Origin of the sequence: Thermasporomyces composti, assembly GCF_003386795.1 — a bacterium.
In the GTDB taxonomy this organism is placed as follows: Bacteria; Actinomycetota; Actinomycetes; order Propionibacteriales; family Actinopolymorphaceae; genus Thermasporomyces; species Thermasporomyces composti.
Map to the genome: position 1 here is coordinate 1,205,608 of NZ_QTUC01000001.1, position 57,671 is coordinate 1,263,278.

Here is a 57,671-nt window from a genome sequence, read left to right on the forward strand (position 1 = left end):
CGACCAGGTACGGCGTGGGCAGGCCGAGCGCGCCGAGCGAGGCGGTGGCACCGGTGAACGACAGCCGAGCCTCCTCGTCACCGCTGATCACCTCGGGCTCGACGCCGAGCAGCTCCCGGACCCCCGCCACGAACTCGTTCGCATTGATGGCATCCCGCGTCGCCGAGGTCGCGACGAAGCGGACCCGCTCCGCACCCAGCTCGGCGATCCGGTCGGCGTAGCGCCGACAGGCGTCGAAGGTGCGTGCCAACGCCTCCGGCGCCAACCGTCGCGTGCGGTCGACGTCCTGCCCCAACCGGACAATCTCCAGCCGGCGGTCGAGATCCCGCACCACCGGCACCGGCCCGGGCTCCACGTCGGCGACGAGGAGACGGATCGAGTTGGTGCCGCAGTCGATCGCCGCAACCCTCACGTCGCTGTCCCTCCCAGGGGGCATGGAGCTCGGGCGATCCCTCGACCGCCCACCGACCGCCAGGCACCCCTGGCGCGACGGGAGCACGCTGTGGGCGCGCAGGGCGTCACCTCCGCCGCTCCCTCGGGTGCGCCACCCATCGTACGGACCTCGGTCGACCACGAACGTCGCGCGCCCACTCCCGACGCGTGGACCGACGGTCTGGACCGACGGTCTGGGCCGACGGTCTGGACCGACGGTGTGGAACTGCGCAGAACCTGCACACTTTGCCCCGAGTGGCCTGCACACCCCGCCCCTAGGCTTGCTGCCATGCCACAGCCCCAACGCCGGCGCGTCCTCGTCGTCGAGGACGACACGACGATCGCTTCGGCTATCGCCCACCGCCTGACTGCCGAGGGCTTCGAGGTCCACGTGGCCGGGGACGGCGAGTCGGCCCTGGCCGCGTACGAGCGCACCGAGCCGGACCTGGTGGTGCTCGACCGGCTCCTCCCCGGGATCGACGGGCTGGAAGTCTGCCGCCGGATCCAGGCCAGCCGACCCGTGCCGGTCCTCATGGTGACCGCGCTCGGGGAGGAGACCGACCTCCTGGTGGGCCTCGGTGTCGGCGCGGACGACTACGTGACCAAGCCGTTCAGCATGCGGGAGCTGGTGGCGCGCGCGAACGCGTTGCTTCGGCGCGTGGAACGCGCTGCCCAGCTCGCGGCCGAGAACCAGACCCTCCGGGTCGGCGACCTCGTCATCGACACGGCCGAGCGGCGCGTGTTCGTGGGCACTGAGGAGGTGCGGCTCACCAAGACCGAGTTCGAGCTGCTCCGACGCCTCGCCGAGCGCCCTGGACAGGTCTTCGAACGAGAGCGCCTGCTCAGCGATATCTGGGGCTACTCGCACGCCGCCGCGACCCGGACGGTCGACAGCCACATCCGCGCGCTGCGCCGCAAGCTGGGGTCCGACCTGATCCGGACCGTGTTCGGTGTCGGCTACGCGCTGGTGCGCCCATGAGCATCCGCAGCCCGCTGGCCAACCTGGGCCGGATCAAGGTCAAGCTCGGACTGGTCATCGTGCTGGCGGTGGCGACCGCCTTCCTCGTCAACGAGGTCGGCATCGCCCTGGGCGCGCCGACGGTGCTCCGCCTGGCCGTGGCCGCGGCGCTCGCGCTGCTCATGGTCCAGGTGCTGGCCCATGGGATGACCAAGCCGTTGCGGCAGATGGCGGCCGGCGCCCAGACCATCGCTCGAGGCCGCTACGACCTGCGCGTCGACGCCACGTCCGCGGACGAGGTGGGTGAACTGGCCCGGGCGTTCAACGCGATGGCCGCGGACCTGGCGGAGGTCGACCGACAGCGGCGCGAGCTGGTGGCCAACGTCAGCCACGAGCTCCGCACCCCGATCACCGCGCTGCGCGCCCTGCTCGAGAACCTCGTCGACGGGGTGTCGGCACCCGACCATGAGACCTTGAGCACCGCCCTCGCCCAAGCCGAACGCCTGGGCCGGCTGGTCTCCCAACTGCTCGACCTCTCGCGGTTGGAATCCGGCGCCCGGCTGCTCGACGTCACCGACGTCGACCTGACCGACCTGTGCGACCAGGCCGCGAAGGAGGCCGTGCTGGGCGGCAAGTCCGTCGAGATCCGCCGTGAGGTGACACCCGGGCTGGCCGTCCGAGCCGACCCCGACCTCCTCGCACAGGTGCTCGCGAACCTCCTCGACAACGCCGTCCGACACAGCCCACCCGGTGGCGTCATCACGATCGGGGCCCAGCCGTCCGGGGAGGGCGTTCGCCTGACGGTGAGCGACGAGGGCCCCGGTATCCCAGCCTCGGAGCGGACTCGGGTGTTCGAGCGCTTCTCCAGGCTCGACGCCGGCCGCGCCGCCGACGAGGGCGGCACAGGGCTCGGCCTCGCGATCACCAAGGAGATCGTCGAGCTGCACAACGGCACGATCGAGGTCGAGCCGGGCCCTGGCTGCACGATGCGAATCGACCTGCCCGGAAGGATCACGATGACCGAGAGCTCGCACGCCCAGGACAGCCCGAACGATGTCGCGTCCGACTCCGCACCGCGACAGACCGCGACGGTGGCGACGACAGAGGCGGGCGGTGAGACGAGGGCGGCGCCTGGTACGAACGAGCCGGCCCCAGGTGCGGGCTCCGACCGCCAGGCGAAACAGGCCAGCTCGGCGAGCGCTCGTCCGACACCCTCGCCAGCGACCTCCGCCGCCTCGACACCGTGGGCGCCACCGCTCCCGCCCCCGCCGTACGTGCCGCCGCCGCTGTTCCCCCGCCCGGAGGTGCCGGACGCGCCGTCGTGGCTCGTGCCCGCCGCGGCCGTGGTCGGCCTCCTGGCCGCCTTCGCGCTGCCGTTCAGTGAGCCCGGCCTCGGCTTCGTCCTCGTGACCGTCGCCATCGGAGCGGCGGTCCTCCCCGCCCTGCGGGCGCGGATGACACCGTGGACCGCTGTGTTCCTCGTCCTGGCCTACGGGCTCGCCGGCATGGCGGTGCTGCGAGACGCCGGGTGGCTGGTCGTCCTCGCCATCCTCGGCTCGTTCCCGCTGGCGACACTGGCCGTCTCCGGGGCCGGTCGACACTGGCTCGGGCTGGTCCGAGGCGCGCTCTCCGTGCCGCTGGCGTACCTGCCGCTGCCGTGGTTCCTGGCCTCAGCGCTGCGGCGGTTCGGCATGCGGAAGCGAGCCGGATCCCTCCTCGTCGGGCTCGGGCTCGCCGCGATCCTGGTGGCGATCTTCGGCGCGCTGCTCGCCTCCGCCGACGCGGTGTTCTCCACCTACGTCGAACGGATCCTCCAGGTGTCGGCCTGGGTGGACACGGTGCCGGCGCGGGTCGTCGTCTTCGGCATGGTGGCGACGTTCGTCGCCGCCGCTGTCCTCGTCGCGCTGCGGCCGGTGCGGGATCCCGCGACACCTCGGGTCGCGGCGAACGTGAGCCGTGCCACGTGGCTCCTTCCCCTGACCGCGCTCAACCTGCTGTTCGCGACGTTCATCATGGTGCAGCTCTCCGTGCTGTTCGGAGGGCAGCGCCAGGTGCTCCAGACCGCCGGCCTCACGTACGCCGAGTACGCCCGCTCCGGGTTCTTCCAGCTCGCCTGGACCAGCCTGTTCGTCCTCGGCGTCATCGCCCTGGCCACCGGCGTGGTCACCGTTCACGGCCGTGACCGGTGGCTGATGGCGCTCGAGCTGGGCGTGCTGTGCGGGCTCACCCTCGTCATCCTGAGTTCCGCCTACCAGCGGCTCGCCCTCTACGTGGACATGTACGGGCTGTCGAGGCTGCGCGCCTGCGTCGGGGCCGCCATCGTCTGGCTCGCCGTGGTCTTCGCGCTGGTGCTGGTGGCGGGAGCACTGCGACTCGTTGGTCGAGGGCCGGAGGGATGGTTGCCGCGCACGCTTGTCGCGATCAGCGCCGCCGGTCTGCTCGCGTTCGCCGTCTGGAACCCCGACTACCGAATCGCGCAAAGCCAGCTGGACGTGCGCGAGCTCGGCACCTACGACCTCGACTACCTGCGTGGACTGTCCGCTGACGCGGTACCGGCGCTGCAGCGGCTGCCCGAACCGGCGCGCACGTGCGTGCTCCGCGACGTCGTCCGCTCCAACCTGCTGGACGAGCCGGACCCGTGGAACGGTTGGAACCTCGCCCGCGCCCGGGCGCGTGACCTGGTCGCCGCCAACCCCGCCGACCCCTCGGTGTCCTGCCCGGAACCCTCCTTCGCTTCGCGGTAGGACCACCAGGGCCCGGCTTTCCCGAGCGCCGTCATGACACGTCGTCATCGACGTCGACGCACGGGCCGGCGGCCGCCCAGTCGGGAAGCATCGCCAGCGCCTCGTCGCCGAGCGGGTTCACCCCTGGCCCGGCGGCGAGCGCGTGGGCGACCAGCGCATGCAAGCACTTGACCCGGTCCGGCATGCCACCCGCGGAGACTCCCGCGATCTCCGGGACGTCCCCGAGCTGGGCGCGGTGGGCGAGGTAGCGCTCGTGCGCCCGCCGGTACGCCGCGGCCAGCTCGGGGTCCGCCTTGAGCCGCTCGGTCCACTCCCGCATCAAGCCGGTGCTCTCCAAGCGGCCGATCTGGGCGGACAGCCGAGGGCAGGTGAGGTAGAAGGTCGTCGGGAACGGCGTCCCGTCGGGAAGCCTCGGCTCAGTCTCGATCACGTCCGGAAGGCCGCAGCGACAGCGGTGGGCCACCTGCCGGACGCCGCGCGGCGGACGCCCCAGCTGCCGGGCGATCACCACGAGGTCACGGTCGCTGGGAGGAGTCGACTCCGTTGTCACTGGCGTCCTCCCCGTGCGGTGTCGGCGTCGTTCCCGCGGCCAGCCGATCGCTGGTCAGCGTCGGTGGCCGCGGTCTCCGGGTCGATGGTGGTCGCGGGCTTGGGCCGAGGCGGCGGCGTCGTGGGACGTGGTGACGGGTTTCCCGCGTCCTCGACGCTGTGCCACAGGTCACGCCACCAGGCACGAGGCTCAGGTGACTGCGTGCGTCGCGCGCCGCGCGCCGTGGGCGGTGTCGTCTCCTCGGGGCCGACGACGACGTAGCCCACCTCGCCCGGCCTGACCCAACCGAACCTGTCCCGCGCCTGCGCCTCGACGTAGGCGGGGTCACGCCAACGACGCAGCTCCCGCTCCAGCTCCGCCACTCGCTCCTGGCGCTGTGCCTTCTCGGCACGCAGCTCGGCGAGCTCCGAGCGCTGCTCGGACCAGGCCCGCAGGCTGGAGGCGTAGGAGATGATCAGCGCGGCCAGGACCAAGGCGAGGACCGCGGCCCGCCCGGTCAGCGTCGTCCGGGGCTGCGTCTTCTGAGCCCGCGTCTTCCGGGGCGGGGCCGTTCGGCTCTGCGGACGCCCCTGATCCGACGTGGGACGCCCCCGAGACCCACTCTGCTTGGACGTGCGGGTGGGCGCGGACGACCGAGCGGGACGGTCCGCGGGGGGACGACGCTCCGTCGAGCCCATTCCGGCCCGACGCCGAGTCGGACCCCGCCCAGGCCCTATGCCCGGCCCCGACGTGGCCGGTGTGGAGCGGGGTCGCCCCCGTCCGCGACCGTGCGGGCGACCGTCCCGCCCGCCGCGAGCATCAGCCACGGGACCTCCCTGACGCCGTGGAGCGGGCGACGTGCCGCCGCCCTCCGTTTCCCGTCGCGGCCCCGCACGCCATGGTGGTCAGCTCTGGCCGGCCGTGAACCGCGGGAAGGCCGAGCGGCCGGCGTACCGCGCCGCGTCGTCCAGCTCCTCCTCGATGCGCAGCAGCTGGTTGTACTTCGCCACGCGCTCACTCCGAGCCGGGGCACCGGTCTTGATCTGCCCAGCGTTGGTGGCCACCGCGAGGTCGGCGATGGTGGTGTCCTCCGTCTCCCCCGAACGGTGGCTGATCATCGCCCGGTAGCCGGCCCGTTGCGCGAGCTCCACCGCGTCGAGCGTCTCGGTGAGGGTGCCGATCTGGTTGACCTTGACCAGCACCGCGTTCGCCGACGACTCGGCGATACCGCGCTGGATCCGCTCCGGGTTGGTGACGAACAAGTCGTCGCCCACGAGCTGGACCTTCGAGCCGATGCTCGCCGTCAGGTCCTTCCAGCCCGCCCAGTCCTCCTCGGCCAGCGGGTCCTCGAACGACACCAGCGGGTACGACCCGAGCAGCTCGACGTAGTAGGCCGCCATCTCCTCGGCCGTCCGCTGGGCACCCTCGAACTGGTACCGGCCGCTGTCAGCGTCGTAGAACTCCGTGGCCGCCGCGTCGATCGCCAACGCGATGTCGGTACCCGGGCGGAAGCCGGCCTTCTCGATCGCCGTGGTGATGAGGTCGAGGGCGGCGCGGTTGGACGGCAGGTTGGGCGCGAAGCCGCCCTCGTCGCCGAGTCCGGTCGACAGGCCCTGCTGCTTCAGCACCGACTTCAGCGCGTGGTAGGTCTCGACGCCCCACCGCAGCGCCTCGGAGAACGTCGCCGCGCCGATGGGCGCGATCATGAACTCCTGGAAGTCGACGTCGTTGTCCGCGTGCGCTCCGCCGTTGAGGATGTTGAGCATCGGCACGGGGAGCAGGTGCGCGTTCGGACCGCCGATGTAGCGGAACAGCGGGAGGTCGGCGGAGTCGGCGGCGGCCCGCGCCACCGCCAGGGAGACGCCGAGGATGGCGTTGGCACCGAGCTTGCCCTTGTTCGGCGTGCCGTCCAGGTCGATCAGGCGCGCGTCGACGAGTCGCTGCTCGCTCGCGTCGTATCCGAGGATCTCCGGCGCGATGACGTCGATGACCGCCTGGACGGCGTTCTGGACGCCCTTGCCGGAGTACCGCTTCTCGTCGCCGTCGCGCAGCTCGACCGCCTCGAACGCGCCGGTCGAGGCACCGGACGGGACCGCGGCCCGGCCGATGGTCCCGTCGTCGAGAGCGACCTCAACCTCGACGGTCGGGTTGCCGCGCGAGTCGAGGATCTCGCGGGCGGTGACGGCATCGATCGTAGCCACGGCTTACCCTCCGATGATCTACCGACAGCTCCTTCTGCGCGCGTGCCCGTCCCGTCGAGGATGGCGGACGCACGCGTTCTGAGCGTATCCGCGCCGTGGGAGCCGAACGTGACCCGACCCGCCCGGAGACGGCGGGACGGCCGAGCTCGACTCAGCTTTGCGCCTCCGCGGCGTGGACCGCCTCGACGAAGCGACGGCAGGCGTCGCGCAGAGCTTGCTCAGGATCGATTCCAGCGGTGTGGGCTCGCCGGACCAGCGCGAACAACGCGCGACCGATGTCGTCCGTCGTGGGCCGGTCCGGCAGACGCGGCTCGTCCTCGTCCACGTCGGCAAGGTCGAGGTCCCGCCCCGCGGTTCGGCCGAGGAGCTTGTCGGCGAGCGTGAGCGCCGGCAGCGCGAGCGGCACCCCCTCGACCGCCGATCGGCGTCCCTTCTCCTCCTCCTTGAGCGCGTCCCACATGTTCTCGATCTCGGCGACGTCGTCGACCTGCGCCGACCCGAACACGTGCGGGTTGCGGCGGATCAGCTTCTCCACCAGGTCGCCGGCCACGTCGTCGATCGTGAAGGGTGCCTCGGGGTGCTCGCTGGCCAGCTGGGCGTGGAAGGCCACTTGGAAGAGCAGGTCCCCCAGCTCCTCGCGCAGGTGCACGCGGTCACCGGTCTCGACTGCCTCGACCGTCTCGTACGTCTCCTCCACCAGGTAACGCACGAGTGAGCGGTGCGTCTGTTCGCGCACCCAGGGACAGCGTGCTCGCAGCTGGTCCATGACCGACACCAGGTCGAGCAGGCGCGCGCCCGGTACGTCGTAGGAGGCGGGAAGCACCTCGAGCACGGGCTGGTCGGCCTCGCCCGCCTCCGCCCGACTGGCCAGCAGGTGCCCGAGGGCGCGGCCGAGCCAGGAGCCGTCGTCCGATGCCAGCCACACCAGGTCCAGGCCGGTCGCCGCCTCGTCGACGAGCGAGCGCGCGATGCGCTCCGCCCGTGTCGGCTGCTCGACGTCCAGGATGTCCTCCTCGAACGTCCGCACCTCCACGCCGGCCGCCTCGAGCGCGACGCGTTGCGGGTGCTCGGGGTCGTCGGTCAGGACGCGGTCGGCCCGTTGGAGGATCTGCCACGCCGGCCAGCTGAGCAGACCGGGCGCGACGCGCGGGCTGGTGAGGAGCAGGGTGATGCGTCCGGCGGTCACGGACGCCAGGCTACGGCGGCGTGGTCGAGACGCCGCGGTGTGGGCACCGACGTCGGCGCCACGGGCCTCCTACGGCCGCACCTCACCGCGGGTGCGCACAAGCTGGCCACCCAAGGGCGCCAGACCGAGTCCCTCCCACCTGCCGTAGCGGGGGTTGACTTCGACGCCGACCTCACGGGCGGTCTTGGCCACTTCCGCGCGAAGCCTCAGATCGACCTCCTGCTGATCCGCGACACTAGCCGGTCGCCTGCCCAGCAGCTTGACGGCGAGCTCGTCGGAATACGCGAGGAACCGCGCGTACTCGTCGATCAGCCCACGGGGGATCTGGCGCTGTTGCTGACGGAGCTCACGCTTCTCCCGGTCGATGTCGGCCTGGGTGACTCGGACGCCCAAGCGCTCCCCGGTCGCGGCAGCGAGCTTGAAGTCGATCATGACCCGGAGCAGGTTGCGCTGGGACTCGCCGACCACGGAGGTGTCGTTCGGGTTCGCCCCGACGAGCTCCAGGCCCTCCCTGACCTGCTCCTGGAGGAAGCTGACCGGGATCGTCTCGTCGCCCACCCGAGCCGCGACGCTTGGGTCGTTCAGCGAGCCGCAGCCGGTCAGTCCGAGTCCGGCGACGAGGGCTAGTGCGGCGAACCGACGAGTGAGCCTCTGACCGACCACGGGACTCCTCTTGTTGTTCTCGTACGTCGTGGTTGTTCGTGGACGTGGGCGCCTTCCAGACGACCCGATCGTACGCAGCGCCCCGACGCCGGCGTTCGCCGGGCCAGGGTCCCCGAGCTCGAGATCACCGCAGCTCTCCGGGGTCGGGATCGCGGGCACCGATCACTCGGAACGGGAGCGCCGGCTGGGGTGGACGGGGGTCGGAGGGTCGGGCGCGAGCGAGCCGTCGGGAGCGATGTGCTGGAAGATCTGGTCGACGAGCGTGAGGACGTGCGGGTCCTCGACGGCGTAGATGTGCCGCCGACCCACCCGGCGTGAGGTGACCAGCCCGGCGAGCCGGAGCTTGGCGAGGTGCTGGCTGACGGCTGCCACGGTGGCACCGGTGTACTCGGCGAGCGTGCCGACGTCGTACTCCCCACGCGCGAGTAGCCAGACCAGGTGGAGTCGGGTGGGCGCGGAGAGCAGGTCGAAGGTTTCGGCGGCGGCCTTCAGCTGCGGTCCAGTGGGCCCGTCGACGCGAGGATCGGTGCTCATGTCCCGTCCGATTGTTCCCCACGGGTCCGCCTGGCTGACGGTGAGGGTGTGGCGAAGCTCACATTCTTCTATTACTTGCGCAACTATTTGACAATCAGCGTCAGCGCCGGGCAGGCTGGACCGCGCGGAGGGGAGTAGCCCCCAACGCCGTGGTCGACACGCTGGCGCTGACCCGCGCCCGGCCCGGCGGCCTACGCGACGCGGAGGCGGGCGAGACCTTCGACCCAGGCGGCACGCCGGGTCGAGGGCACGCCTCGATCCGGCCGGATCGAGGAACGGACGACGTGGACGCACTCACCACGAGCTTTCTGGTCAGCTTCGGCGTCATCTTCGTCGCCGAGCTCGGCGACAAGTCCCAGCTCATGGCGATCACCTTCGCCAGCCGCTACAACGCCACCCAGGTGCTGGTCGGCATCAGCCTCGCCACCGCCGTGGTGCACGCCCTCTCGGTGGGCCTGGGCTACGGCCTCGGCGCCAACCTCCCCACGGCCTGGGTGTCCTTGGCGGCAGCCCTCGCCTTCGTCGGGTTCGGCATCTGGACAGTGCGCGGCGACAGCCTGTCGGAGACCGAGAAGCAACGGGCACAGCGAAGCGGGCGAGCCGCGATCATCGCCGTCACGGTGGCCTTCTTCCTCGCCGAGCTCGGCGACAAGACCATGCTCGCCACCGTCACCCTGGCCACTCACCACGAGTCCTTCGGCACCTGGTTCGGCTCGACGCTGGGCATGGTCGCCGCCGACGCGGTCGCCATCCTCGTCGGACACCAGCTCGGCAAGCGGCTCCCAGAGCGGGCCGTCCGGTACGGCGCCGCCGCGCTCTTCGTCGTCATCGGTCTGTGGCTGCTGGCGGACGCCGTTCCCCAGCTGGTCTGAGGGCTCCATCCGGTCCGCCCGCCAGGCCCCGTCACCAGGCGGGGTCCGGCCCCGGAGCAACGACGTGGCCCGGCCCCTCACACCGGGGCCGGGCCACCGCACGTGGACGCGACTGAGCGTCAGCCCTCGAACTCGTCCGGGTTGCCGCCGGTGCGCATGCCTTTGTCGAGGCCGCTGATCTCGTCGACCTCCTCGACCGTCAGCTCGAAGTCGAACACGTCGAAGTTCTCCTTGATGCGCGACGGCGTGACCGACTTCGGAATGACGATGTTCCCCAGCGCCAGGTGCCAGCGGATGACCACCTGAGCGGGGGTCTTGCCGTACTTCTCGGCGATGCGCGTGATCACCGGGTCCTTGAGCAGGTCCCCACCGCGCGCGAGCGGGCTCCACGCCTCGGTGGCGATACCGTTCTGGGCGTTGAACTCCCGCAGCTCGGCCTGGACGAGGTAAGGGTGCAGCTCGATCTGGTTGAGCGCGGGAACCGTGGTCGTCTCCTGGAACAGCCGGCGCAGGTGGTGGGGGTGGAAGTTGGAGACGCCGATGGCGCGCACGACACCGTCGCTGTACAGCTTCTCGAAGGCCCGCCACGTCTCCACGTACTTGTCCTTGCGGGGGCAGGGCCAGTGGATCAGGTAGAGGTCGATGTAGTCGAGCTTGAGGCGACGCAAACTCTCATCGAACGCCTTCAGCGTGCTGTCGTAACCCTGCTCGCTGTTCCACAGCTTGGTGGTGACGAACACCTCCTCCCGGGGAATGCCGGACGCCGCGATCGCCTTGCCGGTCCCCTCTTCGTTGCCGTAGGCCGCGGCCGTGTCGATGCTCCGGTACCCCACCTCGAGGGCGGTCGTGACAGCGTCCACCACCTGGTCGTTGGGGATCTGCCAGACCCCGAAACCCAGCTGGGGGATCTGGACGCCGTTGTTGAGGGTTCGCATGGGAACGCTGCTCATCGAATACGGGACCTCCACGTCAGGTCATGTCGTGTCGCGCCTATTGTCAGGCGAGCCAACGGCACCCATCAGATCACACAGATGCGGCTGCCTCCACCGCCGTGACGACCTGGACCGGACGACGGCACTCTCCGATCGCCCCTGACGGCTACCTGGCCGGGATCGGGGCCGACGTGGTGGACGTGGGGAACGGCGTCGGTGTCCGCTCAGGCCACGGGATCGGCACCGGCGGCACTGGCCTCGACGTCGGCCTGGACGTCGGACTCGGCGTCGGCTCCGGTGTGGGGCTCGGCGCCGGGTCGGTGGTCGGCGCCGGGTCGGTGGTCGGCGCCGGGTCGGTGGTCGGCTCGGGTGAGGGCTCGCTCGTCGGCCCTGGTTCTGTGGTGGGCTCCGGCGTCGGCTCGGTCGTGGGTGTCGGCGTCGGCTCGGTCGTGGGTGTCGGCGTCGGCTCGGTCGTGGGTGTCGGCGTCGGCTCGGTCGTGGGTGTCGGCGTCGGCGAGGGCTCGAGCGTGGGATCACTCGTCGGCTCGGAGTCCGAGGTCGGTGACGGCTCCGGTCCGCGCGGCGACGGGTCGGCCGGCGACGGTGTCGGCTCACCCGAAGACTGACCGGAGTGCCACGGCGACCCAGCAGCTCGTGCCGTCGTGGCGGCTGGCCTCGCCGCGTGGACGAGCGGCGACGGGACCGGCGACGTGGGCGCCAGGATCGGCGAGCCTTTGCTCACCGGCGCGTCAGCGGACGGAGCGCGGGAGCCACCAACCCGCTGCGTGTCGCGCTCGGACGGCAGCGTGAAGCCCCGCGACAGGCTCTGCGCCACCGTCGGCGGCCCCGAGGCCACCGGGCCGCCCTCGTTCGGCCCGAAGACCACCCAGCCGACGCCGGCGGCGGTGCTCAGTCCGACGAGGCATCCGACCGTGACAGCGATGGGAACGGCTCGCTGCTCCATCCAGGTCCAGGCTGAGCTGACCCGGCCCTCCCCCTGGGGGCGTTCACCCCGGTGGCGGCCGCGTTGGTCTCGACGGCTCCCCACGGCGGGCAGGCGTACGGTCTCCTCCGACATCTCGGGCTTCATCGGCCCTCCCCGGCTATCGCGTCGACCTCCTGCGATGCCCCCGTACTGGCTCAGCCGACGCAAACCCTAGCTGATTGCCTTTGCGGGCCAGACGGTCACGATCCGTAGCAATGGGGCGGGAAGTCTCGCGAAATGATCACGGACAGTGAGTGAGGCACGGGATACAGCGGGCGAAGGCCAGGCGACTACCTCGCTGGTACGGCCGCGCCGTCCAGCAAGACCGCGTCGATGAGCTCGCGGGCCCAGGCCAGCAACTCCACATCGCGCAGCGGTTGACCGCCGATCGGCGCCGTCGTCGGCCGCGGGACCAGAATCGTCCGGATCGGCCGCTTCACCACCGACCGGGGATACAGGCGGGTCAGCCGCAGCTCCTGGCTCTCCCGCAGCTCCACCGGGCTGAACCGCACCTGGTTGCCCTGCAGCGTGACATCGGTGAGGCCCGCCTTCCGGGCATGAATCCGGAACCTCGCCACCTCCAGGAGGTTCTCCACCGGACGGGGCATCGGGCCGTACCGGTCGACCAGCTCGTCGGCGACCTGGTCGACCTCCGCCAGGTCCCGGACGGCGGCCAGGCGCTGGTACATCTCCAGACGCAGCCGCTGGCTGTCGATGTAGTCGCGCGGCAGGTGCGCGTCGACCGGCAGCTCGACCTTGACCTCGGCCTCCTCGGGCTCCGCCTCCCCGCGAAACTCGGCCACAGCCTCGCCCACCAGTCGCACGTACAAGTCGAAACCGACGTCGGCGATGTGGCCGGACTGCTCGTCCCCCAGCAGGTTGCCGGCACCGCGAATCTCGAGGTCCTTCATCGCCACCGCCATGCCGGCGCCGAGCTCGGAGTGCTGCGCGAGCGTGGCCAGCCGCTCGTGCGCGGTCTCGGTGAGCGGCCGCTCGGGCGGATAGAAGAAGTAGGCGTACGCACGCTCCCGGCCGCGTCCCACGCGACCCCGCATCTGGTGCAGCTGCGACAGGCCGAACAGGTCGGCGCGCTCCATGATCAACGTGTTCGCGTTGGAGATGTCCAGGCCCGCCTCCACGATCGTCGTGCAGACCAGGACGTCGGCGCGGCGCTCCCAGAAGTCGAGCATCACCTGCTCCAGGCGGTGCTCGCCCATCTGGCCGTGCCCGACGACCACCCGCGCCTCCGGCACGAGCTCCCGGATCCGCGCGGCCGCCTTCTCGATCGTCTGCACCCGGTTGTGCACGTAGAAGACCTGGCCCTCACGGAGCAGCTCGCGTCGGATCGCGGCGACGACCTGGCGCTCGTCGTACGGGCCGACGAACGTCAGCACGGGGTGGCGCTCTTCCGGCGGCGTCATGATGGTGGACATCTCGCGGATGCCGGTGATCGCCATCTCGAGGGTGCGCGGGATCGGGGTCGCCGACATGGTGAGCACGTCGACACTGGTGCGCAGCGTCTTGAGCTTCTCCTTGTGCTCGACGCCGAAACGCTGCTCCTCGTCGACGACGATGAGGCCGAGGTCCTTGAACCTCACCTCGTCGCCGAGCAGTCGGTGCGTCCCGATGACGACGTCCACGGTGCCCGCCGCCAGGCCGCTGATGACCTCCTGGGCCTCCTTGTCGGTCTGGAACCGCGACAGCGCCTTGACCGTGACCGGGAACGGCGCGAACCGCTCCGAGAACGTGGCGTAGTGCTGCTGCACGAGCAGCGTGGTCGGGACGAGAACGGCCACCTGCTTCCCGTCCTGCACCGCCTTGAAGGCCGCCCGAACCGCGATCTCGGTCTTGCCGTACCCGACGTCGCCGCAGATCAGCCGGTCCATCGGCACGGGCTTCTCCATGTCCCGCTTGACGTCCTCGATGGTGGCGAGCTGGTCGGGCGTCTCGACGTAGGGGAAGGCGTCCTCCAGCTCACGCTGCCACGGCGTGTCCGGACCGAACGCGTGCCCGGGCGTCGCTTGTCGCGCGGCGTAGAGCTTGATGAGCTCGCTCGCGATCTCGCGGACCGCCTTCCGCGCGCGGCGCTTCCGCTTGGCCCAGTCCGAACCACCGAGCCGGTCGAGGCTGGGCTGCTCACCGCCGACGTAGCGGGTGACCTGGTCGAGCTGGTCGGTCGGCACGAAGAGCCGGTCGCCGGGCTGGCCTCGCTTGCTGGGGGCGTACTCGATGACGAGGTACTCGCGCGTCGCTCGCTGCTGGCCGCTGCCGACGGTGCGCTCCACCATCTCCACGTACCGGCCGACCCCGTGCTGCTCATGGACGACGTAGTCCCCGGGACGCAGCTCGAGCGGGTCGATCGTGCGCCGCCTTCGGCTCGGCATCCGGCGCTGGTCCTTGGTCGAGACACCCGCTCGACCAGCGATGTCGGCCTCGGTGAGGACGGCGAGACGCAGCCCGGGCGCGACGAAACCGCGGTCGATCTGCCCGCAGGTCACATGGACGAGGGCCGCCTCCGGCGGCGCGGCGAGCTGGTCGACGAACCGGGCTGGAACCTCGCGATCCCGCAGAACCTCCACCATGCGCTGGGCGGGTCCATGGCCCTCGGTGACGAACACCACCCGCCAGGCGTCGTGGACCCAGCCGCGAACGTCGGCGACCATGGCCTCGGTGTTGCCGCGGTAACCGTCCGTGGCCTGGGCGTCGACCGACGTCGACTCGACCGCTCCCTGCTCGACGTCGATGTCGACCTGAACCAGCTCGCCGGCCTCCGTCCGGACCGGCTCCGACGGCGTGGTCCGCTCCGCTGTGAAGGGCGAGATGCTCCACCAGGCCAGACCGTGGTCGAGCGCGTGGCGACGGACATCCGCGAGCGACCGGTAGGCCGCCTCACCGAGGTCGATCGGCGCCTTGCCGCCCGCGGCCGCCGCCGCCCAGCTCGCCTCGAGGAACTCCTTGCTGGTCGCCACGAGGTCGTGCGCCCGGCTCCGCACCCGCTCGGGGTCACAGACCAGCACGTGGGTGCCGGCGGGCATGAGGTCGAGCAGGAGCTCCATCTCGTCGACCAGCACGGGCGCGAGCGACTCCATGCCCTCGACGGCGTGACCGTGGGCGAGCTTCTCGAACAGCTCGGCCAGCTCAGGGTGCTCCTGAGCGAGCTTGGCCGCGCGCTCGCGCACCTGATCGGTCAGCAGCAGCTCACGGCAGGGTGGCGCGTACAGCCCATGCTCGGCGCGACCGAGGGAACGCTGGTCGGCGACCCGGAACGACCGGATCTCGTCGACCTCGTCCCCGAACAGCTCCACCCGGACCGGGTGCTCCTCCGTGGGCGGGAAGACGTCCACGATCCCGCCGCGAACGGCGAACTCGCCCCGACGCTCGACCAGGTCGACGCGGGTGTAGGCGGCCGCCACGAGCCGCTCGACGAGCTCGTCCAGGTCGCACTGGTCGCCCTCGCGCAACGACACTGGCTCCAAGTCGGCGAGCCCGCGCACCTGCGGCTGGAGCACGCTCCGCACCGGCGCGACGACCACCTGCGGAGCCGGCGCCTCCTTGGTGGGGTGGACCAGCCTGCGCAGCACGGCCAGCCGACGCCCCACGGTGTCGGAGCGCGGGGACAACCGCTCGTGCGGCAGCGTCTCCCACGCCGGGTAGTAGGCCACCGCGTCGTCGTCGCCCAGCAGGCTTCGCAGCGCCGAGGTGAGCTCCTCCGCCTCGCGCCCGGTCGCCGTCACCGCCAGGACGGGACGGTCGGCGCCGCCCAGCTCGCGAGGCGCAGCGATCGCCGCGACCGCGAACGGCTGAAACGGCTTCGGCGCGGTGATGTCCAAGGGGGCGGCAGCAGGTGCCCGGGCCGCCTCGACCGCCGAGGCGATCGTGGGGTCGGCGGTGACGAGTGCGACGAGTCCAGTGAGGCTCATGGGATCCTTGCCAGGGCGAGCGGGACGCGGACATCACGAACGCCCCGGTTCGCGTCGCGGACCGGGGTGCCTGGACAAGGCTAGCGCGGAGCGGCGACCGTCCCAGGCGGGCCGAGGCGTCCGTCGGTGAACGACGGACAGGACAGGGCGAGAGACGCAAAGACGGACGAACGGGGTCGGGCCTCCGCGAGGCCCGGCGGGTCAGCGCCGCCAGATCGGCGTCCGTCCGAGGATCTTCGCCAGCTCCTCGTCGAGGGGGAGGAAGTACTCGTCCAGCTTCTTGCGGACGTGCTCGGGCATGGGGTCGCCATCACGAGCGTTGTGTCGCTCGAATGACGGAGGCAGCCAGGAGGGCAGACCCAGGAACGCGAGCACCTCCTCGTAGACCTCCTCGGGCCGGGCGAAGAAGTCCTCGCTCTCGATGATGTGCACCTGGTCCCGGTCGAACAGCTCGAACACCCTCCGGAGCTGCTCGGCGTACCGGCCGCGCGTGACGTACGCGTGGTGACGGTGCGAGTAGCTCTCGTAACCCGGCTCGGTGCGCAGTCGCTCCTCCTCGCCGGCGAGTCGCTCCTCCTCCAGCTCCAGGGCGCGTTCGAACGGCTCGGTCTCGAAGCCCCGGGCGACCGCGTGCTTCCATGCCGAGTAGGCCCGCTCGACCGGGTTGCGGATCATGATGAGGAGCCGGACACCGGGCAGATCACGGGCGATCCGGGGCAGTGCCAGCGGGTGGTAGAGGTAGTAGCCGCTGGACTCCATCGCCTGAGGCTCGCCCGAGCCGACGGACCAGTCACCGGCTCGCCGCCGCGCCGTGGACAGCAGCGGGAAGTGTCCGCGGTACCACGCCGGTCCGCGGTGGTAGTTGAGGTCGAAGTAGTTGACGCCTTTGTGCAGGATGGGCCCCGCCACCACGGGGTGAGCGATGAGCGCCCGGTGGAGGGACGTCGTGCCACAGCGCTGACCGCCGACGATCAGGAAGCTGGGCATGAGGCGACCACCGGACGTGTAGCGGCCGATCGTTCGGGTCACCGCCCGGCCCGACCGCCTCACCCACGGCGGTGCCGCTGCCTTGAGTGCCGCCAGTCCTCCCCCTGATCCCCGAGGAAGCGTCCCACTCACCTGCTGCGCACCTCCACAACCAGTCGCGTCGGCTCGTACAGCTCCTTGGTCCGGAACTCGGCTCGCTTCGCGAGGCCCACGCCGAACCCCAGCTCACGCCCGACGTTGCGGGCGAGCACGGTCTGCTTGATCAGCGGCTGCTCGGGCTCCAGGTCGGCCGGAACGGCGAGTCGACCTTTCGTGTTGGGGTTGGTCAGGGAGAAGCTGACCTCCAAGTACGCGGTCCCACGCACCGGGATCGGATCGTCCTCGGCATGGGCCCGCACGGCGTCGACGTACCGCACGCGGTACTTCGGCAGCACGTCGGTGTCGGCGAAGGTGAACACCAGACGCTCGACCCCGTCGCCCCGACCGACCCGCAGATCGACCAGCCGGGCCGCGGCGTCGCTGCGGTTCCCCTGCGGCTTCTCCCCGAACTCGCTCGTGCGGGGCACCCCCGGCGTCGACTCGGGGAAGGTCGCCTCGACCTCCTCCATGTCGCTCGGGGACAGACCGGTCGAGCCGCGTCGCGTGTCCTCCGCCGCCACATCGGCCCGCGCGGGGGCGACACCCTCCCCGCTCGGCTCGTTCCGTGTGCACGCCGCACCGGCCGAGATCACCAATCCGGCGAGCACGAGTGCTGCGATGACCGTCCTCGCTCTCATGACGCCGGCCCGATCAGGATCGACCACATCGTGGCGTGTCGGCTCGCGGCGTCCGCAGTGGCCGTCAACCCGCCCCGTGGCTTGAGGCCGACCGTCGCGCCGCTGTCCGTCACGAGGCTCGAGACCCGCCCGCTGCCGGAGCCGAACGAGGTCCGCCGAACCGTCTGACCGGCGGGAGGCGTCCACGCCGTCGTCGCCGACGACTTGTCGGCCCAGTAGCTCACCAGCCACGCGCCCGACACGTTGTCGACCTGGGGCGTGGTGTGCGCCGCGGTCGCCTCGGTCTCCGCGGCGCTGGCGAACGCCCGCACCCCCAGGTTGGGTCCTCGGTAGGCGACCACCGCGAGGTCCGCCTTGCCGTAGTCGGACAAGGTCACCGTGACGGTCGCGCCCGCGTCCGTCGGCGCCGCGACCTTCTTCCACACCCGGGTCATGGTGCCCGACGTAGCTTGCGTGCCGACAACCGCCCACTCACCACCGGACCCGCCGCTCGGCGCCGAGATGGTGAGGTCCGCCGAGTTGACCGTCATGAAGAGCAGCAGCAGGTCACCTGCCGCGACGTCCCCCGGGATCGTCACCTGGTGTGTCCGCAGGTTCGCGTTGACACCGGCCTGCGCGACGAACCGCGTGGATGTCGCCGGAGGCGCGACACGAATGTCCTGGGTCGTCTCGCCCTGGCCACCGTCGTTGTCGGTGACGGTGAGCCGAATGGTGTAGCCGCCCTCACGCGCGTAGGTGTGGGACGCCGTACGACCGCTGCCGGTGGAGCCGTCACCGAAGTTCCAGGAGTACGACGCGATCGTGCCATCCGGGTCCCTGGACTGGCTCGCGTCGACGGTGCAGCTCAGCCCGTCGCACGACACGGTGAAGGCGGCCGTCGGCTCCTGGTTGGGCCGGGTGACCGTCACGTCGACGCTCGCCTTCCCGATCGCTCCGTTGTCATCGGTCACCGTGAGCGTGATCCGGTAGGTGCCGCTGGCGGAGAAGGTGTGGGACGGCGTGGGCCCGGTCGCGGTCGTACCGTCCCCGAAGGACCAGTGGTAGGACACGATCCGACCGTCGGGGTCGTGCGAGCCCACCGAGGTGAAGTCGCAGGAGAGCTCCTCACAGGAGGCGGCGGCGACGGCCACGGGTGCCTCGTTGGGCGGCGGCGTCCGGTCGGCCAGGACGAAGATCGCCCGGCTCCGCCAGTCGAGACCGTCGATGGTCGGGCCGCTCACCGGCCTGACCGTGCCGGGCACCGGCGCGCCGTCGCGGAAGGACACCCGGCGCAGGATCCCGTCGGACGAGGACGCGAAGTACAGCTGGTCGCCGACGAGGAACATGCCCGCCACCCGGGAGAAGTCCACACCCGTGATGCTGGCGCTGGCGGTCAGCCGCTGCGCCCCCACCACGAGGCTCTCCGGTGTGAAGTACCGGTAGTAGAGGTAGTTCGACCCGGAGCGGGTGTAGTACAGCCGACCGTTGTGGACGAACATGCCGGTGGCCGAGGCGACGTCGTTGTGCCAGGTCGTGTCCACCACCAGCTGGTCGGCGGTGTCGATGACCTGGCTGAGGCCGAAGCTCGACCCGTCGAACGAGCGACGGGTGAAGCTGCCGTCGGACCAGCCGGTGTAGAGCTGGTCGCCGAGCATGAACGCGCCACGCACCTTGTCCCAGGACAGGCCACCGGCCGGGGCCACGGTGGCGTCGCCGACGGTCTGCCCGTCGAAGTGGACCTTGCGCGGCGAGACGTTCGATCCGCCTGTGGGGACGACGTACACCTCGCCCGGCAGCTGCCCGGGGTTCAGCCGTGGCACCTCGGTGCCACCGGCGAGCGGGAAGAACGCGATCCGCGCGTGGTACTCCCAGTTGCCGATCCGGTCGGTGTCGCTGCCCACCCACAGGCCTTGGGAGGTGGCCAGCATGTCGAATACGCCCACGCCCTTCGTACGCCCGGGGTTCCACCGCAGCGGCAGCCCGTTGGTGGGGTCGAGAGCGGCGATGCCTTCGCGCGCCACCGCGCCAGGGCCGGCCTTGTCCCCCCGGTGGGGGTTGTTCTGCCAGCGGAAGTGCCCACCGACGTAGACGGCGGTGCCCGTCACCGCCACGGCGTAGGTGGTGTCCCCGCCGGTGTAGTTCACCCACGTCGGCTTGAGGTTGGACCCGCGAGCCCCGGTCTCGAACCGGGCCGTGGTGTCACAGGGACCCGGCGGGCCACCGGCGTAGCTGCCGGTCGTCGACACGACGAAGTAGGAGCCGTCCGGCGCGATGTCGAGGTCGCGCATGTAGGAGTCGAACGACGAGGAGCATTGCGCGGAATAGAAGTCGGTGTGCCAGTCAGCCAGGCGCGCCCTCTGACCGGTGAGGTCGAGGACCGCGATCTGCGGGCGGGACTGGTCCTCGACCTTCGTGAAGTTTCCGATCGCCACCAGACGCGACCCGTCGGGCGTCACGTCCATCTTCATGACCTGGAGGACGCCGCCGTTGCGCGGGCCGGAGAAGGTCAGGCCCTGGAAGGGGTCGAACGCCCCGGTCTTGGGGTCCACGGTCGCCAGGGCGGCCTGCGGCCGGTCGGCGACGTAGCCGAAGGTGCCGGCCACGAAGAGCCGGCCACCGCTCAGCCGGAGGTCCTTGACGCGCCCGTTGAGCTTGGGAGCGGTGAAGCCCGGCACCAACGCGCCGTCGGAGAGCCGGATCCGGGCGAGACTGCGGGACGGCGTGCCGTTCACCGTGTCGAAGAAGCCGCCCACGAACACCGACGCGTTGTCCTCGGCGACGGCGAGCGAGGTGACCTCGCCGTCGACCTCGGGCGCGAAGCTCGTGCTCACCGCGCCGGTGGTGGCGTTGAAGGCGACCAGGTTGGTCCGGTCGTAGATGGTCCTGCCGTCGGCGGAGCTCACCTGGGTGAACAAGCCACCCAGCACCACGGTGTCACCGACCTGCACGATCGCCTTGACACGTCCGTCGAGGACGTGGGGCGTCCAGTTCACCGGGTCGTCGCTGACGACCTTGGCTTGCGAAGTCTGGACGGCTTGCGCCGGCGGTGCGAACGACAGAGAAACGGCCGGCAGCGCGGAGCAGATGACGGCGAATGCCACGCCGAGGCGGCGTAGGAACACGGTGGTCCCCCCCGAGGTAGGACGAGACACAGCGGCGCTCCGCCGATGCAGCGGAGTGGGAGCGATGACGGCAGACGATGCCGACGCGGACGATAATCTTGCCGCCCTCGATGGTCTCCGGCAAGGCGTGATCTCGACCGGGCGCGACCACGCCGATGCGGGCTGTGGACGACTCGCGCGCGGTGCCCTGGGTCCCCGTTGGCGGAGAAGTCGGCATCCCCGCCCGCGATCACCCCAGGTCTCGTATCCTCGGGCACGGCCGGAAGGTGGCACGGGCTCGGCGCCGGCCAGGCCTGCGGACACCCCGACGGCACGCCGAGCTTCGGACTCACGTTCCCGTGGCCGCACGCGGGGAGGGCACCCAGATGGGGACGACGTCCGCCACGGGTTCGCCGGCAGTCCGACCGGAGGCCAGTGGCGTCGAATCAGGAGTCGGTGGGGCCGGCTCACGCACCCGGGAAGGCACCGCCGGGTCGAGCACCGCCGCGGCACCCGCCTCGCCCACCCCTGCCCGCAGATCCCGCGGCACCCGCCTCCCGGGCTGGCCGCTCACCGTGCTCTACCTCGGGTTTCCCCTCTGGTGGGCCCTCGGCCTGGCGACGTTCATGTTCGTCCTGGTGGCCGTCCCCATGGCGATCCACCTGCTCGCCCGGCCGCAGGTGCGGGCACCGCGAGGGTTCGGCCCGTGGCTCGCGTTCTTGGCGTGGATGCTCGCCGGCGTCACGATGCTGTGGGCCGACGCCCCCGGCGCCGAGCCGGGCGGCGGCGGACCCGGTCGACTGCTCGTCTTCGGGTTCCGTGCCGCGATGTACGTCGCCGCCACGGTCACCTGCTTGTACGTCCTCAACGCCGACGAGCACGACCTGCCCACCCGTCGGGTGGTGCGCCTCCTGGCGTCCATGTTCGTCGTGACGACCTGTGGCGGGCTGCTCGGCGTCGTGGCTCCGACGCTGGAGTTCCGCTCCCCCATGGAGATGCTGCTGCCGCGCGGCATCGCCACCAACGAGTTCGTCTCCCGGCTCATCCACCCGGCCGTGGCGGACGTGCAGACGATCCTCGGCTACGCGGAGGCACGGCCGATCGCGCCGTTCGCGTACGCCAACTCCTGGGGCGCGAACTTCTCGCTCTTCCTCCCGTTCTTCTTGCTCGCCTGGCTGGGACGCGACGCCGGCTGGCGGCGTGCGGTGGCACCGTTCGTCTTGGTGATCTCGCTGGTCCCGGTCGTGTACTCGCTCAACCGCGGCCTGTGGCTCGCCCTCGGTGTGGGCGTCTGCTACCTCGCGCTCCGGCTGGTCCAGATGGGGTACCACAGAGCCTTCGCGGCGCTCGTCGGCACCCTCCTGGTCGGGGCTGTCACCTTCCTGGTCAGCCCGCTCGGCGCGATGGCCCTGCGACGCCTGGAGTCGCCGCACTCCAACGACCGCCGTGAGCGACTGGCGGTGGAGACGGTCCGCTCGGTGCTCGAAGGCTCCCCCCTCCTCGGGTTCGGGTCGACGCGGGACGTACAGGGCAGCTTCTTCTCCGTGGCCGGCGGGGCCACCCCGGACTGCCCGGCGTGCGGTGTCCCCCCGTTGGGCACCCAGGGACAGCTTTGGCTGGTGATCTTCTCCCAGGGCCTGGTCGGCTTGGCGCTGTTCCTCGCGTTCTTCTCCCGCCAGCTCGCCGCGGCCTGGAAGGACACCTCGCCGCTCGCCGTCGCCGTCTGCTGCGTCCTGGTGTTCTTCGGCATCGAGCTGCTCGTCTACGACACCTACGACGCACCGATGGTGACGGTCATGATCGCCATCGGCTTGCTCGCCCGGCAGTCGGACGCACGAGCGCGCTGGCTGGACGGGCGGCTCGAGCGAGAAGGAGGCACACCCTGAGCGGCGACCAGTCCGACACCCTCACGGCGCTTCTGGAGACCATCGCGTTGCTGTGGCCGGCACCGGCGCGCGTGGACGTCCCCCTCGAGCCCGGACACGCGGTGGTGCGCGAGTTTCTGCTGCTGCCGAGCCGTCGTCATCCGAGCCTTGCGTTGCCGGCCGCCGGAGGCGGCGTGGCCGCCGCAGCGGTCCGCAAGTACAGCCAAGGGGTCGGCTGGACCGAGCGTGCCGCTCGAACCCTCGCGTCCGGTGTGCTCCGCCTCCCCGGCGGCTACGTGACGCTGCGTCGCCTGGCCCGGGACCGGCTGCGGGTGAGCGCACCCGTCGGAGCACTCGTCGACTCGATCGAACGTCACCTCGGCGAGATCCTCGGTGCGGACGTCGTCGTGACCATGACCGTCGGACCGCCCCGAGCCAACCGCAAGCCCATCCTGCAGGTCCTGGCGCTCGACGGCCGTACGGTGGCGTTCGTCAAGGTCGGCACCTCGGCGGTGAGCCAGGCGCTGGTCCGTGGCGAGGCTGAGGTGCTTTCCGCGCTGTGGTCGGCCGACCGACCTCCGCGACAGCTCCGGATCCCCCGGGTGCTGCACCACGGGCGATGGCGTGGCCTCGACCTCCTCGTGCTCACCCCGGTGCGCCCCACGTCGCTTCGGTGGCGACGCCAGGACGTCCCCACCGCCGCCATGCGAGAGCTCGCCGGCTGGCTCGGAACCTCCCGCCGCCCTCTCAGCACGAGCGAGGCGTGGAAGCTCGCCCAGGACACTCCCGCCCAGCTCGCCGACCCACGGCAGGCCGCGGAGTTCGAGCGCCTCGTCGACGTCGCCGGACAGCGGTACGGGGATGTCGAGCTGGCCCTCGGGGCCTGGCACGGCGACTGGACGCCGTGGAACATGGCCTGGGACGGCACCCAGGTGTTGCTCTGGGACTTCGAACGCTTCGCCACCGGCGTCCCGGTGGGGTTCGACCTCCTTCACTACACCCTGCAGGTGGTGCTCCGGGACCGCGGTGAGCGAGCGGCCGCCGACGTCGTCCGAGCCGTGCTGACCGGCGACCCCAGCCGCGTCCGGGCCGCCACGGGGCGGCGCCGCGGCGTCGCGGGCGGGTTGGTCCAGCGGGCGGTCACCGACCTGGTGAGTCGCCGCGTCGACGACGCCCACGACCCGTTCGCCGGCAACGACGTACCGGCCGTCATGGTGGCCTACCTGGTCGAGCTGGCCAGGCGTTACCTCCTCGCCTCGGAGCCACCCGAGGGCGCGCCCTTGCGGTCGCGGACTCGCTGGCTGCTCGACCTGCTCGCGGAGGTGGTGGTACGCCCGTGATCTCCGCGTCCACCCGGCACCTCACGGTCTCCACCGTGGACCTGGCGACCTACGGGAGCGCGCTGCGCCGTCACTGGCGGATGTGCGTCGCACTCGGCCTGGTCGGACTCACGCTGGGCGGGTTGCTGGCCGCGGCGATTCCCGCGACGTACACCGCGACCGCCAAGGTGTTCGCCCCCGCCGTACCCGCGCACGTCACCCTCGACCTTGGCCAGGCACGGGCCAATTCGCGACCACCACGGGAGTGGACGCAAGACACCGAGGCGGAGCTCCTCCGCTCGACGGCGGTGCTCGACCCTGCCGCCCGACGACTCGGCGACTCCTGGACGGCCGTCGACCTAGCTCCCCGCATCCACCTCGCCGTACCGACGAGCACCCGCGTGTTCCTGGTGAGCTTCACCGCCGAGGACGCCGAGACGGCCCGACGCGGCGCCCAGATCGTCGCGGAGGAGTTCGTTCGCGAGCGCTCGACGTTGCTTACCCGTCGCGCCCAGCGCATCACCGCTGCGCTACGCGATCGTCGCTCCCAGCTCCAGACGAGGCTCAGCGACGAATCCGCCACCTCGAGAGCGCGTGCGCGCCTCCGGAACCAGATCGCCCGGATCGACAAAGCGCTGCAGGAGGTCGCGGCCTCCAGCGCGAACCCCGCTCGGGTCGTGGAGAACCCGGACCCGCCACGGCAACCGGTTCGCGGCAACGTCGAGGTGCCGCCTGTCTCCGGTCTCATGACCGGTCTGCTCGCGGGCGTCGCCGTGGGATGGCTCCGGGACCGACGCCACCCCTACGTCCGAGACGCCGACGACGTCGCCCAGGTCACGAACCTGCCGGTCCTCGCCCACGTGGATGACCATTTCCTGCAAGCCGGGTTCGGGTCACGGACGGGGATCACGGCGCTCGCCGCGCTGCTGAGGCGCGCGGCACCCGTGGACGGCCTTCGTGTCCTGGTCACGGGATGGTGCCCGGACGACGTCCTCACCCTCGTCGCGGAGCAGCTCCGACGAGCGCTTGTGGCGGTGTCGAGTGACAGCGCGGAAGCCACCGACGTCGAGCGGGCCGCCACCACCCTCGACGGCGCCTCGACGGGTGCCGTGGCGGTGGTGAGTTGTCGTGCCGGCTCGGCCACCATGGTCCGCCGGGCCGGGGAGGCCGACGTGGTGCTTCTCGTGGCTGAGCTAGCCCGAGGCGTCCGACACGATCTCGCGCGGACCGCGCGGATCCTGCGTCGCACCGGTGCCCTGGCCGGCGTCGTCACCCTCGCCACGACGCGCATCGCCGCGACGTTCTCGTCCGCCCCCCAGCGCAGTTCAGAGCAGTCCAGCCCGGATCCGTCCGGCTCACCACCCTCGCCGGCACCGGCGACGCCGGCGGAGCCACCAGCCGACCAGACCATGACGGGGAGCGCAGCACCATGACCGAGACGACTCTCAACCCACCCACGAACGGCTCGTCGACCACGTCGACAGACGTCCCGAAGGCGGCGACAGCCCGGCGCGAGGACGTCACGGGCGGCACCGGAACCCTTCCCTTGGTGAGCGTCGTGATCGCCACCAAGAACCGTCCCGCCCTGCTGCGTCGAGCCATCGACGCGGTCCTCGGGCAGACCTATGCCGGTCCGATCGAGTGCGTCATCGTCTTCGACCACGTCCCCATCGACGAGTCGCTGGCGTACGAGGCGGAGAACCGCAGGGTCGTCTGCGTCCCCAACGTCCGCACGCCTGGTCTGGCGGGCGCGCGCAACAGCGGCATCGACGTCGCGGCCGGCGAGTTCGTCGCCTTCTGCGACGACGACGACGAATGGCTCCCGGACAAACTGCACCTGCAGATCGAGAAGCTCCAGTCCACCGGGTGCGACGTCGCGGTGTCCGGTATCGAGGTCCACTACGAGGGCAAGGTCACGCCGCGAGTGCCGCGCCCGGACGACATGACGGTGCGGGTCCTCGCCCGTCGGCGGGTCATGGAGGCTCACCCGTCGACGGTGGTGGTCCGGGCCAGCGCGCTGCGGGAGCGCATCGGTCTGGTGGACGAGGCGATCCCGGGCAGCTTCGGCGAGGACTACGACTGGATGCTGCGGGCCGCCCAAACCGCCCGGATCGCCGTGGTCGAGCGTCCGCTCGTGCGCGTGCTCTGGGGGCGCCAGTCGTACTTCACCAGGCAGTGGCGCGTCATCATCGAGGCGATCGACTACAAGATCGCCAAGCACCCGGCGCTCCGCGAGGACCCGCACGGGCTGGCCCGCCTCCGCGGTCAGCAGGCCTTCGCTTACGCCGCGCTCAAGGACCGGCGCTCGGCCCTGCGGTACGCCGCCCAGACCATCCGGCTCAACTGGCGGGAGCAACGGGCCTACGTCGCCATCCTGGTCGCGTTGGGCTTCGTCACCGCCGACCAAGCACTCGCCTTGGCCAACTCGGCCGGTCGAGGCATTTGAGCCTCGTCCGGTGCGCGGGCACTCTCCCGCGCACGCGACGTCAGCGCGCCCTTCCCGACGTGGGTGAGTCGTCTCGGCCACGGAACAGGCTCGCGACCAAGGCGGCGAAGCGCTGGACGGCCTCAGCGGTGGTGTCCGCCTCCTGCGTCGAGCTTGCCCGCACCAGCTCGGGGTCGTCCAGCGCCTGGTCGAGCACGCTCTCCAGCTCTTGCCGCGTCGTGACGGTCAGCACCAGGTCCCGTTTCACCAGATGGGTCACGAATCTCACTTGGTGGTCGTCGACGTGCTCGCCCAGACGAGCCCGGCGCGGCACGACGATCGGCTTGAGACCGTGCCGCCGCGCCTCCAGGATCGTCGACGGGCCTCCGTGACAGACGACGATGGCCGCCTGTGCCATCCACGCCTCGAGGTCAGCGTGGCCGAGGTACGCCATGCCGCGCGCGTGTTGGGGCGGCGTGGACGTCCCGTACTGGATGAGACAGTCGACCTCGGGCCGTCGGGCGCACCACATGTCCACCCAGGTCACCAGCCGGTGGAAGGGGTGGTAGTCCGTGCCGACGACGGTGAGCACGCGTCGCATGCGACTCACCGGGTCGCTCAAAGTAGTGTCCCCACGACGTGGGCGCCCTTGTACAGCGCGGCCTGCTCCTCCCACTGCACGCAGAACAGTGACGAGAGCGGTCGACAGAGCCGGCCGGTGAGCGTACGGCTGTCGAGCCGGTCGTAGACCTCGAGGTACACCGTCGGAATCCCCATCGCACGCGCCAGGAGGAAGAACGGGAACGCTACACCAGCGCCGGTCGAGATCACCACGTCTGGACGTGTGCGACGGAGGACACCGGCGGCGAGGACAAGGTTGCGCACGAGATTGGGGATGTTGCGGGTCGTCGGGAAGTGCGCCCAGACGACCTCCTCGCCCTGCAGACGTGACTTCGCGTCCTGCGTCGCGAACGTCACCCACACACGTTCCCGTGTCTCCCACCACGGTCGCAAAGCCAACAACTGCGCGAGGTGCCCACCGCTCGAGCCGACGAGGAGCAAACGTCGCGGCGGATCTGGGCGCGCGTCGTCATCACCGTGCATGTGACCCCCCAAGGACAAACCTGCGAACAATGTCAAGCCACGGGCTGACGAAGTTCCGGTGACAGGTAGTGGTCCGTCGATGCTGCAAGGTAGACGATCGACGAATCCGGGCGGCACGGGCGCTACACAATCGTGATCCCCGCTTGCGGAACGTCCCGACGCCGATGCGGAACGTGATCATGGCCGGAAAGTGGTTCGCCTCGGCCTACGGTGGTCTACCGTCTTCCGGCAGAGACGACCACAAGGGGAGGGCAGATGCGTGGCGCCACAGGCACGTCCACACCGGTGACGTTCGTGGCCACCGCACTGCGCCGTCACCTCGCCCTCCTCATCGTGCTCACCCTCGCCGGTGCGGCGTGCGGTGTCGGGGTGGCGATGCGCCAAGGCCCGCGGTACACCGCCAGCTCCTCCATCATGCTCAACCCCCTGCCGGGCAACCCGTACTCCCCGGAGGGACGCGGCGACCAGCTGGTCAACGTCGAGACCGAGGCGCAGCTCGTCCGCGCCGAAGGCGTCACCAAGCTCGTACGGCAACGGCTCGGCCTCGACGTCAGCGACGACGCGCTGCGCCAGCGCGTGAGCGTGGAGAACCCCCCGAACTCGCAGATCCTCCACATCTCCTACACCGCGTCGACACGTGAGGAGGCGCTGCGCGGCGCTCAGGCGTTCGCCACGGCCTACTTGAGCTACCGCGAGAACCTCGCGAAGACCACCATCGAGACTCGCCTCGAGCGGCTCCGCAGCCAGCAGCCCACCAGCGAAAGCCTGCAGAACGAGATCGACGCGCTGAGAGCCACGGACCTGACCCCAGGACACATCCTCAGCCCGGCCGACGCTCCGGAGTCGCCGCGCCGCACCGACCTCTTCGTCCTCGGCGGCGCCGGCGGCATCGGGGGCCTCCTCATCGGTGTCCTCCTGGCGCTCGTGCGTGCCCGCCGCGACGACCGCCTGCACGATGCCAACGACGTCGAAGCGGTCGATCTGCGACTGCTCGGCGTCGTCCCGGACGCCGACCGCTACAGCGCGGCACGAGCGGCCAACCCCGCTCAAGGGTTGCCCGAGTGCTACCGCGCGATCCGCACCGCCGTGATCACCTCCCTCGAGCGGCCACCGATGATTCTCAGCGTGGCGGGAGTCTCCGAGGAGGTCTCGGCCGCGCCCGAGGCCACCGCCATCGCCGTCGGACTGGCCAGGTCCGGGTTCACCGTCGTTCTCGTCGACGCGGTCGGCGAGGCGACCCGCATGCTCGCCGGCAGGTCGCTGCCCGGCCTCGCTGAGGTGCTCGCGGGAGAGGCCGAGCTCCGCGGCGTCCTCGTCCAACCCGAGGACAACCTCGTCCTGCTCCCGTTCGGTCAGCCGCAGCAGGAGACGATGGACCAGCTGCTCTCCCCGCGCATGCTGACCACCATCCGGCGGTTGCGGGACTGGTATGACTATGTGATCATCGCCGGTCAGTCGGCCGCCGGCGCCGACGGGCAAACCCTGGCGGCGCTCGCCGACGGTGTCGTCCTCATCGCCATCCGTGGAGTGACCACGCACCGCGAGCTCAGCGCCTGCACGTCCGCGCTCGCCCGCGTCCACGCGGTCCCCGTCGGTGCCGTCGTGTTGGACCGGCCCTCCCGTCGCCGTGGGCGCACCACGTCCAAGGCGGCTGACGAGTCCACGGCGGCTGACGACAACACCCCACAAGGCGACCGCTCCGCCGCGACCACCAGTCGCTCGACCGTTCCGTCCGCTGATGCGAGGCCGTCGACCAGCCCACGGTCGACGACGTCGTCCACCACGTCCCCGACCATGACGTCCACCGCCACGACCCACACCACCCGCGAGGCAGCCACGCGTGCGACGCAGGCACGGTCCGGCTCGACCTCGCCAGCCTCGGCGGGCCACGACCACGCCGCCTCCCGAACCGCCCCAGCCTCCACACCGTCGGACTCGTCGACAGCCGCAAGCTCGGCCCTCACAACCCCGGTCTCGTCCAGCCAGCGCGAGGCCATCCGCGGCGAGGCCCCCGAGAACGGGCACCCGGCCTCGGACCATCCGAGGTCTCCCGCACCTGATCACGAGGACGACTACCCGACCGCTCTCCTCTACCCGGCGGACGAACGGTGAGCTCCACGGCCTCTGTCCGACGACTCGCCCGCAGCGGCACCCTCAACCTCGCTGGGACCCTCGTCGGTGGCATCGCTGGCATCGCGCTGGTCATCGTGGTGACCAACGGCGCCCACGCCGATGTCGCCGGAACTCTCTTCGCCGCCACGTCGTTCTTCCTGCTCACCACCGCGGTCGCGACCCTCGGCACCGACGCCGGTCTCGCCCACACCATCCAGCGCCAGCTAGCGGCGGGCCGCCCCGCCGGCGCGGCCGCCGCCACCCGGACAGCGTTGCGCGTCGTCGGTTGCCTGAGTGTGGCGCTGGCGGGGATGGTCTGGGTCGCCGCACCGACCCTCACCGGACTGGTGAGCCATGACACGGACCCGGCGACCCTCGTCGCGACGTTGCGCGTGCTCGCCGTCCTGCTTCCCGTGGCGACGGCGTACGAGGTGCTGCTCGCCACGACGCTCGCGTACGGCACCGCCCGCGCCAACGTCCTCGTCGAGAAACTCGGTCGACTGCCCACCCAGACGGCTCTCGTCGCGGTCGCGACGCTGGTGGGAGCCGGACCGGTCGGACTGTCGATCGCGTGGGGAGCGCCCTACGTCGTGGGCCTCGCCATCGTGGGCTGGTGGTGCCTGCGTCTGATGCGAGGCCACGGTGCGGTCGCGCCCCTCACCGAGGCAGAGCAGGCCGAGGTCACCCGTGCCTTCTGGGCCTTCACGACGCCTCGGGCGGCTGGCCGCATCTGCCAGGTCGCCCTCCAGCGCGCCGACATCGTCCTGGTCGCGGCGCTCCTGGGACCCGCGGACGCGGCGGTCTACACAGCCGCGACCCGTTTCCTCGTCCTCGGGCAGCTCGCCACGCAGGCCGTCCAGCAGGTTCTCCAGCCCCAGCTCTCCGGTCTGTTCGCCCGCGGGGACCTCGCCGAGGTCCGGCGCCTCTTCGTCGTCGCGACCGCCTGGCTCATGGCTCTAGCCTGGCCGGTCTACCTGGTCAGCGCCGTCGCGGCGCCGGTGCTGCTCCAGGTCTTCGGCGAGGGGTACGGCGACGGTCGCGCGACCGTGGTCATCCTCTGCCTGACCATGCTGGGCGCGACCGCGTGCGGGTCCGTCGACGTCGTGCTGCTCATGGCCGGACGCAGCCGGGCCAGCCTGGTCAACAACGCCGCGGCGCTCGTCGTCGACATCGTGCTCCTGTTCCTGCTCGTGCCGAGCCTCGGCATCACCGGCGCGGCGCTCGCGTGGGCCGCCGCCCTCGCTGTCCGCAACGTCTTGCCGATGGTTCAGGTCCGCCGGGCGTTCGGAGTCTCCTCGCTCGGCGCGCCGGTCGCCTGGGTGGCCGCCAGCGCGGCTGTGTGCTTCGGCCTGGCGCCCCTGGTGGTCACCCTCGTGGTCCCGCCCACCCCGTCGAGCATGGCGGTGTGGCTGCCCGCGGCCGGACTCGCGTACGCCGGTCTGCTCTGGCGTGGACGTCGGATCCTCCAGCTGAGCGCGTTCCGGACCGCGTTCCCCGTGCCGCGACCCCACGCGGTGCTGCGACGACTCACGCGCCTGGCGACCGCCCTGCTGGCGCGTGTCACGCGCCTCCTACGACGTCTGCCGATCCCGCACCGGGTTCGCGTGGCGCTGTCCACGCTGTTGTTGCGCCGCCCCGGGCTCGCCGAGGTACCGCTGGACCGCCTGCTGCTCGGGGTGCAGGACGGCGTCTCGACCAGCGAGTACGCCGAACGGTTCGACGACCTCCTGTGGGCCTCCACACCCATCGCCCAGGGCCCTCACGCGTGGTTGTTGCGCGCCGCCGCCGAGCGCGGCAGCGCGGGCCTGAGCGACGAGGAGATCCTCGCGTCGCCGTACGGCACACACGCCAGACGCTGTCTCCAGCTCACCGGACGCTACTTCTCCGCGACCGACGACGCCGGCATCGTGGCGGAGGCGCGCTCCTTCTTGGCCCGCGCCGGCGAGCACCACGCCGCCCCTGTGCCCGTACCCGCAGGCGTGGTGTCGAACGAGCTCGCCGAAGCCAGGCCGGTTGCGCACCCCGGCACGGACAGCGGAGGCGTCCCGCCCGAGGCAGCTCTTCGTACCGGTAGCCACGCCCACAGCGGCCCGCGGGACCCCATCCTGGTCGCGCCCATCCGCGACTCCGACTGCTTCCAGATCCTCGACGGCCACCACCGGCTGGCCATGCTCGCCCACCGGGGCGCCCGCACGGCTCACGTCAAGGTCAAGCGGATTCCCGTCACCACGCCACTTCAGGACCTGCTGTCGCGGATGAGCTGGATCGGCGGGAAGAAGGAGCTGTACCAGCCGATCGACGCGCCCGAGCTGCGTCAACGCTGGGTCGTCGTGCGGCGCTGCACCGACCGGCTCGCGCTCATGGAACGCTTCCTGGCCGAGCACGACATCCAGCCGCCGGGGCGCGACTACCTCGACGTGGCCAGCTGCTACGGCTGGTTCGTCCACCAGATGAGCGAACGGGGCTTCGCCGCGTACGGCGTCGAGCGCGACCCCCTGGCGCCTCGCCTCGGCGCGGCCGTGTACGGCCTGGATCCGGGACGCATCCACGTCGGCGACGCTGTGGAGTTCTTGCGCGAGGCCGAGAGCAGTGGTCGACGCTGGGACGTCGTCTCCTGCTTCAGCCTCCTCCACCACTTCGTGCTCGGGCGGGGCAGCACCACGGCGGAGGAGCTCGTCCGGCTGCTCGACCAGGCGGCCGGCCGTGTGCTGTTCCTCGACACCGGTCAGGAGCACGAGGCGTGGTTCGCCCACTCGCTCAAGGGGTGGAACGCCGAGTCCATCGCGGCGTTCCTCCGCGAGCACACGACGTTCGACGAGGTGGTCGACCTCGGGCCGGACCAGGACGCCGTCGGCCCGTATGCCGACAACTACGGCCGGCACCTGTTCGCCTGCATCCGTCGGTGAGCAACAGCGCCGCGGGCCGGACAGCGACGCGGGGCCCCACAGAGCTGGGCTTCCCCAGAGCTGGTGGACGACACAAAGACGCCGGCCCCGCGCACCCCCCAGACGCGAGGCCGGCGTTCCCCCGTGTGAGGAAACGCCCGACCGGGCGCGCTGGTTGCACGGTCGGCCGACGTGGTAGCGACCAGTCAGGTCAGACGCGCTGCGCGTGGTAGGCGTTCTGGGCCGCTTCGAGTCCGCGCAGCACCAAGGTCTCGACCGCGTCGGCGGCACGGTCGAGGACGAACGGCAGCTCCTTGCGCTCGGCGCTGGAGAAGGGCGACAAGACGAAGTCGGCCGGATCCTGGCGGCCAGGCGGGCGGCCGATCCCGACCCGGACCCGGTAGAAGTCGGCGGTCCCCAGGGACTGCCGGATCGAGCGGATCCCCCGGTGACCGCCATCACCGCCGCCGAACTTCAACCGCAACGCGCCGGGCGCGATGTCGAGCTCGTCGTGGACGACCACGAGCCGGTCAGCGCTGAGCTTGTAGAACGACAGCAGGCTGGCGACCGGACCGCCGGACTCGTTCATGTAGGTCCGCGCCTTGCCCAGGACGACCCGAGTACCCGGAAGCGGGCCGAGTCGTCCTTCGACGACCTCAGCCCGCCCACGAGGATGCGGACGGAACCGCGCACCCATGCGGTCGGCCAGCAGGTCCACCACCATGTGGCCGACGTTGTGTCGATGCGCGGCGTAGGTGGGGCCCGGGTTGCCCAGCCCCACCACGAGCCATCCGCTGGTCGTCATCGAGGACGGCGAGGACGGTGCCTACTCCTGCCCGCCGGACTCGCCAGCGGACTCCTCGCCCTCGGCCTCGGCCTCGACCTGCCCAGCGGTCGGAGCCGCGGTGATGTTGACGATCAAGGTCTCCGGGTCGATCTGGAGCGAGACACCCGCCGGCAGGTTGATGTCGCGAGCGTGGATCTGGGTGCCCACCTCGGCGTCGTGGATCGGGACCTCGATGCTGGTGGGGATGTGCGTGGCTTCAGCCTCGACCGACAGCGTGGTGTGCTCGATGGTCACCAACGTTCCCGGCGCCGCCTCGCCAACGGTCTCCACGGGGACCTCGACGACGACCTTCTCGCCGCGCTTGACGATGAGCAGGTCGACGTGCTCCAGGAAGCCCTTGATCGGGTCCCGCTGGACCTGCTTGGGGATCGCCAGCTCGCTCCGACCGTCCAGGTCGACCTCGAACAGCGCGTTCGGGGTCTTCAGCGCGAGCATCAGCTCGTGGCCGGGCAGCGCGATGTGGACCGGAGCGCTGCCGTGGCCGTACAGGACGGCGGGCACCATGCCCGCGCGTCGGATCCGTCGTGCCGCACCCTTACCGAACTGGGTGCGGGGCTCGGCCTTGATCTTGACCTCGGGCACGGACGCTACTCCTCGACTGGATCACGGTGACGGTGGCGGGATCGCTGCCCGGCGGCACGTGCCAGACCGGCACCGCGTCGATCACGGAGCCGAGGACCGGCATTCCCTCGCCGAGGCAACCCGGCCAGGATATCCCGGCGACGATCGCGGCCGGTGACCAGGTCCGCCGCTCAGCTCGCGCCGCCGAACAGGCTCGTCACCGAGCCGTCCTCGAACACCTCCCGGATCGCCCGGGCGATGAGCGGAGCGATGGACAGCACGGTGAGGTTGTCGAACCGACGCTCCGGCGGGATGGGCAGCGTGTCGGTGACGACGATCTCCCGGATCGGGGCGTTCTTGAGCCGGTCGACCGCGGGGTCGGACAGGACGCCGTGGGTGGCGGCGACCATGACGTCCGCCGCGCCGGCGGCGAGCAGGGCGTCGGCGGCCTTCACCACCGTGCCACCGGTGTCGATCATGTCGTCGACCACCACACAGATGCGCCCCTCGACGTCGCCCACGACGCGGTTGGCGACCACCTGGTTCGGCGCGTTGATGTCCCGGGTCTTGTGGATGAAGGCGAGCGGGCAACCACCCAGCCGGTCCGCCCACTGCTCCGCGACCCGCACTCGACCGGAGTCCGGCGCGACGACCGTGACCTGGCTCGTGTCGACCCGTGACTCGATGTAGGAGGCGAGGATCGGCAACGCCAGCAGGTGGTCGACCGGCCCGTCGAAGAAGCCCTGCACCTGGGCGGTGTGGATGTCGACCGCCATGAGCCGGTGGGCGCCGGCCGTCTTGAGCAGGTCGGCCATCAGCCGCGCCGAGATGGGCTCTCGACCGCGGTGCTTCTTGTCCTGCCGCGCGTAGCCGTAGAACGGCGTCACGACCGTGATCCGCTTCGCCGAGGCCCGCTTCAACGCGTCGACCATGATCAGCTGCTCCATGATCCACTCGTTGATAGGGGCCGGGTGGCTCTGGATCACGAACGCGTCCGAGCCGCGGACGGACTCCTCGAACCGGACATAGATCTCGCCGTTGGCGAAGTTGTACGCCGTGGTGGGCGTCAGCTCCACGCCCAGGAGCCGGGCGACCTCACGCGCGAGCTCGGGGTGGGCTCGCCCGGAGAAGAGCATGAGGGTCTTGTGGGTGGTGCGCTTCAGCCCGGTCACTGCCCTTTCCTTCCCGACCTCTCCTGGCCCGACGTCTCCTGGACGATGCCAGTGTCCCTCGCCCCGTCCTCCGGCGGTCGCGCCTCCTCCGTCCCTTCGACCAGGGCGCGACGAGCCGCCTCCGCCGACGGTGTGCCGGGGCGCTTGCGCTCGACCCATCCCTCGAGGTTGCGCTGGGGTGCGACGTTGATCGCCAACGCGCCCGGAGGGACGTCCTTGCGGATCACGGTGCCGGCACCGCTGTAGGCGCCGTCACCAATGGTCACCGGCGCCACGTACATGTTGTCGGAGCCCATCCGGCAGTGCTTCCCGACCGTGGTCCGGTGCTTCTGCACTCCGTCGTAGTTGACGAAGACCGAGGCGGCGCCAATGTTGGTGCCTTCGCCGATCGTCGCGTCGCCGACGTAGGACAGGTGCGGGACCTTCGCCGCCGGTCCGATGTCGGCGTTCTTCGTCTCGACGAACGTGCCGATCTTGCCGCCCGCACCGAGCCGGGTGCCGGGCCGGAGGTACGCGTAGGGCCCGACGGACGCACCGGGGCCGATCTCGGCCTGCGAGCCGTGTGTGCGGACGACGGTCGCCTCCGGACCCACCACCGTGTCGGTGAGGGTGGTGTCGGGCCCGATCTGGGCGCCGGCGGCCACGCGCGTCGCCCCATGGAGCTGGGTGTGGGGGTGCAGCACCACGTCCGGCTCGAGGGTGACGGTCACGTCCACCCAGGTCGTGGCGGGGTCGACGATGGTGACGCCCGCACGCATCCAACGCTCGAGGACGCGGTCGTTGAGGATGCGCCGGAGCTCGGCCAACTGCACCTGGTCGTTGACGCCGAGGATGTCGCGGTAGTCGTCGGCCACGACGGCGGCGACGCGCTGTCCGTCGCCGTGGAGGATGCCAAGGACGTCGGTGAGGTACTCCTCGCCCTGGCTGTTGTCGGTCTTGAGCCGGGCCAACGCGCCGGCCAGCAGCTCGGCGTCGAACGCGTAGATCCCTGAGTTGATCTCGGTGATCTCGCGCTGCTCCGGCGTCGCGTCCCGGTGCTCGACGATGCTGGTGACCGAGCCGTCGGAGGCTCGGACCACCCGCCCGTAGCCGGTGGGGTCGGGCACGATCGCCGACAGCACCGTCGCCGCCGCGTCCTCGCGGGCGTGGCCCTCGAGCAGGGCGGTCAGCGTCTCGGCGGGCAGCAACGGGACGTCGGCGTAGGTCACGACCACGGTGCCGCGCAGCGCTGGCAGAGCCTCCAGCGCGACGCGGACGGCGTGACCGGTACCACGTTGCTCCTCCTGGACGATCGGCTGCGCCTTCTCGTCCAGCTCGGCGAGGTGGGGAATCACCTGGTCCCGACCATGTCCCACGACCACCGCCAGATGCGTGGGCTGGAGCGCACGAGCGGTGGTGACGACGTGGCCGAGCAGGCTGAGCCCGCCGATCGTGTGGAGGAACTTGGGGGTACGGGACTTCATCCGGGTGCTCTTGCCAGCGGCGAGAACGATCACCGCCGCTGGACTGGTGGAGGCGTTCACGCCGGAAAACTCCTCGGCCTCGCGGGGTTGGACGGGCCACGAGCATAGTCGCGCGCCCTCGCTCACGTGGCCGAGGCCGGCCTTGCGACATCCCGCGGCGACTGTCACGATCACCGACGACATCACCCGCGACGCCTCGATCACCACCATGGGCGACCGAACGTGACGACCCGATCGTCGGCACCGAGGCGAGCGAGAACACGGGGCGCCGGGGACGCCCCGTGACACGCCACACGTCGACGTCGTTGTGTGGGACACCGGTACGTGAGACACCGCCCCGTAGGACGCCGCCACATGGGACGCCGCCACATGGGACACTGTCCCAATGCCGGTGCCCGATCTCGCGCACAGCGTACGCCCGTTGACCCAAGATCCACGCAGCGCGGCGATCTTCTGCGACATCGACGGCACGCTCGCTCCCATCGTCGAGCACCCCTCCCAGGCTCGCGTGCCCACGCAGGTCGCCGAGCGACTTCGTGATCTCGCTCACCGCTACGCACGTGTGGCCTGCGTCTCCGGCCGCCGAGCGGTCGACGCCCGCGGGCTCGTCAGCGTCGACGGCATCGACTACGCGGGCCTGCACGGCGCCGAGATCTTGCGAGCCGGGGAGGACCGTCCACAGCTGGCCCCGTCTGTCGCCGAGTGGGAAGGTCGGGTGCGCGACTTCACCGCCACCTGTGACAACCCGACGTTGCACGCGCTCCAGGTTCGGGTGGAGGACAAGGGACCGATCGTGGCGTTCCACTGGCGAGACGTCCCGGACGAGGAAGGAGCGCACGCCTTCCTCCGCTCGCTCGCACAGCGCGCGAGCGAGGCCGGGTTCGCCACGCACTGGGGACGCAAGGTGCTGGAGATCCGTCCACCCGTGGAGATCAGCAAGGCGCAGGCCGTGCGCGACATGGTGCTCGAGACCCGACCGAAGGTCGCGCTCTACGGTGGAGACGACGCGACCGACCTCGACGCGTTCGCCGCCTTGGACGCCTTGGTCGCGGAAGGTCACCTTGACGACGCGGTGCGCGTGGGCGTGCGCTCGGCCGAAGGTCCCGAGGAGATCGTCCGTCGCGCCGACCTCGTCGTCGACGGAGTGGAAGGCTTCGCCGAGGTGCTTGAGCAGCTCGCCAAGAGTTCCTGAGGTGCGCTCACTCGGTCGCCCTGGTCGCGGATCGGAGTACGTCAGACACAGCGGGGTAGCCTGACAGCGACACCGAAGCGGACAGAGCAGGTGGGCCACATCCTGACAAGTCGGTCGACCCGCCGCGTGCCCGCGAACCGAGGAGGCTTCGGTGAAGGGCTTTCTCCTGACGTACGAGGGGTTCGACCCAGCCACCGAAGGGCTGCGAGAAGCGCTCACCTCGACGGGCAACGGCTACCTGTGCACGCGCGGAGCCGCGGAGTGGGAGGACGCCGACCGGGTGCACTATCCCGGCACCTACGTCCACGGCGCCTACAACCGCGAGACGACGATCCTGGGCGGCCTGCCGGTCCTCAATGAGGACCTGGTCAACTTGCCCAACTGGCTCGTGCTCAAGCTGCGCATCGAGGGTGAGGCGGCGATCCGGCTCGCCGACGTCGAGTTGCTGAGCTATCGGCACGAGTACGACATTCGGCACCCCACCCTCGTTCGTGAGCTACGGTTCCGTGACCACGCGGGGCGGGAGACGACGCTCCGCAGTAGACGCTTCGTCAGCATGGCCGACGTCCACCACGCCGGCTTGGAATGGACGCTTACCCCTGAGAACTGGTCCGGCCGCGTGGAGATCGTCTCGGCACTCGACGGACGCGTGACCAATCGAGGAGTGGCGCGCTACCAGCAGCTGGAGGGACGGCACCTCGACCCGGTCTCACCGCGGACGTTCGGCTCCGAGGTCATCGCGCTCAAGGTGCAGACCCGACAGTCCAACCTCTATGTCAGCGAGGCGGCACGCAATCGGGTCTTCGACCACACCGGGGCGCTGATGGAGGTCCAACGCGACCTCTACCAGATGGAGGACTACATCCAGCAGGCGCTGGGCTTCGACGTCCACCAAGGCTCGCCGGTGCGGCTGGAGAAGATGGTGACGTTCTTCACCTCCCGCGACCCGGCGGCGAGCGACACTCTCGAGCGCGCCGGGACATCCGCCTTGCGGTACGTGGGTTTCGCTGAAGCGCTGCAGCGGCACGTGTCGGCGTGGGACGAGCTGTGGCGCAACTGCGACATCCATGTCCCGAACGACGACCGGGTCCAGCTCCTCCTGCGCACGCACATCAGCCACGTCACCCAGGTCTGCTCGCACCACACCGCCGACCTCGACACCGGCGTCCCAGCACGAGGTCTCAACGGTGAGGCGTACCGAGGGCACGTCTTCTGGGACGAGCTCTACGTCTATCCGTTCCTCAACCTGCGCACCCCTGAGGTTACCCGTTCGCTGCTGATGTACCGCTACCGGCGACTGGGCGAAGCCCAGGCCATGGCGAAGGACGCGGGCTACCGGGGCGCGATGTTCCCCTGGCAGAGCGGAAGCGACGGCAGGGAGGAGACCCAACGTCTGCACCTCAACCCGCTCTCCGGGCGTTGGGAGGAGGACCTCTCCCACAACCAGCGGCACGTCAACGCGGCGATCTTCTACAACATCTGGAACTACGTCCAGGCGACCCGCGACTTGGCCTTTCTCAGTGACTACGGCGCGGAGATGATGCTGGAGATCGCCCGCTTCTGGGCCTCCATCGCCCACTTCAATCCCGAGCGGTCCCGCTACGAGATTCACGGCGTGATGGGGCCGGACGAGTTCCACGAGAAGTATCCCGGCGCGAGCGAGGGCGGACTGAACAACAACGCCTACACCAACGTCATGGTGGCCTGGCTCTGCCAGGTCGCCCAGGACGTCCTCGCCTTGCTCCCCTCGAGCCGCGTCGAGGCCTTGCGTCGCCGTCTCAACCTGCAGGACGAGGAGCTGGATCGGTGGGACGACATGAGCCGGCGCATGTTCGTCCCCTTCCACGGCGACGGCGTCATCAGCCAGTTCGAGGGCTGGGAGAGCTTGGAGGAGCTGGACTGGGACGCCTACCGCGCGAAGTACGGCAACATCCAGCGACTCGATCGGATCCTGCGTGCCGAGGGCGACGACCCGAACCGCTACCAGCTCGCCAAACAGGCGGACGCGGTCATGCTGTTCTTCCTGTTCTCCCCCGACCAGCTGGCGCGGATCTTCGACCGCCTGGGCTACGAGCTCGGTCCGGACACGGCGCGCAAGACCATCGAGTACTACGACCAGCGCACCTCCCACGGCTCCACGCTGAGCTTCGTCACGTACGCGGGCGTCCTCGCCGCGTACGACCCGGCGAGCTCCTGGGAGCGCTTCCTCGTCGCGCTGGAGAGTGACGTCTCCGACATCCAAGGCGGCACCACGCAGGAAGGCATCCACATGGGCGTCATGTCCGGCACGCTCGACTTGGTCCAGCGCAGCTACGCCGGGACGCACATCCAGGGGGACGTCCTGTCGTTCCGGCCCCGGCTCCCCCCGCAACTGCAGCGGTTGCGCTTCGCGATGCAGTTCCGGGGCACACCCATCCAGGTGGAGTTCTCCGACAGCAGCCTGACCGTGTCCGCGCATCCGGAGGGCGCGAGCCGGCCGATCAAGGTGGGTGTCGGGGAGGAGCTGCACGAGCTCTGTCCAGGGGACGCGTGCAGGTTCGCGCTCGACCAGGAGCACGACCTGGTGCGCGGCTGAGACCCGGGAGGCACCATGCCGACACGGTTCGAAGGCGGGATCTTCGACGTCGACGGGGTTCTCGTCCAGTCACCGCACGAGAAGGCATGGCGGGAGTCGCTGCGCGCGTTGATGGAGTCGACCTGGAGCGACATCCGAGACCGCACGACCTGGCGGCCCGAGGCGTTCACTCCACAGGTCTACCAGGAGCAGATGTCCGGCAAGCCCCGCATGGACGGCGCGAGGGCGGCGCTCGCGTACTTCCACGTGCCGGGAGACCTCGACGCCCGCGCCGCCGAGTACGCCGACCGCAAGCAGGCGATGCTGGTCCAGCTCATCGAGGCCGGCGACTTCAGCGCCTACCCGGACGCGTTGCGCTTCATCATCGCCGTGAAGGACAGCGGACTGCGGGTGGCGGCCGCCTCGTCGTCGAAGAACGCCAGGCTGTTCTTGCGCGCGATCCGGCTGGACTCGTTCGCGAGCCGGGAGGGGATCTCCTCTCCGACCGTGCGCCCAGGTCAGACTCTCCTGGGCTACTTCGACGCGGACGTGTCCGGGCGGGACTTCGCCCATGGCAAGCCTCATCCGGACATGTTCCTGGCCGCTGCGGAGGAGCTCGGCGTGGCACCGGAAGCCTCGCTGGTCCTCGAAGACGCCGAGGCGGGCGTCCAGGCAGCGAAGGCGGGCGGCATGGCGGCGATCGGTATCGCTCGAGCCGACGACGCCGAGCTGTTGGTGCGCGCGCACGCAGACCTCGTGGTCACCTCCCTCGACCAGGTCGACGTCGAGGCGCTCGCCGCCGGACGGCTCGCACTGCGCCGCCACGCAGACGAGCGCGGCCGTTGACGGCCCGGCTCTCCCGCCTCGAGCGAGCACACCGACGAAAGGGGCACCATGACCGAGACCGTGGCGCGGAAGGACACGAGAGCCGCCGAGCCGACCACCGGACCTCTCTCGGCCGACGAGCTCGCGCTGATCGACGCGTACTGGCGCGCGGCGAACTACCTCTCGGTGGGCCAGATCTACCTCTTCGACAACCCACTACTGCGCCGGCCGCTTCGGATCGAAGATGTCAAGCCGCGCTTGCTCGGCCACTGGGGCACCACGCCGGGGCTCAACTTCGTCTACGTCCACCTGAACCGCGTGATCAAGCGAGACGACCTCAATGCGATCTTCGTCACCGGTCCGGGGCACGGCGGTCCTGGGATCGTGGCGAACGTCTACCTCGAGGGCACCTACAGCGAGTTCTACCCACACGTCGGCCGAGACGAAGAGGGCCTGCGGAGGCTGTTTCGACAGTTCTCGTTTCCCGGCGGGATTCCCAGCCACGTCGCGGCCGAGATCCCCGGCTCGATCAACGAGGGAGGCGAGCTGGGCTACTCGCTGGCCCACGCCTACGGCGCCGCGTTCGACAACCCCGACCTGCTGGTCTGCTGTGTGGTCGGCGACGGGGAGGCGGAGACCGGCCCGCTGGCGACCAGCTGGCACTCGAACAAGTTCCTCAACCCCCGGACCGACGGAGCCGTCCTGCCGATCCTCCACCTCAACGGGTACAAGATCGCCAACCCGACCTTCCTCGCCCGGATCCCGGAGGACGAGCTGCGCGCGCTCTTCGAGGGCTACGGCTACGCGCCGCGCTTCGTGACCGGGTCGGACCCCACGTCGATGCACCAGCTCATGGCCGCGACGCTCGACGAGGTGCTCGCGGAGATCCGCGCGATCCAGCAGCGGGCGCGGGCCGGCGCGGACTCCTCGCGGCCCCGCTGGCCGATGATCGTGCTGCGGACGCCGAAGGGCTGGACTGGTCCGTCGGAGGTCGACGGGGTGCCGATCGAGGGGACCTTCCGCTCCCACCAGGTTCCGCTGGCCGACCTCGCGCACCGACCCGACCTGCTACGGCGGTTGGAGGAGTGGCTGCGTTCCTACCGACCCGACGAGCTCTTCGACGAGACCGGGGCGCTCCGACCCGAGATCGCCGCACTCGCGCCACGTGGTGACCGTCGCATGGGTGCGAACCCGCACGCCAACGGCGGCTTGCTCACGCGTCCCCTCGAGCTGCCCGACTTCCGCGACTACGCGGTCGACGTCCCCGAGCCCGGCGTCACGACCGCGGAGGCGACCCGCGTGCTCGGCGCTTACCTGCGCGACGTCATCGCCCGCAACCCGACCAACTTCCGCCTCATGGGGCCGGACGAGACCAACTCCAACCGGCTCTCGGCGGTGTTCGAGACGACCGACCGCGCGTGGGTCGCCGAGCGTCTCCCCGAGGACGACCACCTGGCCCCGGACGGGCGGGTCATGGAGGTGCTCAGCGAGCACCTGTGCCAAGGCTGGTTGGAGGGCTACCTGCTGACGGGACGGCACGGGCTGTTCAACTCCTACGAGGCGTTCATCCACATCGTCGACTCGATGTTCAACCAGTTCGCCAAGTGGCTGGAGGTCTCGAACCGCATCCCGTGGCGGCGACCCGTACCGTCGCTGACCTACCTGCTGAGCTCGCACGTGTGGCGGCAAGACCACAACGGTTTCTCCCACCAGGATCCTGGTTTCATCGACATCGCGGTGAACAAGAAGGCGGACGTCATCCGGGTCTATCTCCCGCCGGACGCCAACTGCCTGCTCTCGGTCACCGACCACTGCCTGCGCAGCCGGCAGTACGTCAACATCATCGTGGCGGGCAAGCAGCCCGCGCTGCAGTACCTGTCGATGGAGGAGGCGATCGCCCACTGCGCACGCGGCGTGGGGGTCTGGGAGTGGGCGAGCAACGACGACGGGGACCCCGACGTCGTCCTCGCCTGCGCCGGTGACATCCCCACGCTGGAGACCTTGGCCGCGGCAGCGCTGTTGCGGGAGCACCTTCCCGACCTCAAGGTTCGGGTGGTGAACGTCGTCGACCTCATGCGTCTGCAACCGCCGTCGGAGCACCCCCACGGCCTGCCGGACGCCGAGTTCGACGCGCTCTTCACCCGCGACCGCCCGGTGATCTTCGCCTACCACGGATACCCGTGGCTCATCCACCGCCTCACCTACCGCCGCACCAACCACGACGAGCTCCACGTGCGCGGCTACAAGGAGGAAGGCACCACCACGACGCCGTTCGACATGGTCATGCTGAACGACCTCGACCGGTTCCACCTGGTCATGGACGTCATCGACCGGGTGCCGGGGCTGGCCCAGCGAGCCGTCGGCCTGCGACAGCGCATGGTCGACGAGCGACTGCGCGCGCGGGCGCACACCCGCGAGACCGGTGACGACGCGCCCAAGGTGCGCGACTGGGTGTGGCCGGGATCGCGGCCGCCCGAGCACGCCGGCGTCGACGCGCGGCGGGGCGAACCGGCCTGACCCGCGGTCGCCACGGCGGCTCAGTCTCCGAGCACCGCCCGGACCTCGCGAGCGATCTCGAGGTCCTCGCGCGCGCGAACGACGAGCGTCCGCACCCGTGCGTCCGGCGCGCTCACGTCGACATCGGGGACCGCCCGCGCGTTGGCGTCGACGTCGAGCGCGACACCGAGGAACCCGAGTCCGTCGGCCGCCCGCTGACGGATCACGGCCGCGTTCTCCCCGACCCCGCCGGTGAAGACCAAGACGTCGAGGCCGTCCATGGCCGCCGCCATGGCGGCGATGAGCGCGCGCAGGCGATGGAGGTAGACGTCACGCGCCACCACCGCGTCCCGGTCACCCGCCTCGCTGCGGGCCAGGACCTCGCGCATGTCGGCGGTACCGGCCAGTCCCACGAGACCGGCACGATGCTCGAGCGCGTCAGAGACCTCGCCGACGTCCAGTCCGCCGTGCTCGATCAGCCACAGGAGGAGGCCGGGGTCGACCGTGCCCGAACGGGTGGCCATGACCAGCCCCTCCATCGGCGTGAACCCCATCGTGGTGTCGACGGACCGCCCGTCCCGCACCGCCGCCAACGAGGCACCCGCGCCCAGGTGGCACGTCACCAGGCGCAGCGTGCGAGGGTCCCGCCCCAGCATCTCGCCGGCGCGGCGCGTGGCGTACGCGTGGGAGAGTCCGTGGAAGCCGAACCGCCGCAGCGGGAAGCGTTCGCGCCAGACCCGGGGCAGCGCGTACGTCGCGGCGGCCGCAGGGAGCCCGGCGTGGAAGGCGGTGTCGAAGCAGACCACGCCCGGCGCGTCGGGTAGCGCGTCCTGGACGACGCGCAGCGCGCTGATCGCCGCGGGTTGGTGCAGGGGCGCGAGGTCGGTCAAGGATTCCAGGGCAGCGATGGTCTCGTCGTCCACCCGAGCCGGGCCGTGGAAGCGGGTGCCACCGTGGACGACGCGGTGGCCGACCGCGTCCGCCGGACCCATGCGACGCAAGGCCGCCTCCAGGTGATCGCGGGCGACAGCACCGCGCTCCGCGGGCAGCGCCTCCTCGGCGACGAGCTCGTCGGCGTCACCGAGGAGGCGCAGCTTCAGCGAGCTGGACCCGGCGTTCACGGTCAGGATCCTCACGCGGTACCTCCTCCACACCTCACGCACGCCCTCGGCGCGCCATCAGCTTGCGCAGCTCCTCCGCCCACAGGACCACGCTGGCCAGCCCGGCGCACACCAGCCAGTCGCTGAGTGGCAACGGCACGGTCCGGAACGGCGCGTTGAGGAACGGCACCTGCACGACCGCGATCTGCGCCAGCGCCGAGACGGCGACGGCACCCCACAGCCAGCCATTGCTGAAGAGATGACGGAAGGCGCTCGCGCGGCCTGACCGAGCGTTGAAGCAGTTGAACAGCTGCGCGAACACCAAAGTGGTGAACGCCATCGTCCGGCCGTGGTCGAGGTCACCCACGCCGCCGAGCAACCCGCCGGCGAGGCCGAGGTCGAGTGCGGCCAGCGACACCGCCGCCATCACGAGCCCCACCCACACGATGCCCGTCCACATCTGGCGGTCCACGATCCGGTCGGTGAGCCGACGCGGTGGGCGGCGCATGACGTCCTCGGCGGGCGGGTCGACCCCAATCGCGAGCGCGGGCGCCGCGTCGGTCAGCAGATTGATCCACAGGATTTGCGTGGCGACGAGCGGCACCGCCACCGCATCGCCGGCGCCGGTGAGGCCCAGCACCCCGGCGAGAAGGACGCCGACGAACATCGTCAGCACCTCGCCGATGTTGGACGAGAGCAGGAAGCGCAGGAAGGCGCGGATGTTGGCGAAGATCGAGCGCCCCTCCCGGACGGCGGCGATGATCGTGGCGAAGTTGTCGTCGGCGAGGACCATGTCCGCCGCCTCCTTCGCCACGTCAGTCCCCGCCTGGCCCATCGCGACACCGATGTCGGCGGACTTCAACGCCGGCGCGTCGTTCACCCCGTCACCGGTCATGGCGACGATCGCGCCCCGGGCCTGCAGCGCGTCGACGATCCGCAGCTTGTGCTCCGGCGTCACCCGTGCGTAGACCGACGTCTCGCCCACCGCGACGCGGAAGGCGGCGTCGTCGAGGCTGTCGAGCTCGGCGCCGCTCAGCACCCGGCTCCCGGGTCGGGCGATGGCGAGGTCAGCGGCGATGCGGATGGCCGTCCGCGGGTGGTCACCGGTGATCATCACGACCCGAATGCCCGCGGCGGTCGCCTCGGCGACAGCCGTCCGGGCCTCCGGGCGGGCCGGGTCGAGCATCCCGACGATCCCGAGGAACACCAGGTCCTGCTCCATCGACTCATCCGGCCTGACCTGGTTGTCGGGAAGCCTCCGAGCGGCCACGCCCAGCGTGCGGAGCGACAGATCCGCGAGGCGTTCGACGCTGGCGAGGAGCTCGTCCCGACGCCGAGGCGTCAGGGGACGCTGCCCGCCGGCGATCCGCTCGGCGGTGCAGCGGGCGAGCAGCACGTCCGGCGCGCCTTTCACGGCGAGCACGACACCGCCGTGGTCCGCGTCGGCCACGAGCGTGCTCATCAGCTTGCGCTCCGACGTGAACGGGATTTCCCCCACTCGCCGGAACCGCCGGGCGATCTCCTCCTCCAGGCCCTCGACCTTGCGCACGGCCACGAGGAACGCCACGTCGGTCGGGTCACCGTGCGCGATCCAGTCGCCGCCCTCCTTGCGGAGGACCGCGTCGCTGGCGAGGCGACCGACCGCGAGGACCGCCTTCGCCTCCTCGACCAGGGCCGGCTCCTCGGTGAGGAGCTCGCCCTCGGGGCGGTAACCAGCCCCCGAGACACCGACCTCACCGGAGGGGACCACCACCTTCTCGATGGTCATCTCGTTCCTGGTGAGGGTCCCGGTCTTGTCCGAGCAGACCACGGACGCCGACCCCAGGGTCTCCACGGACGAGAGTCGTTTGACGATCGCCCGCCGCCGCGCCATGCGCTGGACGCCCAGGGCGAGCACCACGGACAGGATCGCCGGGAGGCCTTCCGGAACGGCGGCGACGGCGAGGGACACACCGACCAGCAGCACCGCGACGACGTCGGAGGCCCGCTCGATGTCGGAGGTCACCAGGATCGCGGCCACGACCACGACGGTGATCACCAGCACCGCGACACCCAGTGCCCGCCCGACGTGGGCGGTCTCCCGCTGCAGGGGCGTGCTCTCCTTCCTGGTTCGCCGCAACAGGTGGGCGATCCGCCCCATCTCCGTCGCCATACCGGTGCCGGTCACGACGGCGACGCCACGGCCACGCACGACGGCCGTCCCGGCGAAGACCATGTCGGCTCGGTCGGCGACGCCGACGGACCCGGTCAGGGTCCTGACGTCCTTGACGACAGGCTCACTCTCGCCCGTCAACGCGGCCTCGGAGACCTGCAGAGACGCGGCCCACGCCAACCGCGCGTCGGCCGGAACGGTGTCGCCCTCGTTCAGGACGACGACGTCACCCGGAACCACCTCGGCCGCGGGGATGCGCACCTCACGCCCGTCCCGACGAACCGTGGCCATCGGCGCTGCCATCGCGCGGAGCGCAGCGACCGCGCGCTCGGCGCGCCGTTGCTGGGCGTAGCCGAGCACCCCGTTGAGGAGAAGGATCGCGGTGATCACCACCGCGTCGAACGGCATGCCCCTGGCTCCTTCGACGAACCAGGCGGCGAGCGACACCAGGACCGCGGCGAGGAGGAGGTAGATCAGCGGGTCGGCGAACTGCTGGAGCAGCATGCGCCACGCCGGAGTTCCCGCGGCGGTACGCAGCTGGTTCGGACCGTAGCGCCGCAGCCGGGAGGCTGCCTCGGCCGAGGTGAGGCCGCGTTCGACGTCGGTGTCGAGCTCAGTGACGATCTCGTCCACGTCTCGCCGCCACGCGTCGGGCACCGGGTAGTCGGTAGCGGCCGGCGGGGTTGACATCGATCACTCCCACCCGTGTGCCCAACGGTCGGCGAGCGACCCGTCCGTCGCCCCCAGTCTACGTTCCGAGTCCTTCCTGTCCGGCCGTCAGGTGTCCCAAGCCGCTCGCGGGTGTACGCCCACGCCGACGACTCGGCCTCGCCGAGCGCGCATCGCGTCGGACAGGCGCGATCTGGGCAGACTCCCGGTATGACAGTCACCACCGTGCCGCTGCGCCTCGAGCCTGACCGGCTCCTCCCGGTGGAGCCCGAGGTGCGGGTGATCGCACGACGGCTCTACGACGTCGTGCGGGACCTTCCGGTGGTCTCCCCGCACGGCGACGTCGATCCGCGGGTCCTGCTCGACGACGAGCCGTTCGCCGACCCGGCGACGCTCTTGGTCACGTCCGACCGCGAGGTGACCCGACTGTTGCACGCGAGCGGGGTTCCGCTGGACAGGCTCGGCGTCGGCCTCGACTCCTCGTCGGAGGCGGGCTCCTTGTCGGAGACGCAGGCTCGCGCGGTGTGGCGGGCGTTCTGCGAGCACTGGGACGTCTTCCGCGGCACCACCGTACGGCTTCGGACGGAGTACCAGCTCGTCGAGATTTTCGGGGTGGCGTTGCGTCCATCACCACACACCGCGGACACGATGTTCGACCGGATCGCCGAGCGGCTCCGGCGACCGGAGTACCGTCCCCGCGCGCTCTACGAGCGGTTCCGGATCAGCGTCCTCGCCACCCGCGACGACGCCTGCTCCGACCTGCAGGTCCACGCGGCGCTGGAGGCCGACCCCAGCTGGCCCGGGCGCATCATCCCCACCTTCTGCCCGGACGCCTACCTCGAGCCGGGACCGGGCTGGACGGCTCGGGTCGCCAGGCTGGGGCAGGCGGCGGACGTCGACGTCGGCGACTACCCCGGCTTCATCCAGGCACTGGAGCGGCGACGCCGGTTCTTCATCGAGCACGGCGCGACCTCGACCGTCCACACGCACCCGGACATCCGCACCGACCGGATCGAGCCCTCCGAGGCCAACCGCATCTACCAGGCAGCTCTGTCCGACGAGGCCACCGCCTCCGAGGCGGAGGCCTTCCGCCGGCACATGCTCGGCGAGATGGCGCGCATGTCGTGCGACGACGGTCTGGTCATGGTTCTCCACACGGGCGTGCGACGCCAGGACCCACCGACGGCCGAGTGGTTGGCGCCGGACAGCGGCGTGACCGCCCCAGTCGAGGTCACCGACGCCCTGCGTCCGCTGCTCGAGCGGTACGGCACCCACCCAAACCTGCACCTCGTCGTCTTCACGGCGGACGAGGCGGCCTGGTCGCGCGAGCTCGCGCCCCTCGCCAGCCGCTATCCCTCCGTCTACCTGGGCGTGCCGCGGGGCCCAGACACGCTCCGCAGGTTCCGCGCGGCCACGACGGAGACCGCCGGGTTCTCCCGTACCTGCGGCGGGGCCGACGACGCCCGCGCCTTCTGCTCGGTCCCGGCCCGCCACGACATCGCTCGCCGCGTCGACGCCGGTGTCCTCGCCCGCCTCGTCGCCGAGGATCGGCTGGAAGAAGACGAGGCCATCGAGACCGCCGTCGACCTGGTGATCGACCAGCCTCGACGGGTCTTCAAGCTCGCGCCGTTCACCCTGCCGGGACAGCGTGGTCGGTGAGCGGACGGAACCGTCGCAGCCGCAGGCTGTTGCTCACGACGAACACCGAGCTGAACGCCATCGCCGCGCCGGCCAGCATCGGGTTGAGCAGCCCGGCCGCGGCGAGCGGGATCGCCGCGACGTTGTAGGCGAACGCCCAGAACAGGTTCCCCTTGATCGTGGCGAGGGTGCGCCGGGACAGCCGGATCGCGTCGGGCACGACCCGCAGGTCGCCGCGGACCAAGGTGAGGTCGGACGCCTCGATCGCGACGTCCGTGCCAGTGCCCATCGCCAGTCCCAGGTCGGCCTGGGCCAGGGCGGGCGCGTCGTTGACCCCGTCGCCGACCATGGCGACGACCCGACCGTCGGCCTGCAGGCGGCGGACCACGTCGGCCTTGTCGCGCGGGAGCACTTCCGCGATCACCTCGTCGATACCCACTTCGGCGGCGACAGCACGGGCGACCCGCTCGTTGTCGCCGGTGAGCAGGACCGGCGACAATCCGAGTGCCCGCAGCTGCTCGATCGCCTCGGCGGACGTCGGCTTCACCGTGTCGGCGACGACGAGGACGCCCCGTGCCTTGCCGTCCCAGCCGACCGCGACCGCGGTGGACCCGCGAGCCTCGGCGTCGGCCATGGCGGGCTCGAGCTCGGCTGGCAGCTCCTGGGACCGCTCGCGCAGCAGGCGTGGACGTCCGACGACCACGGCGTAGGTGTCGTCGCCGTCGATGACCACGCCCTGCACTCCGAGCCCTTCGAGGTTGCGGAAGTCGTCGACTCGCGGCAGCGGCCCGGTACGGTCCGCCGCGGCCGCGGCGATCGCCTGCGCGATGGGGTGCTCGGAGGCGTGCTCGACCGCGCCCGCGAGCCGCAGGATCAGATTCGGATCCTCGCCGGGCGCCGCCACGACGTCGGTGAGCGTCATCCGCCCCGTGGTGACCGTGCCGGTCTTGTCGAGCACCACCGTGTCGACGGTCCGCGTCGACTCGAGCACCTCGGGGCCCTTGATGAGGATGCCGAGCTGGGCACCGCGTCCGGTTCCCACCATGAGGGCGGTGGGTGTGGCCAGACCGAGCGCGCACGGGCAGGCGATGATGAGGACGGCGACCGCGGCGGTGAAGGCGGCCTGGGCGCCCGCTCCGGTGCCGAGCCAGAAGCCGAGCGTGGCGGCGGCGAGGCCGAGCACGACCGGCACGAAGATCGCGGAGATCCGGTCGGCGAGCCGCTGCACCTGGGCCTTGCCCTGCTGGGCCTCCTCGACCAGCTTGGCCATCTGCGCCAGCTGGGTGTCTGCTCCGACACGGGTGGCGCGCACGACGAGCCTGCCGCCGACGTTGACCGTCGCACCGACCACGGTGTCGCCGGGCCGCACCTCGACCGGCACGGACTCGCCGGTGAGCATCGAGACGTCGACCGCCGACGTCCCCTCCTCGACGACGCCATCCGTCGCGATCTTCTCCCCGGGCCGGACGACGAACCGGTCCCCCACCGCGAGCTCGTCGATCCCGATCCGGGTCTCGGTGCCGTCACGCAGGACGGCGACGTCCTTGGCGCCCATCTCGAGCAGGGCGCGCAGCGCGGCTCCCGCGCGCCGCTTCGAGCGCGCCTCGAGGTAGCGGCCGACGAGGAGGAACATCGTCACACCGGCGGCGGTCTCCAGGTACATCGCGGCGGAGCCGTCGGTGCGGCCGATGGTGAGCTGGAAGGGGTGCTTCATGCCGGGGACGCCCGCCGTGCCGAACAGCAACGCGTACAGCGACCACCCGAACGCCGCGAGAGTGCCGAGCGACACGAGGGTGTCCATCGTGGTGGAGCCGTGCCGGAGGTTCGTCCAAGCGGCCTTGTGGAACGGCCAACCACCCCAGACCACCACGGGTGCCGCGAGCGTGAGGGAGATCCACTGCCAGTAGGTGAACTGCAGGGCCGGGATCATCGCCATCGCGATGACGGGTACCGTCAGCACCACCGAGATCAGCAGGCGCTGCCCGGCCGACCGGGTGGGGTCGTCGCCCTCGTCGTCCTCGGCCGGCCGTTCGGCGTCGCGCGGTGCGGGCAGTGAGGCCGTGTAGCCGGTCTTCTCGACCACCGCGATGAGGTCGTCGACGGTCACGTCACCGTCGATGGTCACGGACGCCTTCTCCGTCGCGAAGTTGACGCTGGCGGTAACCCCGTCGAGCCGGTTGAGCTTCTTCTCGATGCGTGCCGCGCAGGACGCGCACGTCATCCCCCCGATCACCAGCTCGACGCGCTGCCCGGAGCGGCGAGACATCTCATCGGTGGTGCTCATGTCGTCTCCTCTGTCGCGTCCACCCGTCAGCGACCCGTCCCTGCTCGTGGTCGGGGTCCTGCTGCGCCGCCGTTCCCGCCTTGGCCGGCTCTGCTCCTGCTCTGGCCAGCCCTGTTCCTTCTGCGCGGTACCGCCCCGCTCTAGCCATCGCCGTCATGACCGTCGCCGTCATGACCGTCGCCGTCATGACCGTCGCCGTCATGACCCTTCTCACCACGGCCGTCTCCGTGCTCGCTGCTCCCGCCATGACCGGCCTCGCCGTGCTCACCGTCGTGGCGCGGTGTGGGATCGACGCGAACGGTGAACTCCGCCGTTCGGACCTCGCCGGCGTGCCGGAAGTCCAAGAACAGCCGGTACTCACCCGCGCTGGGTGGCGTGACGTCGAAGGTGATGTCAGGACCGGGCTTCGTCGTCCCGTCACCGGGCACGCCGCCCGGATGGACGTGCAGGTAGGCGAGGTCGCCGGCACGCAGGGCGACCAGGTGCCCGTACGCGCCCAGGTAGGGCTGCAGGTCGGTGACGGGCTCGCCGTCGCGGCTCACCGTCAGCGTGAGCCGCGACGGCTGGCCCGGCTTGAGCTCGCCGCGCAGGGTGACGGTGTAGTCGTCGACCCGCGCGGTCGTCGACGGAGCCGGCAGAGGCTGGGGCGTGTAGTCGCCCGCCACCGCGAGATCGGTGCCCAGCGTCAGGTTCTCGCCGCCTCGAGGCACGAAGTCGGCGAAGAGGCGCCACTGACCCGGGCTGAGCGTGAGCGGTACCGACCAGGTGCCGTCCGGAGCCATCGCAGGATGGACGTGCTGGAACCCCGAGAGGTCACGCCGCACGGCGATGAGGTGGAGATCCTTCTCGTGGTTCTCCACGAAATCGGTGACCGCGCGCCCCACGGCGTCCCGGATGGTGAAGCGCACCGTCGGTCGACCCGCGGGCAGGATGGAGTGCTCCACGTCGAGGGTGTAGCCCTGGTCGGATGCCAGGAGGCCACTCGGTCCGTGGGCCCCTCCGCTGGCCTCGTGCCCGACCGTGTCGTGGGAGTCGTGGGTGCCCGACCCATGGGCGTCGTGCGCGTCGGGCTGGTGGGCCTCCTGGTCGGTCCCCGCCTCGGAGCCGGCGTGCTCATCGGTGGGCCGGAGCTCGAGCGGTCCCACGAGGACACCGATGCCGAAGGCGGCGGCGAAGGCGGCCACGAGGACGGCGGCGAAGGCGGCGATCTTGACGGGTGTTCTCATCGTGGATCCTCACACCGGGAGATCGCCGCGACAGGCTCGGGCCCAGGGCCCGAGTCCTGACGCGCGCGGGCCACTCCTGGGTTGTCAGGCACCGGCGAGCTCGTAGCCGGCCTCCTCGACAGCGGCGCGTACCGCCTCGCGGTCGAGCGGACGGTCGCTCGTCACGGTGACGTTGCCGCTGGCCAGGTCGACGTCCACCGAGGAGACACCCTCGATCTGGCCCACCTCCGCCTTGACCGCGTTGACACAGTGGTCGCACGTCATGCCGACGACGGTGTAGGTCTGCACGGTCGCGCCGTTGCGGGAGTCACCCATGTCCTTCTCCTCTCACCACGTCTTCTCTCACCAAGCCGTCAACACGGCGTTGCCTTCGTGGACGCGCCGCCCGGCACGGCTCGCCGTGCGGTCTCGTGTGGTCTCGTGTGGTCTCGTCGAGACAGGAACGTCAGGAAGCGTCACTGGCGCGACGACACAGCTTGTCAGGAGCGCACGAGACGAGCGATGGCCTCGGACGCCTCTTTGACCTTCTCCTCGGCCTCGCGGCCGCCAGCTCGGGCGGCGCGGACCACGCAGTGGCTCAAGTGCTCCTCGAGCAGCCCGAGCGCCACCGACTGCAACGCCTTGGTCATTGCGGAGATCTGCGTGAGGATGTCGATGCAGTACTCCTCCGACTCGACCATGCGTTGCAGGCCCCGCGCCTGCCCCTCGATGCGACGCAAGCGCTTGAGGTAGTTTTCCTTGTTCCCGATGTAGCCGTGACCTGGGATATCGCTCATCTCTACCTTCTGCCCGCTAACCCTACCCCCCTAGGGTATGGACTCGACCACAATACCCGCCGAGGGTATTGACGCCAAGGTGGTACCACGGGTCGCCGTGGGCCACCGGGGTCCCGCGGAGCCGACCTGGCCGTTCTCGAGCCCACGAGGAACGGACCGTGAGGCTTGAGGTCCACCTAGTCGCGCGCAGGGCGGAGTAGGGCGAACGCGGCGGGTCGGACATGAGAGCCCGACCCGGGCTCAGTCGGCAGGGAGAGCAGCGCCCTGGGAACACGTGGAGACGAGGTCGCGGAGAGAAGGACGGCGGGCCGAAGGAAGGGAGAGGAGATCGTCGCGTGCGCCGACAGCCGACCGAACCTCCCGCCGTCGCTGGTCGTCGCCTGGGCGGCCGGCTAACGACCGATCAGCCGAGGGCGTGCATCAAGGGGATGAACCAGCGACGACGGTCCCCGGGAGCGGCCGCCCGTCGTGGACCATCACCGCCGTCGAGGTCCGCAGCGTGAAGCCGTGCTGGGTGGCCCAGTCGTGGAGCTGGGGGTACCGGTCGTCGAGGTCGAGGCGGACCGGTCCGTCGACGCTCGCCGCGATGTCGCCGATCAGCGCCTCGGCGTCGGCGACGCTGTCGGCGACGACCGGTCCGACGACGAGGTTGTCGACGTTCTGCCATACCCCGGCGTAGCCGGTCACGACGCCGCCGCGCTCGACCACGCGGAGCTGCGCGAGGAACCGAGGCAAGCCCTCGACGACCCGCCCGCGGTCCACGCCGTTCACCTCGGCGTCGAGCCGTCGAATCGCGGCGAAGTCGGCCGGCGTCGCCGGCCGGGATCCGAAGCGCTCGCGCTCGCCACGGTAGGTGCCGACGTAGGTGAAGGTCGTCATTTCCGGTCCCGACACGCCCGGCGGTCAGCGCCCCACCTCAACGCCAGCGTCGTTCCTCATCATCACCACCCACCGTCGACAGAGCGAGTCGACAGCGTGAGAGGCTGGACACACTCGCTGGAGTCGGAAGTGAGGTTAGGCTAACCTTCCGACGTGTCCACCAGTGCGCGTCCCCCCGCAGAGCCCGCGATAGGGCTGCGGGGAGTTGACCTCGACCTGGCGTACCACGGCACGCCCGTGGTCGAGGCCGCGACCGTTCAGCTTTGTCGCGGCGAGGTCACCGCCCTCGTCGGACCGAATGGCAGCGGCAAGTCCACGCTGCTGCGGTCGCTGGCTCGACTCCACCGGCCGGTGTCCGGGCAGGTCCTCCTGGACGACGGCACCTCGGCGCACGCCCTCTCGGCGAAGGAGTTCGCTCGTCGGGTCGCTCTCCTCGCCCAGTCCCGGCCCACCCCCACCGGCATCAGCGTGCGCGAGGTCGTCGGGTACGGCCGACACCCGCACCGCGGGCGCTGGGGTGCGCGCGACGAGGACGGCCCGGCGGCCGTCGAGTGGGCGATGACGGTGACCGGCGTCGCACCCATGGCCGACCGGTGCGTCGACGAGCTCTCCGGCGGCGAGTTGCAGCGCGTCTGGCTGGCGACCTGCCTGGCCCAGCAGACGTCCGTGCTCCTCCTGGACGAGCCGACGACCTTCCTCGACCTGCGCTACCAGGTGGAGATCCTCGACCTGCTCCGCGACCTGGCCGACGTCCACGGTGTCGCGGTCGGCGTCGTGCTCCACGACCTGGACCAGGCGGCCGCGGTCGCCGACCAGGTGGTCCTGCTCGAGAAGGGGACCATCGTCGCCAGCGGGCCACCGCGCGAGGTGTTCACCAGCGAGCTGCTCTCCCGCGCGTACGGCATCCACATCGACGTTCGGATCGACCCGCAGACCGGGACGATCGTCACCCAACCCGTGGGCCGCCACACCCGACGCGTCCCCACTCCGGCCTAACCGCGCCGCTGGCCGTCTCACCCCCATCGAAGATCCCCCGCACCGACCCACCAAGGAACCCTCATGACTCTTCGCCGCACGTTCCTCGGGCTCGTCTGCGTGGCCGCCCTCGCAGCCTGCGGGACCACCGAGGATCCATCCGGAGCCGCACCTACCCCGCCAGCGACGACCACCGCCGAGCCGATCACCCTGACCGACGCGCGGAACAAGCCGGTCACCCTGCCGAACGGGCCGGCCACGCGCGTCGTCGCCCTGGAATGGAGCGAGGCCGAGATCCTCGTCACCTTGGGCGTCATGCCGGTCGGCGTCGCCGACGTCAAGGGCTTCTCGACATGGGTGCGTTCGGTGAAGCTCGACGCCGACGTGGCTGACGTCGGAACCCGCCAGGAGCCCAGCGTCGACTCGATCGTCGCCTTGGAGCCCGACCTGATCATCACCGAAGACAACCGCGGCGAGCAGACCATCGCCCAGCTCGAGAAGGCCGCTCCGGTGCTGGTGATGCGAGGCAGTGACGCCAGCCGGAACATCGAGCAGATGAAGGACAATGTCCGACTCATCGCGACCGCCGTCGGCAAGGAGGAGGAGGCCGAGGCGGTTCTCGAGGAGTTCGACGCCACCCTGGCGGAGGGCCAGCGCGCGATCGCGGACGCCGGACTCGCCGGCGCCGGGTTCGCCATGGCGGACGCCTGGACGGAGGGCAGCTCCGTCAACATCCGGATGTTCGGCAAGGGCTCGCTGATGTCCGACCTCGCCGAGGAGCTCGGCCTGCGCAACCAGTGGACGGGCGAGGTCGACGAGGTGTGGGGACTCGGGGTGACCGACGTCGAAGGCCTCACGGCGTTGCCGGACGTCCACTTCTTCTACAGCGCCTCCGAAGAGGACGTGTTCACCGGTGTGCTGGCCGACCAACCCATCTGGCGCTCCCTGCCGTTCGTGACGAAGGGACAGGTGTACAAGCTGGAGCCGGGAACCTGGACCTTCGGCGGACCCCGCTCGTGTGAGCACTTCATCAACCAGGTCGTCACCACCCTCACGACGAAGCGGTGAGCAACGCGCGCAGCGGTGCGGCTCCGGTGGTGACGCTTCCGCGACCGGAGCCGGCACCCCACGCGCCAGGACGGCGGATCCGGATCGCGGCGGCGTTCGGCGTCAGCGTCCTGGCCCTCGCCCTCCTCGCCGTGATCCACCTCACCCAGGGCACGTCCGAGATTGGCGCCGTCGACCTGCTCCGGCTCGCTCGTGGCCACGGCGACGAGGCCACGTGGAACATCCTGCTCGGCTCGAGGCTGCCACGCCTGGCCGCCGCGCTCGTCGTCGGCGTGGCCCTTGGTGTCGCCGGCGCCGTCCTGCAGTCCGTGGCGCGCAACGCGCTGGCCTCCCCGGACACGCTCGCGGTCAGCGCGGGCGCCTACCTCGCGGTGACGATCGCCGCTGCGTTCGGGCTCTCCCTTCCACTGCTCCCGGCGGGCGGACTGGCCTTCGTGGGCGGTCTCGGTGCGGCCGTGTTCGTGCTCCTGCTGTCGGCCGGTGGCGCCAGCGGTCCGACGCGACTGGTGCTGGCCGGATCGGCGACGGCGCTCGCGTTCAGCTCGGTGACGGCACTGCTGCTGTTGCTCTTCGAGGAACAGACCAAAGGACTGTTCGCCTGGGGCAGCGGATCACTGGTGCAAGCTGACCTTGACCCGAGTGCCCAGATGGCGCCGATCGTGGTGGCCGCGGTCGGCGGGCTCGTGGTGCTCGGCCACCGGCTGGACATCCTCGCGCTAGGAGACGACACCGCGGCCTCGCTCGGCCTGCCCGTCCGCCGGACCCGAGTCACCGCGGTCCTGCTCGCGGTGCTGTTGACCGCGGCCGCCGTCACGGTGGCAGGACCGATCGGGTTCGTCGGTCTGTGCGCTCCGGTGATCGTGCGTCTCGCCGCACCGCTGGTGCCCGGTCTGCTACGCCACCGCGTCTTGCTCCCGCTCTCCGGGGTCGCCGGCGCGCTCATCGTCGTCGGCGCGGACGTCCTGCTGCGCGCCGCGCTCGGGGGGCAGGGTGGGGTTGACGTGCCCACCGGCGTCGTCACGAGCGTCGTCGGCGCGGTGGTGCTCGTCCTGCTCGCTCGACAGCATCGCGACGCCGGACCCACCCGCCGTCCGCCGGCCGCCCGCACCGGCGGCGCCCGCTCCCGCGGTCGGTTCTGGCTGGTCCTCCTCGTCGCCCTCCTCGCGACGGCCGGCGCAGCGCTCGCGGGCATGCTCCTCGGCGACACACTCCTGCTCACCGGAGACGTCCTCAACTGGCTCACCGGCGCCTCGGGTCCTCGTGTCACGTTCGTCCTCAACGAGCG

At 70.9% G+C, this 57,671-nt stretch carries 43 protein-coding genes (2 of these 43 only partly in view); 18 read left to right on the forward strand and 25 right to left on the reverse strand.

The genetic code is table 11. From position 1 onward, the window contains the following. A protein-coding gene (locus tag DFJ64_RS05265; protein ID WP_245940953.1) for a Ppx/GppA phosphatase family protein crosses the window boundary here: on the reverse strand, positions 1–412 show its 5' end (the start). 560 nt of this gene lie to the left of the window's left edge; 412 of the gene's 972 nt are visible here — the first part of the coding sequence; its start codon is at positions 410–412; the stop codon falls past the left edge of the window. Between the two features lie 309 nt (positions 413–721). Between DFJ64_RS05265 and DFJ64_RS05270 the strand changes: the two genes are divergently transcribed. Further along, the gene (locus tag DFJ64_RS05270) at positions 722–1,411 is read left to right on the forward strand and encodes a response regulator transcription factor (RefSeq protein WP_115849432.1); all 690 of its coding nucleotides are present in this window, start codon (positions 722–724) and stop codon (positions 1,409–1,411) included. Then, the gene (locus DFJ64_RS19840) at positions 1,408–4,134 is read left to right on the forward strand and encodes a DUF4153 domain-containing protein (RefSeq protein ID WP_115849433.1); all 2,727 of its coding nucleotides are present in this window, start codon (positions 1,408–1,410) and stop codon (positions 4,132–4,134) included. The genes DFJ64_RS05270 and DFJ64_RS19840 overlap by 4 nt, the downstream gene beginning before the upstream one ends. Positions 4,135–4,165: 31 nt before the next feature. Here DFJ64_RS19840 and DFJ64_RS05280 read toward each other — a convergent pair whose 3' ends face one another. From DFJ64_RS05280 to DFJ64_RS05305, 6 genes are all read right to left on the reverse strand, one after another. Continuing rightward, positions 4,166–4,684 carry a DUF501 domain-containing protein gene (locus DFJ64_RS05280; RefSeq protein ID WP_115849434.1) on the reverse strand — a complete coding sequence of 173 codons (519 nt, stop codon included), beginning with the start codon at positions 4,682–4,684 and terminating at the stop codon, positions 4,166–4,168. Further along, the gene (locus DFJ64_RS05285) at positions 4,681–5,157 is read right to left on the reverse strand and encodes an FtsB family cell division protein (protein ID WP_170152503.1); all 477 of its coding nucleotides are present in this window, start codon (positions 5,155–5,157) and stop codon (positions 4,681–4,683) included. Before DFJ64_RS05285 ends, DFJ64_RS05280 begins: the two co-directional genes overlap by 4 nt. A 411-nt stretch (positions 5,158–5,568) precedes the next feature. Then, positions 5,569–6,864, reverse strand: a complete 1,296-nt coding sequence (gene eno, locus DFJ64_RS05290; protein WP_115849436.1) for a phosphopyruvate hydratase — start codon at positions 6,862–6,864, stop codon at positions 5,569–5,571. 151 nt (positions 6,865–7,015) lie between these two features. After that, complete coding sequence (locus tag DFJ64_RS05295; RefSeq protein WP_115849437.1) at positions 7,016–8,050, reverse strand: nucleoside triphosphate pyrophosphohydrolase; 1,035 nt, start codon at positions 8,048–8,050, stop codon at positions 7,016–7,018. 69 nt (positions 8,051–8,119) lie between these two features. Continuing rightward, complete coding sequence (locus DFJ64_RS05300) at positions 8,120–8,713, reverse strand: hypothetical protein (protein ID WP_115849438.1); 594 nt, start codon at positions 8,711–8,713, stop codon at positions 8,120–8,122. 162 nt (positions 8,714–8,875) lie between these two features. Beyond that, on the reverse strand, positions 8,876–9,247 hold the full coding sequence (locus tag DFJ64_RS05305) for an ArsR/SmtB family transcription factor (protein WP_115849439.1): 372 nt from the start codon (positions 9,245–9,247) through the stop codon (positions 8,876–8,878). Positions 9,248–9,396: 149 nt separating this feature from the next. On the opposite strand from DFJ64_RS05305, the gene DFJ64_RS05310 reads away from it, so the two are divergent. Further along, on the forward strand, positions 9,397–10,119 hold the full coding sequence (locus DFJ64_RS05310) for a TMEM165/GDT1 family protein (protein WP_245940954.1): 723 nt from the start codon (positions 9,397–9,399) through the stop codon (positions 10,117–10,119). A 119-nt stretch (positions 10,120–10,238) separates the two neighbouring features. On the opposite strand, the gene DFJ64_RS05315 is transcribed toward DFJ64_RS05310, so the two are convergent. Next, complete coding sequence (locus tag DFJ64_RS05315; RefSeq protein ID WP_115849440.1) at positions 10,239–11,069, reverse strand: aldo/keto reductase; 831 nt, start codon at positions 11,067–11,069, stop codon at positions 10,239–10,241. Positions 11,070–11,170: 101 nt separating this feature from the next. Between DFJ64_RS05315 and DFJ64_RS05320 the strand changes: the two genes are divergently transcribed. Continuing rightward, positions 11,171–11,677 carry a hypothetical protein gene (locus DFJ64_RS05320; RefSeq protein ID WP_170152504.1) on the forward strand — a complete coding sequence of 169 codons (507 nt, stop codon included), beginning with the start codon at positions 11,171–11,173 and terminating at the stop codon, positions 11,675–11,677. Positions 11,678–12,326: 649 nt separating this feature from the next. Here the strand turns inward: DFJ64_RS05320 and mfd are convergent. The 4 genes from mfd to DFJ64_RS05340 all read right to left on the reverse strand — a co-directional run bounded on the left by mfd (position 12,327) and on the right by DFJ64_RS05340 (position 20,799). Beyond that, the gene (gene mfd / locus DFJ64_RS05325; protein ID WP_115849441.1) at positions 12,327–15,956 is read right to left on the reverse strand and encodes a transcription-repair coupling factor; all 3,630 of its coding nucleotides are present in this window, start codon (positions 15,954–15,956) and stop codon (positions 12,327–12,329) included. A 201-nt stretch (positions 15,957–16,157) separates the two neighbouring features. After that, positions 16,158–17,075, reverse strand: a complete 918-nt coding sequence (locus tag DFJ64_RS05330) for a sulfotransferase family protein (protein ID WP_245940955.1) — start codon at positions 17,073–17,075, stop codon at positions 16,158–16,160. Further along, complete coding sequence (locus DFJ64_RS05335) at positions 17,072–17,719, reverse strand: AMIN-like domain-containing (lipo)protein (RefSeq protein ID WP_147304605.1); 648 nt, start codon at positions 17,717–17,719, stop codon at positions 17,072–17,074. The genes DFJ64_RS05330 and DFJ64_RS05335 overlap by 4 nt, the downstream gene beginning before the upstream one ends. Further along, on the reverse strand, positions 17,716–20,799 hold the full coding sequence (locus DFJ64_RS05340) for a PKD domain-containing protein (protein ID WP_115851841.1): 3,084 nt from the start codon (positions 20,797–20,799) through the stop codon (positions 17,716–17,718). The genes DFJ64_RS05335 and DFJ64_RS05340 overlap by 4 nt, the downstream gene beginning before the upstream one ends. Before the next feature lie 386 nt (positions 20,800–21,185). Here DFJ64_RS05340 and DFJ64_RS05345 point away from each other — a divergent pair, with 386 nt between their 5' ends. The 4 genes from DFJ64_RS05345 (at position 21,186) to DFJ64_RS05360 (ending at position 26,429) form a co-directional block, all read left to right on the forward strand. After that, positions 21,186–22,685: a hypothetical protein gene (locus DFJ64_RS05345; RefSeq protein ID WP_245940956.1), complete on the forward strand. Its 1,500-nt coding sequence runs from the start codon at positions 21,186–21,188 to the stop codon at positions 22,683–22,685. A 104-nt stretch (positions 22,686–22,789) separates the two neighbouring features. Then, the gene (locus DFJ64_RS05350; RefSeq protein ID WP_147304606.1) at positions 22,790–24,004 is read left to right on the forward strand and encodes an aminoglycoside phosphotransferase family protein; all 1,215 of its coding nucleotides are present in this window, start codon (positions 22,790–22,792) and stop codon (positions 24,002–24,004) included. Further along, positions 24,001–25,416, forward strand: a complete 1,416-nt coding sequence (locus tag DFJ64_RS05355; RefSeq protein WP_170152505.1) for a Wzz/FepE/Etk N-terminal domain-containing protein — start codon at positions 24,001–24,003, stop codon at positions 25,414–25,416. The genes DFJ64_RS05350 and DFJ64_RS05355 overlap by 4 nt, the downstream gene beginning before the upstream one ends. Beyond that, entirely contained in the window at positions 25,413–26,429 is a 1,017-nt protein-coding gene (locus DFJ64_RS05360; RefSeq protein WP_115849446.1) for a glycosyltransferase family 2 protein, read from the forward strand. The genes DFJ64_RS05355 and DFJ64_RS05360 overlap by 4 nt, the downstream gene beginning before the upstream one ends. 40 nt (positions 26,430–26,469) lie before the next feature. Here DFJ64_RS05360 and DFJ64_RS05365 read toward each other — a convergent pair whose 3' ends face one another. Together DFJ64_RS05365 and pssD are read right to left on the reverse strand one after the other, a co-directional pair. Continuing rightward, entirely contained in the window at positions 26,470–27,009 is a 540-nt protein-coding gene (locus DFJ64_RS05365; protein WP_115849447.1) for a glycosyltransferase, read from the reverse strand. Positions 27,010–27,026: 17 nt separating this feature from the next. Beyond that, positions 27,027–27,512, reverse strand: coding sequence for a PssD/Cps14F family polysaccharide biosynthesis glycosyltransferase (gene pssD, locus DFJ64_RS05370; protein WP_115849448.1), 486 nt, complete (start codon positions 27,510–27,512; stop codon positions 27,027–27,029). A gap of 255 nt (positions 27,513–27,767) precedes the next feature. Between pssD and DFJ64_RS05375 the strand changes: the two genes are divergently transcribed. Beyond that, positions 27,768–29,624 (forward strand): hypothetical protein, encoded by a 1,857-nt coding sequence (locus tag DFJ64_RS05375; RefSeq protein ID WP_115849449.1) that lies wholly within the window; start codon positions 27,768–27,770, stop codon positions 29,622–29,624. Then, positions 29,621–32,530, forward strand: coding sequence for a polysaccharide biosynthesis C-terminal domain-containing protein (locus DFJ64_RS05380; RefSeq protein WP_115849450.1), 2,910 nt, complete (start codon positions 29,621–29,623; stop codon positions 32,528–32,530). Before DFJ64_RS05375 ends, DFJ64_RS05380 begins: the two co-directional genes overlap by 4 nt. Positions 32,531–32,720: 190 nt before the next feature. Here the strand turns inward: DFJ64_RS05380 and pth are convergent, their stop codons facing one another. The 4 genes from pth to glmU form a co-directional block, all read right to left on the reverse strand. Continuing rightward, positions 32,721–33,314 carry an aminoacyl-tRNA hydrolase gene (gene pth, locus DFJ64_RS05385; protein ID WP_115849451.1) on the reverse strand — a complete coding sequence of 198 codons (594 nt, stop codon included), beginning with the start codon at positions 33,312–33,314 and terminating at the stop codon, positions 32,721–32,723. A gap of 21 nt (positions 33,315–33,335) precedes the next feature. Further along, entirely contained in the window at positions 33,336–33,938 is a 603-nt protein-coding gene (locus DFJ64_RS05390; protein ID WP_115849452.1) for a 50S ribosomal protein L25/general stress protein Ctc, read from the reverse strand. Positions 33,939–34,108: 170 nt separating this feature from the next. Then, on the reverse strand, positions 34,109–35,089 hold the full coding sequence (locus DFJ64_RS05395; protein WP_115849453.1) for a ribose-phosphate diphosphokinase: 981 nt from the start codon (positions 35,087–35,089) through the stop codon (positions 34,109–34,111). Then, positions 35,086–36,612, reverse strand: coding sequence for a bifunctional UDP-N-acetylglucosamine diphosphorylase/glucosamine-1-phosphate N-acetyltransferase GlmU (gene glmU, locus DFJ64_RS05400; RefSeq protein ID WP_281268487.1), 1,527 nt, complete (start codon positions 36,610–36,612; stop codon positions 35,086–35,088). The genes DFJ64_RS05395 and glmU overlap by 4 nt, the downstream gene beginning before the upstream one ends. 325 nt (positions 36,613–36,937) lie before the next feature. Here glmU and otsB point away from each other — a divergent pair, with 325 nt between their 5' ends. The 4 genes from otsB to DFJ64_RS05420 all read left to right on the forward strand — a co-directional run bounded on the left by otsB (position 36,938) and on the right by DFJ64_RS05420 (position 43,640). Next, complete coding sequence (otsB, locus tag DFJ64_RS05405; protein WP_115849454.1) at positions 36,938–37,744, forward strand: trehalose-phosphatase; 807 nt, start codon at positions 36,938–36,940, stop codon at positions 37,742–37,744. A 151-nt stretch (positions 37,745–37,895) separates the two neighbouring features. Next, complete coding sequence (locus tag DFJ64_RS05410; protein WP_115849455.1) at positions 37,896–40,319, forward strand: glycoside hydrolase family 65 protein; 2,424 nt, start codon at positions 37,896–37,898, stop codon at positions 40,317–40,319. 15 nt (positions 40,320–40,334) lie between these two features. Further along, a complete protein-coding gene (locus DFJ64_RS05415) occupies positions 40,335–41,144 on the forward strand; it encodes an HAD family hydrolase (protein ID WP_115849456.1) in 810 nt (269 codons plus the stop codon). A gap of 48 nt (positions 41,145–41,192) precedes the next feature. Next, the gene (locus DFJ64_RS05420; RefSeq protein ID WP_115849457.1) at positions 41,193–43,640 is read left to right on the forward strand and encodes a phosphoketolase family protein; all 2,448 of its coding nucleotides are present in this window, start codon (positions 41,193–41,195) and stop codon (positions 43,638–43,640) included. A 20-nt stretch (positions 43,641–43,660) separates the two neighbouring features. Here DFJ64_RS05420 and DFJ64_RS05425 read toward each other — a convergent pair whose 3' ends face one another. After that, complete coding sequence (locus tag DFJ64_RS05425; RefSeq protein WP_115851843.1) at positions 43,661–44,755, reverse strand: acetate/propionate family kinase; 1,095 nt, start codon at positions 44,753–44,755, stop codon at positions 43,661–43,663. Positions 44,756–44,774: 19 nt separating this feature from the next. Further along, on the reverse strand, positions 44,775–47,561 hold the full coding sequence (locus DFJ64_RS05430) for a cation-translocating P-type ATPase (protein ID WP_115849458.1): 2,787 nt from the start codon (positions 47,559–47,561) through the stop codon (positions 44,775–44,777). Positions 47,562–47,750: 189 nt separating this feature from the next. On the opposite strand from DFJ64_RS05430, the gene uxaC reads away from it, so the two are divergent. Then, positions 47,751–49,199 carry a glucuronate isomerase gene (gene uxaC / locus DFJ64_RS05435; protein ID WP_115849459.1) on the forward strand — a complete coding sequence of 483 codons (1,449 nt, stop codon included), beginning with the start codon at positions 47,751–47,753 and terminating at the stop codon, positions 49,197–49,199. On the opposite strand, the gene DFJ64_RS05440 is transcribed toward uxaC, so the two are convergent. The 5 genes from DFJ64_RS05440 to DFJ64_RS05460 all read right to left on the reverse strand — a co-directional run bounded on the left by DFJ64_RS05440 (position 49,171) and on the right by DFJ64_RS05460 (position 54,343). Beyond that, positions 49,171–51,462, reverse strand: a complete 2,292-nt coding sequence (locus DFJ64_RS05440; RefSeq protein WP_115849460.1) for a heavy metal translocating P-type ATPase — start codon at positions 51,460–51,462, stop codon at positions 49,171–49,173. The genes uxaC and DFJ64_RS05440 overlap by 29 nt on opposite strands. A 140-nt stretch (positions 51,463–51,602) precedes the next feature. Beyond that, positions 51,603–52,688 carry a hypothetical protein gene (locus DFJ64_RS05445; protein ID WP_170152506.1) on the reverse strand — a complete coding sequence of 362 codons (1,086 nt, stop codon included), beginning with the start codon at positions 52,686–52,688 and terminating at the stop codon, positions 51,603–51,605. A gap of 84 nt (positions 52,689–52,772) precedes the next feature. Beyond that, complete coding sequence (locus DFJ64_RS05450) at positions 52,773–53,003, reverse strand: heavy-metal-associated domain-containing protein (protein ID WP_115849461.1); 231 nt, start codon at positions 53,001–53,003, stop codon at positions 52,773–52,775. A 164-nt stretch (positions 53,004–53,167) separates the two neighbouring features. Next, positions 53,168–53,464, reverse strand: coding sequence for a metal-sensitive transcriptional regulator (locus DFJ64_RS05455; RefSeq protein WP_115849462.1), 297 nt, complete (start codon positions 53,462–53,464; stop codon positions 53,168–53,170). A gap of 420 nt (positions 53,465–53,884) precedes the next feature. Beyond that, entirely contained in the window at positions 53,885–54,343 is a 459-nt protein-coding gene (locus DFJ64_RS05460) for a GNAT family N-acetyltransferase (RefSeq protein ID WP_115849463.1), read from the reverse strand. 153 nt (positions 54,344–54,496) lie between these two features. Here DFJ64_RS05460 and DFJ64_RS05465 point away from each other — a divergent pair, with 153 nt between their 5' ends. From DFJ64_RS05465 to DFJ64_RS05475, 3 genes are all read left to right on the forward strand, one after another. Then, entirely contained in the window at positions 54,497–55,339 is an 843-nt protein-coding gene (locus DFJ64_RS05465; protein WP_281268488.1) for an ABC transporter ATP-binding protein, read from the forward strand. A 63-nt stretch (positions 55,340–55,402) separates the two neighbouring features. Next, positions 55,403–56,386 (forward strand): ABC transporter substrate-binding protein, encoded by a 984-nt coding sequence (locus DFJ64_RS05470; RefSeq protein WP_115849464.1) that lies wholly within the window; start codon positions 55,403–55,405, stop codon positions 56,384–56,386. Next, positions 56,383–57,671: the 5' portion of an iron ABC transporter permease gene (locus DFJ64_RS05475; RefSeq protein ID WP_245940958.1), read on the forward strand. Its footprint extends 817 nt past the window's final position; the window shows 1,289 of its 2,106 coding nt (coding positions 1–1,289); it begins with the start codon at positions 56,383–56,385; its stop codon lies beyond the right edge, outside the window. The genes DFJ64_RS05470 and DFJ64_RS05475 overlap by 4 nt, the downstream gene beginning before the upstream one ends.

Excerpts from the sequence above, each read along its gene's own strand:
- DFJ64_RS05270 (WP_115849432.1), top strand. The coding sequence starts at position 722 with ATGCCACAGCCCCAACGCCGGCGCGTCCTCGTCGTCGAGGACGACACG.
- DFJ64_RS19840 (WP_115849433.1), top strand. The coding sequence starts at position 1,408 with ATGAGCATCCGCAGCCCGCTGGCCAACCTGGGCCGGATCAAGGTCAAG.
- DFJ64_RS05305 (WP_115849439.1), bottom strand. The coding sequence starts at position 9,247 with ATGAGCACCGATCCTCGCGTCGACGGGCCCACTGGACCGCAGCTGAAG.
- DFJ64_RS05315 (WP_115849440.1), bottom strand. The coding sequence starts at position 11,069 with ATGAGCAGCGTTCCCATGCGAACCCTCAACAACGGCGTCCAGATCCCC.
- mfd (WP_115849441.1), bottom strand. The coding sequence starts at position 15,956 with ATGAGCCTCACTGGACTCGTCGCACTCGTCACCGCCGACCCCACGATC.
- DFJ64_RS05335 (WP_147304605.1), bottom strand. The coding sequence starts at position 17,719 with ATGAGAGCGAGGACGGTCATCGCAGCACTCGTGCTCGCCGGATTGGTG.
- DFJ64_RS05345 (WP_245940956.1), top strand. The coding sequence starts at position 21,186 with ATGGGGACGACGTCCGCCACGGGTTCGCCGGCAGTCCGACCGGAGGCC.
- DFJ64_RS05360 (WP_115849446.1), top strand. The coding sequence starts at position 25,413 with ATGACCGAGACGACTCTCAACCCACCCACGAACGGCTCGTCGACCACG.
- DFJ64_RS05365 (WP_115849447.1), bottom strand. The coding sequence starts at position 27,009 with ATGCGACGCGTGCTCACCGTCGTCGGCACGGACTACCACCCCTTCCAC.
- pssD (WP_115849448.1), bottom strand. The coding sequence starts at position 27,512 with ATGCACGGTGATGACGACGCGCGCCCAGATCCGCCGCGACGTTTGCTC.
- DFJ64_RS05375 (WP_115849449.1), top strand. The coding sequence starts at position 27,768 with ATGCGTGGCGCCACAGGCACGTCCACACCGGTGACGTTCGTGGCCACC.
- pth (WP_115849451.1), bottom strand. The coding sequence starts at position 33,314 with ATGACGACCAGCGGATGGCTCGTGGTGGGGCTGGGCAACCCGGGCCCC.
- otsB (WP_115849454.1), top strand. The coding sequence starts at position 36,938 with ATGCCGGTGCCCGATCTCGCGCACAGCGTACGCCCGTTGACCCAAGAT.
- DFJ64_RS05415 (WP_115849456.1), top strand. The coding sequence starts at position 40,335 with ATGCCGACACGGTTCGAAGGCGGGATCTTCGACGTCGACGGGGTTCTC.
- DFJ64_RS05420 (WP_115849457.1), top strand. The coding sequence starts at position 41,193 with ATGACCGAGACCGTGGCGCGGAAGGACACGAGAGCCGCCGAGCCGACC.
- DFJ64_RS05430 (WP_115849458.1), bottom strand. The coding sequence starts at position 47,561 with ATGTCAACCCCGCCGGCCGCTACCGACTACCCGGTGCCCGACGCGTGG.
- uxaC (WP_115849459.1), top strand. The coding sequence starts at position 47,751 with ATGACAGTCACCACCGTGCCGCTGCGCCTCGAGCCTGACCGGCTCCTC.
- DFJ64_RS05440 (WP_115849460.1), bottom strand. The coding sequence starts at position 51,462 with ATGAGCACCACCGATGAGATGTCTCGCCGCTCCGGGCAGCGCGTCGAG.
- DFJ64_RS05445 (WP_170152506.1), bottom strand. The coding sequence starts at position 52,688 with ATGAGAACACCCGTCAAGATCGCCGCCTTCGCCGCCGTCCTCGTGGCC.
- DFJ64_RS05450 (WP_115849461.1), bottom strand. The coding sequence starts at position 53,003 with ATGGGTGACTCCCGCAACGGCGCGACCGTGCAGACCTACACCGTCGTC.
- DFJ64_RS05455 (WP_115849462.1), bottom strand. The coding sequence starts at position 53,464 with ATGAGCGATATCCCAGGTCACGGCTACATCGGGAACAAGGAAAACTAC.
- DFJ64_RS05460 (WP_115849463.1), bottom strand. The coding sequence starts at position 54,343 with ATGACGACCTTCACCTACGTCGGCACCTACCGTGGCGAGCGCGAGCGC.
- DFJ64_RS05470 (WP_115849464.1), top strand. The coding sequence starts at position 55,403 with ATGACTCTTCGCCGCACGTTCCTCGGGCTCGTCTGCGTGGCCGCCCTC.